A 54333-nucleotide genomic window follows, 5' to 3' on the forward strand; every position below is an offset into this window, starting at 1 on the left:
GGCTATATGAAGAGAGCTTGTTGAGCTCCGGAATCGACGTTTGGCGACGTCGCTTCAATCTAACCTTGGGATGCCCGGCCTCGTGCCGGGCTTTCCTTTATGGGGTCACAGCCACTCCATCATCGATCGCGCCGACACCAGCGCCGACATGGACCGATTTTTGCAGCAATTCACGCGAAGCGAAAGCGTTTGCGGTTCGTGCTTTCGAGTATCAATTACGAATTACTTTACATTTCCGCGGCGGAACTTCGTGCTTTCGAGTATCAATTCATCGCCGCGTTCGTGCTTTCGAGTAGAAATTCGCACGAAACTTCGTGCTTTCGAGTATCAATTAAATCGCGTCATCCGAATCGGGATTTCCTGATTCGTCCGAAGACTGCGGCGCTGCCCGCGTTGGCGATTGCGACGGCGACGGCGACGGCGACTGCGACTGCGATGGGGCGGATGCTTCGGCGGTCGACAGCACCATGCGCGACAGCGACGACGAGACTCCATCGGTCAGCTGTGCCGGACGCCGGGTGATCACCACGCGGACCGGGTTGGTCCTGCGGCCGCGCCTGACCGTGTCGATCGCGTCGGGATCGGCGAGCGTCTCGACCAGTTCGAGGCGATAGTCGGGGATCGTATCGGCGGCGACGATCTGCCGCAGCGCAGCACGGAAATTGGCGAGCGGATTCTGATAGCCGATCTGCAACCGGAACGTCGCCAGATCGATCTCGAACCCGTCGCCCTCAGCGGTCGAGCGCGCGACTTCGTAGATCCGCCGCTCGATCGGCCCCAGTTGAAAATAGGTCGCCGCATAGTCGAGCACATGCCGGTCGAGCAAAATCGCACGGAACAGCCAGTCACAAAGCCGAACCTTGACGGCCTTCAGGCGTCGTTCGCCGGCGCGCGTCTTGGTGTAGTGCAGCTTTGCCTCCGACAACCAGGAGAAGAAGCCCTCCTCACCTTCGCCGCCCGCCTCGATATTGGTCTTGATCTGCGTCCCCTGCAGCCGCTCGAGCGCCTCGGACAGCCGGCCATAGGAGCGCGCGCTGTGATTGCTGCCGGTCACGCTGAACAGATCATGCGCGGTGAACACGAAATCCTGCGCGACATCGTCCCCCGCCTCGAGCTTGGCCGCCATCAGGCTGGCGATGTAGAGCACGATCTCCTTGTCGTAGATCGTCGCCACCCCGCCCGCGCTCGGCCGGACCTCGATCGTGACGGTATCGGTCTGATAGCTCAGCGGCTTCATCCAGGCATTCTTGCTGAGCGCGAAAAACGGAAACGCCATCAGCGACCGCTCGCCGCGGATCTCGCCGTATAGCGGGCTGTCGAGCAGGAACAGGTCTCCCTGGGGGATCCGGGAGGGCAGGATCGGCTTGCCGTCCTTGGGGCGTTTTACAGGGGGTGTTCGGGTCATCCGCCTTTCCTACTCGAAAGCACGAACTTTTGGCATCCCGCCTCGTGGCGAACGGGGTCAATGCGCTGTTTCTACCATGCAATTCGTGCTTTCGAGTAGAAATTGCTCAGGCCGGCATCCTGATGCCCGCACCCGCCATCTCACCCTCCTGAAAACCGCCGCGCCCTGCCCACGCAAGGGGTGAAATCTCGTCAATATGCGCTTAAGGACTGGAAACTCGGTATCTTTCAGCTCTGCTGCCGAAATATGGGTAGTGACACGCGCGTATGGCGACCAAACACGACGAATTAAGGCAGACGACCTGGCATGCGCCGGCGTCCGTTCTCCGGCTGCGCTCTATCGGGTGTCTAATGCTCGGGGACATCATCGCGATCATATCCGGGTTCCTGCTGACCTGGCTTGGCCGCCCCGATTTCGTCGTCAGCCGGACGCCGCTGTTCATGATCGTGCTCGTGCCGGTCTATCTGGTCGTCGCCTCCAGCGTCGATGCGTTCGACACGCGCAGCCTGCGCGACCCGGTCATCGCGATCAAGAAGAGCTGGTACGCGCTGGCGGTCACGCTCGCGCTGCTGGTGATCGCGGCCTTTTACCTGCGCTCGGTGCAGGATTTCTCGCGCGCGATGATCGGGTTCGGGTCCGCCTTCGCCTTTGCGCTGACGGGGGTCGCGCGATGGCTGCTGATCCCCCGCCTCCCCCAGATCGTCGGCGGCAACCCGTTCAGCATCGCGCTGATCCGCGATGGCATGGCGCCGATACCCGCTGGCGACTTCTCGATCACGCTGACCGGATTCACGCTCGATTCCGAGAATCACGACCCGGTCATGTACGACAAGCTCGCCATGGCGCTCTCGGCGATGGATCGGGTGGTCGTCGCCTGTCCGCCCGAGCGGCGCCAGGCCTGGGCGCGCGCGTTGCGCGGTGCCAATATCCAGGGCGAGATCGACATGCCCGAACTCGCCGTGCTGCGCCCGCGCGGCATCGGTCCCGACCATGCCGCACCCTCGCTGATCGTCGCGATCGGGCCGCTCAACCTGGTCGATCGGATCATCAAGCGACTCTTCGATATCGCCGTGGCGGGAACCGCGCTGGTGCTGCTGGCGCCGGTGATGGCGGCGATCGCGCTGTGGGTGCGATCCGACAGCCCCGGGCCGGTGCTGTTCGAACAGATCCGGATCGGCCGTGCCAACCGCATGTTCCGGATGTTCAAGTTCCGCAGCATGAAGACGGGCGACCATAGCGGCCATCGTTCCACCGCGCGCGACGATGATCGTGTCACGCGGTGCGGGCGTTTCATCCGCCGGACGTCGCTCGACGAACTCCCCCAGCTCTTCAACGTGCTGGGCGGCAGCATGAGCATCGTCGGGCCGCGCCCTCACGCGTTGGGGTCGCGCGCGAACGACAAGCTGTTCTGGGAGGTCGACGACCGCTATTGGGACCGCCACGCCGCCAAGCCCGGCCTGACCGGGCTCGCGCAGATCCGCGGTTATCGCGGCGCGACGCTATTCGAGGACGATCTGCGCAACCGAGTCGATGCCGATCTCGAATATCTGACCGACTGGACGATCTGGCGCGATCTGAAGATCATCTTCCTGACCGTCCGCGTGCTCTGGCATCGCAACGCCTATTAGGGGTCGCCCCGCCAAGGCTAGCCAAGGCGGGCGTCGGCATCATGTCGACATGCCTACAGCGCGACACGTCGGCCGCGCCTGGGCGTTGAGCGCCCAGCCGGTAGTGGCCAGCCCGTTACTGGCCAGCCGCTACCGGCCGGCCCCCCGCGTCACAGGCAGCTGACGGCCGCCTCGTGGCTATGGCTGTCGCGGGCGCCGAAGATCGATACGCGAGTCCGGTAGATCACCTTGTCATTGTCGACCGGGTCGGCACGATAGGTGACGGCGTCGGACTCCTGCGTCTTGGCGGCGAGGCACGCCGCGACGTCGGCGGTCGGCCTGACCGACCACATCGCGCCATCGGATCCGCTGGCGAGGCCGGTCGGACCGCTCGGACCGATCGCGATGCAACCGGACAATCCGAGGATCGTGATCAACGACAAAACAACTTTCATGATATCTCTCGAATACGCGACAGGGCCTGTGACGATACCCTGTAGCGGACGGGACCGGTTCTGCCACCCATGCATTGCAGACGATCCGCGTAGCCGGCGCCGCGGCGGGCCCGCTTTCCCGGCCCGGCATGCCGCCCCGAGATCGCCGGCATGCCGGACCGGGGTTGGCGGTCGACGTGTCGACATGTCGGGCAATGGACATGGGTTCATGCTGGTCGGCCTGCTGGGCATGCGCCTGCGCGCCGGATGGGGCAGGGCGCAGTGATCCGCGAATCTATAATCGACATGTCGTATCGCCGACATGTCGACATCATGCATGGTCGACAGCCGGTGATCGCCCTGATTGGCGCCATTGCGCCCGCGTCTGGAACAGGAGGGCAACGAAAGGCGAATATTTCACTTTTCTTCGACTCGTGCGTGACTCATAGAATCACGATGCCGATCCGCCCCGAAAACCGCTGGCTGTATCCGATCGACTGGCCGCAAGTGTCGGACGCGATCCGCTTTGGTCGTGCCGGCGCGCGCTGCGAACGCTGCGCGCGGCCGCATCGGCGCTTCGTCGCGCATCTCGGCGACGGGCGCTGGTGGGATGCAGGCGCCGGGTGCTGGCGGTCGGCGCGGGGGCGGCGGGTCGCGGTCCGCGATCGCGTCGACCTCGCCGGCGTCCGCACGACCTATGTGGTGCTGGCCTGCGCGCATCTCGATCATGATCCGGGGCACAACATGCCGGGCAATCTCGCCGCGCTGTGCCAGCGCTGCCACATGCTCCACGATGCGGCCGAGCATCGCTGGCAACGCTGGTGGAACGCGTTCCGCCTGCGCGCGCTGCGCGACCTGTACGAGGATCCGCGCCTGACGCATGAACGCCATCTGCGGCGCGCGCCAATCACACGAGGGTTTTAGTCTGGCATCCGGCGATCCCGGTGCGGGGATCGTCCACCGCCGGCGCCTGTGAACCGCGGTTGCGCAACGACCTGCGCCGCCCGCCATGAGGTTGAGGATCGTGCCGTGTTTGGGATCGTATGACGCTTCAACATTAGGCGCCGGTCAGGTCGAACATGACGGCGCTATCCTGACGCTCGCGCATCTGCCCGAGATGGTCCCCGAGCGCGGTGATTTTGCCGTCGCCGGTGGGGCCGATCAGCAACGTATGAGGCGGGTCGAGACGGTGAGGGGAGGGGGTATGGATTTCGACCGCCCCATGTTCCCCGAACGGCATATTCAGGACCGCCTTACGCTTCGCATCGGGGAAGCACTTTTCGCTTCCTTTGAACTCGATATCCTTGCGGCTGACGCCCCCTGTAGAGGACATAACGGTCGACCAGCATGGCGCCGGGCTCACGGCAGTCCTGGATCATTGCTTTGCCGCGACGTTTCGAGAAATCGACGTTCTGGACCGACGTCGGTAGGGTCCCGAAAGTGGCGATCAGCGCGGAGCCGGCAAGCCTGCAAACCGGCATTGGATTTGGCCACGTCGTCGAGGTGGCCGCGGTCCTTTTCTTGGATGACTGTCGACCCGTTATCATCGGACCGTTCAGAGCTCGATCGGCCTGATCAAAAAGCTATGAGCAATGCAACGTCGCTGGATGCCGAACTGGCCGCGATCAAGGCCGGGGAACGCAAGTTGGCCGAGCGTCAAAACGACATAGTGAAGATAGGGGCCGCGACGATTGCAACGATCCAGAAGGCGGGGTTGCCCAAGGTCCCGGCCGGTCGACTGAAACGGATCATGGCGGTGGTTGAAACGCTCGGCGTTGATGACGTTCGGGAACTGCTCAAGGCGTCAGCCTGAGCCGGGTCGAGCCGGTGAAAAACACTCCCTTTCCAGCCCGGCAGGCGAAGAAGTGGGAGGCCCGCTATCGTGCAAAAAAGGGAGCTGCGGGCAGTCAGGTTCGCGCTATCGAACATGGCTGGAAGGGAGAGCGCTCACGGTCAAGCGCAGGCCGGATGCAACTCCCCCACAACCGGCTTGAGAACCGCCATTGCGAGCACTGTCGGCAGATGCCAGGCTCGGCATCCATATGACGGCGAAACCGCAAAACTGTGCTGCGTTCCGAACCGCGATTACCGCCGGATCGTGATCGACGGCTAAGCCCGCAAACCGTGGTCCGCCGGCACCACCAGCTTGCTCCCGGCGCCCCGGGCCCGCATGCTTGGCTTCATGCCGCTCTTCCGCCCTTCGTCCGACCGGTCCGGGCCCGACCGCTCCGGGCCCGACCGCGCCGCGCCCGACATGCCCGCCGGATCGCTGGCTGCGGATGGTGCGGCGCTGGTCGGGGATTTCGTCCGGCATGGCGGGCGACGGCTGGGCGCCGCGGTCGGGTTGATGCTGGCGGGCGGCATTCTCGAAGGCGTCGGGCTGGCGCTGCTCGTGCCGATCTTCTCGCTGCTGGCGCCGCAGACCGGCGGGCGGTGGCGCGCGATGGTCGTCGAGACGCTGGCGTCGGTCGGACTGGTCACGCGGCTCGAGCAACTGGCGGCGGTGCTGGTCGCGTTCTGCCTGCTCGTCGGGGTGCGCGCGATCGTGCTGTCGACGCGCGACTGGCTGGTGTCGGACCTGACGCTGGGGTTCGTCGACCATCGCCGGCTGATGGTCGTCACCGATCTGGCGCATGCGCGCTGGTCGTCGCTGGCGCGGCTGCAGCATGCGCGGATCGCGCATATCCTGTCGAGCGAGATCACCCGGCTCGCCTTTGCCTGTTCGGTCCTGCTGCAGATCATGGCGGCGGGCATCATGCTGGTGGTCCAGGCGATCCTGATGATCCTGCTGTCGCCGGTCGTCGCGCTGGTGGTGATCGGGTTCGCGCTGCTCGGCCTGGTCGTGCTGGTGCCGCTGTCGCGACGCGCGGGGGCGGTCGGCCGGTCGAGCGCGCGCTTCGCCTTCCGCATCGCGGGCGAAACCGCGCATTTCCTCGGCGGTCTCAAGATCGCGGTCGCGCACGACATGGCGGACGCGTTCGTCGCGCAGATCGGCGAGGAGGGCACCAAACTGCGCGCGCAACTGGCCCTGCAGCAACGCTTCCAGTCACGCGTCGCGATCGCGTCGGCGACGATCGCCTCGCTGGCCGGCGCGATGATGATCTTCGGCGCGGTGCTGCTCGACATCCCGACCGTCACGCTGCTCGCCGCGCTGGTCGTGCTGGTGCGGATGAGCGGTCCGGTCCGATCGTTGCAGCAAAGCGTGCAGCAATTGTTCGGCGTCCTGCCCGCCTTCACCGCGTTGCGCGACCTGAAGGCCGATCTCGGCGCGCCCGTGCCGGTCACCACCGGCGCCGGCGCGCAGGCGGTGCACCATGGCACGATCCGCTTCGAGCGCGTGACCTTCCGCTATCCGGGCGCGGCCGCGCCGGTGTTCGAAGGGCTCGATCTAGCAATCGGTGCGGGCGAGCTGGTCGGGCTGTCGGGCGCCTCGGGGACCGGCAAGACGAGCTTCGTCGACCTGCTGACCGGGCTGCTCGAGCCGAGCCAGGGTCGGATCGTGATTGGCGAGGGCGATGACTCGCAGGCGCTGGGCCCCGCCATACTGGCCGGATGGCGCCGTCGGCTCGCCTATGTCGCGCAGGATTCCTACCTCATCAACGACAGCATCCGCCGCAACCTGACCTGGGGCAGCGACGTGCGGCCCGATCCGGACCTCTGGCACGCGCTGGCGCAGGCGGGGGCGGCCGAGATGGTCGGGGCGATGCCGCAGGGGCTCGACACGCAGATGGACGATCGCGGCACGCGGCTGTCGGGCGGCGAGCGCCAGCGGATCGCGCTCGCCCGCGCGCTGCTGCGCGATCCCGGGCTCCTGATCCTCGACGAGGCGACCAACGCGATCGACGTCGCGACCGAACAGGCGGTGATCGCCAATCTGCGCCGCGCGCTGCCACAGGCGACGATCCTGATCATCGCGCACCGCGAGGAGACGCTGCGCGCCTGCGACCGCGTGATCCTGCTGGAGACCGCGCAGACCACCGCGGCATAGGCCTTGGCGACACCCGGTCCGTCGGTCCCCCCACGCAAAGGATGCGGGGGGCGGGCGGTGGGTCAGACGAAGCGCCCGACCTCGGTCAGCGCCGGATCGATCGGGTAGCCGGTGACGTTGAGCCCGCCGGCATCGAGCCAGGCATGCGCCTCCAGCGCGGTGCCGGTCGGATCGCGCACGCCGAGATGGAGCACGCTGTCGATCCCGCGCCGTGCCAGCATCGCCCGCGCAGCGATCGCCTGCTGGAGGCACAGCGTGCGGAACGGCATCCACGGCGCCACCACGCCGATCGCCCAGCGGATCGCGAAGACCCTGTCCGTCTGAGCGGACGATAGCGGGGCAGGGGGCGCATATTGGCTATGCGGCGCGACGATACCGCCCATGTGCCGGGCAAGCACCCGGAACGGCAACAGGCTGCGCAGCCGTGCGACCAGCAGCGCCGCGATCGCCTCGACGATCAGGCGCCAATCGGCCCCGGTCAGACACGACGCGGTGCGCAGCTTGCGGCGTAGCGACATGGCGTTCCCCAGCGAGACGAGCGACCCCGCCCTTCGCATTCACGAGACATACCGGTCGCCATCCGCCTGGTCCAGCCGCGGGCGGGGTCGCTACGGCAGCAGGATCAAGCCGCCTCCGCGACGTGGACGTGTACGGTCAGACCGGAGGCGGTGGCGAGGTTCACCAGTGCGTCGAGCGAGAATTTCGCGAGCTTGCCCTGCAGCAGGTCGTTGAGGCGCGGGCGGGTTATGCCGAGCCGGCCGGCAGCCGCCTCCTGCGACACCTCCCAGGATCGGATGCGCGCCTTGAGCGCCGACAGCAGCTCGGATCGCGCCTTCATGTTGGCGGCTTCGGCCGGGGTGTCGGCCAGCGCGTCGAACACGCTGTCGAACATCTGGACGTCCATTCTCGTCATCCTTTCCATGCGCGCAGGCGGCTTGCCGCCAGATCGATATCGCGTCGGGGCGTGGCCTGCGTCTTCTTCTGGAAGGCGTGCAGCACCAGCACCGCATCGGGCAACGTCGCCACGTAGATCACCCGGAACGCCCCGGACTCCTCCCGGATCCTGATTTCGCGGACGCCGGGCCCGACCGTCTTCATCGGTTTCCAGTCGTCCGGATCGGTGCCGTTCTGGACCTCGTTAAGCTGGTGGCCGGCTTGCGATCGCGCGTCCTCGGGAAAGTCGCGTAGCCGGTCGAGGCTGTCGCCCAGGAACGCGATCGGCTTCATGAACGCCCATGTATCAAAATCGATACATGGGTGCAAGCCTGCCCGTCTTTCTGTGCATCGGCGCATTGCCTGCCGGATCGGGACCGCAGCGGTCCGGCGATTGCGTCTGGTCCGATCGGCTATGCAATCGTCCGACCGCGATCCAGCAGGTCTTCGAGCCACGGATCGACGATCGCGTCGATCACCAGGTGGATGCGATCGGTTGAGCCCGTATTGGCGACCGAATGCGGATCCGCCAGCCGCAGATACCAGACGGTGCCGGGCGCCATCGCGACCCGCGTGCCGTTCAGGCGGAACGCAACGCCGGGGTTGGTCGTGATCGGGATATGCAGCCGCGCCGTGCCCGCCTCGGCGGCGAGATCGATGTCGCGATGCTCCCGGATGATCGACCCGGGCGCGAGCCGCATCAGCCGCACCGCCTCCAGCGGGCAGGCAAAGCCGTCGAGCACCCGCGCGATCGACGGGCACAGGCCGAGCAGCACGGTATCCACCCAGTCTCGACACAGGGGATTGGGGGCGATCTGGAGGATCGGATGGAGCGCACCCGCCGGCGCGCGCAGCGGCAGCACGCTCCAGTCCCCCTCATAATGCTGCGGGACGAAATGCGCGGTCCAGGCGTGATCCGCGAGACCCGCCAGATCCGCCGCGAGACCGACGGGATCGACCTGCATTGGCAGGATCAGCCGGTCGGGCCATCGCCCTTCTGTCGGCGCACACGTGAACGAGTAGGCGGGGCCAGCATGCCCGAGGGCGCGGGCGGGGCCAGCGTGCCCGCGCGAGCGGGCGGGGAGGGCGTGTTGCCCGCGATGCTCAGCCACGATACGCTTCCCCGATCAGGGTTCGGATCCGCAGCGTAAGACGGGTCCGAGGCGATGCCAAGCGGCCCGGCGACATCGACGAACCACGATCCGTACAGCCAGCGTAGCCGAAACCGTGATGGAGGACAGCCGCGTGACCAATGCCACGATGCCCGATAGCGACGCGACGCTCGGCAGGTCCTCCGCGCGCGCCGGACTGGCCGGATTCGTCGCGCTGGTGCTCGCCGACGCGACACTGCAGGCGCGGCTCGGCGCGATCGAGCGCCCCGATGCCTATATCGCCGAAACGGTCGCAATCGCCGCAGCGCATGCGATCGCGCTCGACGCGGACGACCTCGCCGCCATCCGCGCGGCGATCCGGCCCGATCCGCTCGGCCTTGGTCGCTGGTTGCCCAGCCCGGTGACGCGTGATCGCTGGCCGGCCCAGGGCTGGCTGCCCGCGCGCGCGGTGCAGGGGACGTTACCGGGCGATCCACCGGGCTTCGACTGGGCCTGGTTCGGTCCGCAATCGCTCGACGCGCCATTCTACGCCGAGGCGGTGCAGCGGTTCGCGTCGCGGCCGTTCAACCTGATGTTCCGGACGCGCACCAGCCTTGCGGACCTGGTCGCCGGCGCCGAGACCGCAGCCACGCCCGCCGGATTCATCCATCACATGTCGCGATGCGGGTCGACGTTGATCGCGCGGATGCTCGACGCGGATCCCGCGCATGTCGTGCTGTCGGAGCCCGAGCCGCTCGACGTGGTGGTCCGCTGGGCGATGACGTCGGGCGCACCGCTGGACGACCAGGTCGCCGCCCTCCGCGCGATCGTCGGCGCGCTCGGCCGCGACCGGTCGGGCGAGACGCGGCGAGTCTTCGTCAAGCTCGACAGCTGGCACGTGCTCGCGCTGCCGCTGTTCCGCGCGGCGTTTCCAGACACGCCCTGGGTGTTCGCGTACCGCAACCCAGTCGAGGTGCTGGTGTCGCAGCGGCGCGAACGCGGCATCCATACGGTCGCGGGGATGCTGCCGGTCGAGCTGCTCGACATTGCGGGCGGGCCCGGCATGGCGGCGGATCACTATGCCGCGCTGGTGCTCAAGCGGATGGGCGAGGCGGTGATCGAGCATTGGCCCCTGGGGGGCGGCCTGCTGGTCGACTATGCCGACATGCCCGCCGCGATCATCGACCGGATCGCGCCGCATTTCGGGTTCGCGCCCGACCCCGCACAGCGCGCCGCGATGGCGGCGGTCGCGCTGCGCAGCGCCAAGGCGCCCGACCAGCCGTTCACGTCCGACACCGCTGCGAAACACCGCGCCGCGACGCCCGAGATCGAGGCTGCGGCGCGCAGCTACAACGCCCCCGTCCATGCCCGGCTCACGATCTTGCGCCACATCGCCGCGATGCAGCGCGATCATGCTTCATAACGGACCCACTTCCTCCAGATCTCGTTGACTCACTGCTGTTCCTCGCACCATGATATGCAGCAGATAGCAGGCTCCTGTATCGACCTATACTATGGATTTAGTCATCGGTTGGCATTCTGCCTTCCGATATACTGCAAGACCGCGCCTCTTGGATGTCGTCATCCAGACTGTCGCGTATCGGCACATCGCGTCCATCCGCACGGCAGCACAAGGACTATTCCTATGGGGTCGCAACCCTTTATCGGATCCATCCATATCTTCGGATTCAATTTCCCGCCCGTCGGCTTTGCCGCCTGTAATGGCCAACTCCTGTCGCTCAGCCAAAACACCGCGCTGTTCTCGCTGCTCGGCACGACCTATGGCGGCAACGGTCAGACGGTTTTTCAGCTGCCTGATCTGCGCGGTCGCGTACCGATCCATATGGGGCAGGGGCCGGGCCTGCCCCCCTATTCCATCGGCGAGCTCGCCGGTACCCCGTCCGTCACGATCACCACGTTGCAGATGCCGATCCATACGCATGGTTTCACCGGGACCGGATCGGGGCTGAACGCACTCACCGTCAAGGCGACGACGCAGACCCCCGCAGCGGGATCGATGCTGGGGCGCTCGAACGACACCAGCCCGGCCGCGGCACAGCCGCTAATCTATGTTCCGGCGGGGACCGCGGGCCAGACCGCGGCACTGGGGGGGCTTACCGTGGCCGGCACGATCGCGCAGACGGGGGGCAGCCAACCCCTGTCCATCATGCAGCCGTATCTTGCGCTGAACTTCTGCATCGCGCTCACCGGCATATTCCCCTCGCGCAATTGACGAGGATGCGCGCGCTCGGATCGGCATGGGTCCCCGGGCGTCGGCGCGTGGCGCGTCGGCTCGAGGTGTGCCGGCTTAGGGCACGCCGAGGCATGCGTTCAGTTGAACACCGCCTGGTAATAATGACCCGGTGCCCCTGCGACCGGCGGGGCGATCTGCGCGAGATCGATCCGATCAGGGCCAAAGGCATCGCCACGCAGGACGTAGCTGCCCGATACCAGCACCGCATCGGGCGCGGATCGCAGGATCAGGAGGAAGGGCGGGCGCGCCAGCCCGGCACGATCGACGAGCGGCGACGCCTCCACCAGATGCAGCATCACCGGCCGCGGATCGCACTCCGCCAGCAGCGCCTGGCCGACCAGCGGCGTGAACTCTTCGAGATGGAGCGAGCGGGGAAGCGGTGCGCTATGGGTCATGCCGCAGAATTAGCACCGGGCGCTGGACGGACGAAGCGCATGTCGGTCCAAATCGTACCGATCGCCGGCGGGGGCGCCAGCGAGACTTGGGGCGGGACGTCGGGCGGTCGTGGCGACGGGCGCATCGGCGGAAGCGGCAACGGACGCATGGGCGGAAGCGGCAACGGACGCGTCGGCGGGCGTAGCAACGGGCGCGTCGTCGGGGGCGGAGGTGGGGGCGCTGGCATCCGTATGCGCCGGATCGGCTTCGACCGGGTCATCGACACCGACATGCCGATCCCGGGGACGCGTGCCTTGCCTCCCTCTGTCGGTTGGGGTGCGGGCAACGATGGGCGCGGAGACGGGGCGATCAGCATATGCCGGGCCATGACGCCGCTGGTCCGGACCGACACGCCGCCAATCTGGTCGCTGGCCGGCGACGCGCTCCACTTCGCCGCCCCGGGGGTCGCCGACTATCGCTGCACGCCGACCCGCATCGACGTGACCCCGATCGCAGGCGCGCCGCAGGACATGATCGAGGCGTTGCTGATCGCCACCGCGCTGCCCGCGGTGCTGTGGCTGCAGGGCGACTTCATGCTCCATGCCGCGGCGGTGATCCCGCCCGACTGGGGGGACGGCGCGCTGGCGATTGCCGGCCCCTCGGGCAGCGGCAAATCGCGGCTTGCCGCAGGCTTTCTGACGCGGGGCGCATATCTGGTCGCCGACGACAGCGTCGCCGTCCGCCGGCCCCGTCACGCCGACGCCACAGCGCCGCGCTGTGCCGGGCTCGCGGGCGGCTATCATCTGCCGATCCAGGGCGGGGCGAGCACCCGCGTCTTCCATCCGGTCGCGGATCGGCGCGCGCGACGCGCGGCGCGCCTCGCGGCGGTCGTCGTCCTGGACGATGATTCGCACGCCAGCCGGGCCCGGCTCGGCGCGGTCGCGGCGGTCGAGGCGCTGCTCGCCAACCGGCACCGTGCCAGCGTGCCGCGTCTGTGCGGCCTCAGTCCGCGCGCGCTTCGCGACGCTGCGTGGCTCGCGCGCACCGTCCCGGTCTATCGATGGCCGCGCGACGATGCGGATGCGTTGCTCGACGACGCCATCCGACGCACGATCCCGCACGACGACCATGGATGAGAGGGGGACAGGATGACCGAGACGCTATGGCAACGGACCGACCAGTGGGTCGGCACCGAAGTCGAGGACAGCTTCGTGATGATCAACCTGGAAACGGGGACCTATCTGACGCTGAACGCCACCGCCAACGCGGTCTGGGACGTGCTGGAGACACCGCAGACGCAAGAGGCGGTCGAGGCGGCGCTGCTCGACCGCTTCGACGTCGTCCCCGAGGATTGCACGACCGCGGTGACCAGCCTGCTGGCGAAGATGCGCGACATGAAGCTCGCCAGCCCGGTGTGACCGGATCCGCGCGCGGGGCTAGCCTCGTCAGCGCGGTAGGTGCAGCACCAGATGGCCCTGTCGCTCACGACGCGGATACGCCGTGTCGATCGCATCGGCGACGACGCGGTTGTAGCGTTCGTCATACAGCCGATCGCCGCGATCGCCGGTGGTGATGAAGAATCCGAAATGCCCCGCGCGCACCAGCCGTGCAAAACCCCTCTCGTCATAGAGGCCGGCATGGCCGAGCTCGGCCGCGATTGCGGGCTCCCACAGCACGGGCTGGCCGCCCCGGATCAGCAAGACCATCGCATCGGACACCACCGGGCGGGGCGATCGGGCGATGCGCGCGACGATCTCGGCATAGGGTTTGGTCGCGGGGAGGCCAGTCTCGGCCGCAAACACGAAATAGGCCTGGATCGGCACGCCGATTGTGACCAGCGCGACCAGCACCGCAGACGGCCAGCGCGCGCTCCCCATCGCCGCCTCGATCACGGGCGCGGCGCCGATACCGACGAACACCGCGACCGCGAACAGCCATTCGATCAGGTAATTGTCGCTGGCGCCGGATTTCAGGATCGTCGGCAGCATCGCCGTCTTGATGACCAGAAAGGCCAGCGCCAGAAGCGCCGCGAACGCTCCCGGATCTGCGGCGAGCTTGGTACGCAAGGCCGCAAGCGCGGTCGGCTGCAGGCGCCGCCAGGTCGCTATGACTCCCAGCAGCGCGATCGCCACGGTGCTGATCTGGGGGAGGATGACGAACGGCAGGAGCAGCGCGCGCGACAGGTCGAGCCGGTTCAGATTGTAGAGCAGAGTATGACGCAGAAAGCCGCCATCGCTCGTGAGGCTGAGACCTGCCAAAATGCACAGGCCTAGCGCCGCGCACCAGCCGAACAGCGTCCAGGCCGCGCGGGGACGGGCGAGCCACAAGGCGATGAACGCCGCGGCGGGTGCCGCGATCGACGTCTGCTTGGTATAGATCGCCAGCACGAAGCACAGCGCCGCCAGCGCGATCCGCGCGGGGCGCTGCGTCGCATCGAGCGTCAGCGCGAGTCCTGCCAGCGACAGCGCACAGGCGAGCATGTCGACCCGCATGAGGCTGGCCCAGTAGATGATCGTCGGTGAGACGGCGACGCATCCGCCAGCGATCAACGCGGCCAGCAGGCGCACGCCGCGTGACTGATGCAAAGTCTGATCCATTGTCGGATTCTGGGGTATCGCCGCATAGGCGAGACGGACGACGAACCCGATCGCGGCAAGTGTCGACAGCAGCGACACCATGCGGCCGGTCGCCAGCCCATCGCTGCCGAAGATCCAGGCCACGGCGCTTACCACGAGATGATAGACCGGCGGATAATGATAGACGATCGCCGGAAACACCCCGATCGGTGCATAGCCCGAGCCGGCCGCGATGTTGATCATCTGCTGCCAGACGATCCCCTCGCCATAATCGAGATCATAGGGATAGGTGACCGCCCCCCATCCCGTGTCGACCAGCCGGATCAGATCGATCGCGAGCAACGCCACCGCGAGTCCCACGCCCAGCCGCAATGCCCACACCCGCCAGTCATGGCGCAGGGCCGTCCGGGTCAGGGTCGTCCGGGTCAGGGCCGTCCGGGTCAGGGCCGTCCGGGTCAGGGCCGTCCGGGTCAGGGCCGTCCGGGTCAGGGCCGTCCGGGTCAGGGCCGTCCGGATCATCGGGGGCGCGCCACGACCAGCATCTGCTTGCCCATCGGCTTGAACGGCGAGGCGAGATAGGCGGCGATCAGCCATGGCCAGACGGGCAGGCGCGACTTGACCGTCAGCGGCAGGAACCGCGGCCGCACCTCCGTCACGTCCCAGCCATGCGCCGTCAGCAGGTCCGCCAGGCTGATGTGCGAATAGACCGCGACATGCGTGTAATCGTCGAAATATTCGCGGAAGGCATAACGGTAATTGGGCTGCAGGATGGTCAGCGTGCCACGCGGCGACAGCGTGCGCGCGATCTCGCGCAGGGCCAGGACGAACGCGTCCTGCGGCAGATGTTCGAACAGGTTGGAGGCAAAGGCGAAATCGACGCTGTCATCGGCGATCGCCCCGAGATCGGTGACGGGCGTGACGAGCGCCTCGACCCCCGGTGCGACATGGTCGGCGAGCCCGGCCCAGGTGTCGACCGCGATCCGACGCCGGGCGGTGACGCTGTTGATGAAATCGCCATAGCCCGCGCCGAGATCGAGCACGCACGCGTCCGCGGCGATGCGGTGGCGGAAGACGTAGCGCCACAGCGCCACCCACACCGCGCCGCGCCGGTGATCTTCTGTCAGACGCGATGCGTGATAGTCGCCGTTCATGCGTAGCGCTTCCAATCCGACAGCAGGCCGTAGATCATCCGCGCACCGACGGTGAAGCCTCGCCAATTGTTGATGTTACCGCCCTTGCTGAGCCCGATGCGCGCATGGAAGGTGATCGGGCATTCGAGCAGCAGCAAGCCCCGGCTGAGCGCGGTATCGAGGAAATGGGCGTTGAATTCGAGATTCACGCCCGGATTGAGATGCGGGAGCAGCCCGACCAGCGCATCGCGGCGGCACAATTTGTAGGTCGTGCCGACATCGGTGATCGTCCCGCGGCCGAGATATTTGGCCTCCAGCAGCTTTCCGACGAACAGGTTGCCGTAATACATGAAGACCGTCAGCTGAGTCAGATACTGGCGGAGCGGCTCGACGATGCGCGATCCGTTGACGATATCGGCATGCGGCGCATAAGCGAGCAGCTTCTCCACGTCATAGGCGCGGAACGTGCTGTCGCCTTCGCACAGCACGACGAACTCGGTATCGTCGAACCGCACCGCCTCGCTCAGGCAGCGATGGACGCAGCGGCCATAACCCGGCGCGGGCTCGTTGAAGGTGAGCGCCCCGGCCGCCTCGGCGCGGGCGAAGGTCGCGTCGCGGCTGTTGTTGCTGACGACGATGACGCGCTCGACCAGTGGATGCGCGAGGAAATCCTCGACCGCGCCGGCGATGCTGTCCTCGTCGTTATACGCGGTCAGCGCCACGGTCACGCGACGCCGCTGGACCGGGATATACCGCACCGGCACGTCGGGCTTCTTGTGCTGCAGCATGTAGAGCAGGTCGAACAACGCCAGCACGATGCCGATCATGATCGGCACGCCGCTATACCAGACCAGCCATTCGGCGACGGGATCGAGCAGCGCGTGCAGGTTCAGCAGATAGCGCGGAAACACCAGCAGCACGCCGGTCACGTACATCGCCATGCCGACGACGAAGCAGAGCACGCCGTAGAGCAGGAACGGCTTGTTGAGCGGATGGCCCACAACTGGGTTCGGTCGATGGCCAACCATATGCCCGCTTTCTCGTTGCGACGCAGGCGATTCCGCGACGTACCGGACCTAGGAAATAATAGTTAACGAACGATGCTGGACGTTGTGAGGCGGCAGGGATGCTTGCCGGCGGCGTGGCTGAACGACGGCATGCCCGATCACATCGGCCGCACGCCGCCACTATTGCATCCACCGTCGATCCAATTCGCTATTCCGTTGCCCGAAGACGATTCCAGCGTCACAAAATCATGCCGATGGGGTTGCGCATTCGTCGTGTGCGGACCTGTCGTCGGGATGGCGGTTCGCAACAGGGGGGGAGGGCCGACCGGATGCTGATACGTCCCGAGCCCGCCAAGGCGCTGAGCGCGCGGCGGGAGTGCGAGATCGTGCGCACCGCGGTCGCGCGCAATCCTGGGTCCGCGCCGTTGCGGCTGCGGCTGGCGCGGCTGCTCAACCAGCTCGACGCGTTCGACGAGGCGATTGCCGTGCTGACCGCGCCGGAGGCGGGCACGCTCGATTGCGCGGGCTGGCTGGCGCTCGCAGCCGCGCGGTTCGCGCGCGACCAGCCGGGCGATACCGCGCTGGCGGGCGACGCGGCGACGCACGCGGCGACGCTCGCGACGACCGATGCGGAGCGCAGCGCGGCGCTGGCGGACCAGGCCAAGGCGCTGGTGCGGATGGACCGGCACGCAGCCGCGCGCGACCGGCTGACCGAGGCGTTGCGCCACGATCCCGGCAACACCAATGCGTGCCGGCGCCTCGTCACCCTGCTGCTGCGCGCGGGCGACGCCGAGGCGGTGATCGCGGTGACCGATCGACTGGCGGCGCAGGGCATCGGCCATGCGCGGCTGTTCGCGGCGCGGATGCTGGCGTTCGCGCGGCTCGGGCGGATCGACGAGGCGCGCGCGATCACCGACCTGGCCGCGTTCCGCTATCGCCGGCCGCTCATGCCCCCGCCCGGCTGGGCCGATATCGCCGCGTTCAACGCCGCGCTCGTCGAGGAGCTGAAGACGCATCCCGGCCTGCGCTACGAGCGCCACGGCACCGCATCGCACGGCACCTGGCGGATCGATGCGCTGGCGACCGGCGCCGCGCCGATCGCGCGTGCGCTGCTGGCGCAGATCGCCGCGACCGCGGAGCGGCATGTCGCGTCGCTGTCGGCTATCGCACACCCCTGGCTCGCGGCCCGCCCCGAGCACGGCGAGCTGCGCAGCTGGTGCGTCATCACCAAAGGCGAAGGCTTCGAGCACTGGCACGCGCATCCGTTCGGCTGGATGAGCGGGGTCTATTACGCACAGGTCCCCGACACGGTCGTCACCGGCAGCGATTCCGGCGGGTGCATCGCGTTCGGCCTGCCCGACGGATTGATCGGCGCGGAGATGGCGGCACGGTTCGGCGAGGATCTGGTCCGCCCGCAGCCGGGGCTGCTGATGCTGTTCCCGTCGCACAGCTATCACCGCACCTTCCCGCACGGCGCCGCGCAGCGCCGGATCTGCATATCGTTCGATATCTGGCCGGCTTAGGACCGCGCACGCCACCAGGTCAGGAATTCCGCGGTGATCGCGGTCAGCTGCACCTCGTAGGATTCGGCGAAGTTGGCCGGCCCGCGCGCGGCGATCGTCGCGAGCATCTGGTCGAGCCAGTCGAGATCGATCCACTCCTGCACCTCGGCCTTGCGGAAGGTGGCGATCCGCCCACGCGCCGCAGACGCTTGGCGCTGGAGCCGCGCCATGTGATCGGGCGACGCAGGCCGGCCCGAGCGCCGCAACCGGATCATGTCGGGCAGATGGCCCGCGAGCATGTGGCGGACGGGCGCACGATCGAGCCCGTCATGGACGAGAAAGCCCGCGGGAAAGCCCGCGAACAACCGCAGCAGCCGCACGTCGCGAAACGGGAATTCCATCCGCAGCGCACCGGGATAGAATTCGTTCGGATGGAGCAGCGCCTTGTCCGCGCCGGGCAGATACCCCCACGCGTCGCGGGGACGCCGAATCTCGTTTTCCACCATGGCAGGGGGAGGGGCCCGCATCGCCGCGGGCAGCGCGGCGAGACGCACCGGCGACAAGCGGACATGGAAGGGGCCGTGCCGCGCCGGCTCCTCGACCGCTCCCGCCAGAGCGCGGCGCAGTCGTCCCGCGGTGCCGCGCAGCCGCTGCCGCATCGTGGTCAGCGCGAACTTGCCCGTCAGCGTCGCCTCGCCGAACGAGCCGTCGAACAGCGCGGTCGCGCCCAGCGCCTTGCCGCGTGCCTGGAACGTCTCGGTCAGGCAATGTCGCACCGGCATCGGCGGACGACTGGCGCCGCCCAGGATCGCATCCGACGGGCGGTAGATATCGGCATCCTCGGGCGGCGAGACATGCTCGGCGGTCAGACCGATGCGATCGGCGACCGCATCGGCGAACGCGGCTTCGTCGGCGAGCCCGCTGCCGGGCGGTGCGACCGAGGTCAGCAGGATCATCCGCTGCTCCGCCGCTCGCTCGCGCGCCGCCAGCCACGCGATCGTCGAGGAATCAAGCCCGCCGCTGAGCAGCACGCCCGGCACCGCGGTCCGCGCAATCCGCGCGCGCAAAATCGTCCGCATCGTCTCCTCGGCCGCGACGACCGCATCGTCGAACGACCCCGTCCACCGCGGCTGCGGTACCAGGATCGCCGCGGCATCGCAGCGGATGCCGTCCGCCGTGATCGTCAGTCGCGTGGCGGGTTCGAGCTGGCGGACCTTGGCCAGCATCGTTCGGTCGCCCATCTCCTCGCGCAGTGCAGCGCGCAGGTCGGCGCGCCCGATCGACACCAGCAAGCCCGCCTCGTCGAGCCGGTTGCCGATCCACGCAATCCGCGACAATGCGAACAGGTTCGGGGCGACCGCGACGCGTGGACCATCGACCGCGAAGAACAGCCGGTCGCGTCGCGCGGCCGACATCGTCAACACCAGCCGACGGTCGCGACGATCCCAGTGGAGCAGCGACCATTCGCCGATCATCTCGGCCGCGGTTTCGCCCCCGAACCGGTCGAGCGCGGCGCGCGCGAGCAGCGCGGCGGGCAGCGTCGGGGCGACGTTCAGCCGCGCCGCCAACGCCTGCGGTTCCTCGATATGGCCGACGAGTATCGTCAGCGCGCCGTCTGCCTCGACCCGGTGCAGCGCATTCGGATCATGCGGATCGACCGCGTGCACGAACGCCGCGCCCGACAGGTCGCCACACCCTATGCCAAGCGCATCGGCATCACGCGGATCGACTGGTCCGTCGTCGAGCCGGAACAGTCCGTAAATCCCGCTGCTCAGCATTGTACCGACCCGCAATTGACGCGCGCGCGGCGTGGGATAGACACGCATGGATGCCCAACATCGACCGTTTTGCCGCCAAGAGTGCGCTGCGCGAAGCGATGGCGCGCGACGCCTATGCGCGCGGCGACGTGCGGATCGCCGATCCCGATCTGGCCGGACAGACCTGGCTGATCGCCACGCACCGCGGCCTCTTCGCGATCGCGGCCGATGGCGGGGCGGGGGCCAGCGTGAAGACCATCGTCTATGGCTGGTTCTTCGGCCTGTATCGCCACGGTAGCGCGCTCTATGTGTTCGAGAATTGCGGACACCGCGACCGCAGCGTGCCGATGGGGCGGATCGTCCGTTTCGATCTGGCCGGCGCGCGGCTGGCCAAGCCAGCGGTGCTCGTCACCGGGCTGCACACCAACTGCCACCAGATCGCGGTCGTCGACGGGCTGTTGTGCGTGCTCGACACCGCCAACCAGGCGATCCTGCGCTTCACGCTCGATGGCGATGCGGTCGACGTCCAGCGTCCGTTCGCGCCCGCACCGCCGCACGACACCAGCGGTGCCTATCTGCACATCAACGCGATCGCGAGCGTCGGCAATCGCACCGCGATCATGCTGCACAACGGCAAGGTGATCCCCGAAAAGACCAGCGAACTCGCCTGGCTCGATCGCGACTGGCGGCTGATCGAGCGGCAGCCGCTGCCCGGACACAGCTGTCACGATATCGTCGCGGACGAGCACGGGATGTTGTGGCACTGCGACTCGATGGCGGGGGACATCATCGCGGCAGACGGCACGCGCGCGCATATCACCGATACGCTCATGACGCGCGGACTGGCGATCACGCCCGATGCGGTCATCGTCGGCATGTCCAGTTTCGGCCCCCGCCATCTGCGCAGCAACTTGCATGGCGGGGTCATGATCCTCGATCGCGCGCTCGAACGCCGGACGACGATGATCCTCGGCGGATCGCCGACCGATATCATCGCCCTGTAACGGGCGTTCGCAACGGCGCTTCGCAGCGGCGGATCGCGATAGCGGATCGCGATGGCGGATCGCGATGGCGGATCGCGATGGCGGATCGCGATGGCGGCTCGCAACGGCGGCTTGTGACGGGAACCCGTACGGACGCCGCATGATGCCCGCCGTAGCGATGCAGCCCTGCGATCAAGCGGTCCAGCTCGCGCTGGGCCCAATCAGGACCTTTGGCAATCCGGCGAGGGATTGCCCCCGACATCGTTGCCCAGGCCGGGCGACAGCGAGGTTTCGCGTACGTCGAGTTCGCGAATTTCGGGCTCCATCCAGGGCTTGCGCGGGATCGGCGGCATGGTTTGCTCGGTCATCTCGATATCTCCCCTGATGGGCTTGCGAACATCTGCGACGCGCCTCCAAGGCGTGACCAACCGCGCACCGCACGACACAAGCAAGACAGTGACGGTATTCCGATATTGCCCGCCAATTACAATAGAGAATACCAACGATAGCCGATCTAATTTTATAACATGGATTATGATTAACTATTGGAATACTATTCGTCGGACATTCAGTCGCGATAGTCGACCTGTAGACTCTCTACACCCACCTATTTACCACCCCGTCCGCAGGATCAGAGTCCTGCACTATTATGCGGGAGGTGATCGGGGGCGTATGGAGCATCGTACCAGGATCGAGATCGAAACCGCCAAGCACCTGACCGTCTCGCAGGAGCTGCTGTTCGTGCGGCTTGCCTATGATCGCAATCCGAACCGGGTGATGCGCTTGCGGTTGGCGACGTTGTTGCTGGTGTGCGACGCGTTCGACGACCTCGTCGCGCTGCTCGCGCCGCACGACGATCTCGATTTCACGCAGGCGATGCTGCTGGTCCAGGCCCATCTCGCCCGCGAGACGCCCGAGGATTCGCGCCAGGCGCGGCGCGTCGCGGATCATGCGTTTAGCGAAGCGGGCAGCGATGCGCAGCGCGCCGCGGCGCTTGCCGCGCGCGGCAAGGCGGAGACGCGGCTGGGCGATATCGCCGCGGCGCGCGCGACGCTGGGGCAGGCGCTCCGGCTCGATCCGCGGGAAAAGGATGCCTGCAAGCGGCTCGCCGCGCTCGATCTCGCGGCGAACGATCCCGCCGCGGTGCTCGCCATGGCCGACTCGCTGACCGCGCAGGGGGCCGCGCATGCCCGGCTGTTCGCCGCGCGCGCGCTCGCCCATGCCAAGGCGGGTGCGATCGATGTGGCGCGCGCCGCGGCCGGGCTGGACGATCTGTCCGCGATGGAGATGCTCGCACCGCCGCCCGGCTGGGACGATATCCACGCGTTCAACGCCGCGCTCGCCGAGGAGCTGCTCGCGCATCCCGGCCTGCGCTACGAACGCTATGGCACCGCCTCCGCGCTGACCTGGCGGATAGACTCCCCGGCGACGCGCAAAGCGCCGCTCGTCCGCCTGCTGCTGGCGCAGATCGCCGATGCGATCGACGCGCATCTGGACCGCATCGACCGCGTCGACCATCCCTGGGCCCGCGCGCGCCCAGCGTCGGCGGTGCTGCGCAGCTGGTGCGTCATCACCGAGAGCGCAGGGTTCGAGACCTGGCACGTCCACCAGTTCGGGTGGCTGAGCGGAGTCTATTACGTCCGCGTGCCCGACTCGATCGCCCAAGGCGACAGGCTGGTCGGGAAAGGTGCGGCCGGGGAAGGCGCGGCCGGGCTTGGCGGATGCCTGGCGTTCGGCATGCCCGGGGAGCTGATCGGCGACGAGGCCGCCAGCGCGTTCGGGACGCGGATCGTGCGCCCGCGGGACGGGCTGATGCTCGCCTTTCCGTCGCACAGCTATCACCGCACGTTTCCGCACGGGCTGGGTGAGAAGCGGATCTGCATCGCGTTCGATCTCAGGCCGACGTGACGCTCGATCACTGCGCGGCGTGCTTCGGGCTGACATGGTATTCGGACATCGCGCTCGACGGCTTCAGCCAGTGCCTCCCGACCGCGGACGACGCGCGATCGCGCGTGCAGGTGTCGCGCGTCGCCACGCTGGCCGATCGCGGGGCGGGCCGCCCGCTCAACCGCGGCCGCCTCTATGCCGACGGCATCCGGTTCGGCTGGGCGGACGAGGTCGTCTTCGACATGATCGACGGCGCGCGGATCACCTATCTGACAGGGCCGGACTGGCGGGGAACCCTGCCGTTCGCCTTTTACAGCACGCTCAGCGCGCTGACGCTGGCATGGCGCGGCGCGATCCCGTTCCATGCCGGCATGATCGAGGTCGACGGGCAGGCGGTGCTGATCGCGGGACCATCGGGCGCGGGCAAATCGAGCCTGACCGCGGGGCTGCTCGGCATCGGCGCGCGGCTCGTCGCGGACGATCTGTCGATCGTGCGGGTCGAGGCGGGGCGGGCCGGGGCGGGGCGGGTCGAGACGGGGTGGGGCGAGGCGGGGTGGGGCGAGGCGGGGGGGATCAGGGCGGGGCGGATCAGGGCGTATCGCGGCCGCCCGACGATGCGCCAGCACCGCGATACCGCCGCACGGATCGATGCCGATCTGCGCCAGCCGATCCCCGACGACCCGCGCGGCAAGTGGCTGGTCCGCCCGCGCGCGCGGTCATCCGAGATCGACCTGCCGCTGGGCGGGATGCTCGTCCTGACCCACCGCCCGATCGCGCGCGATGCGGCCGGCAAGCTCGCCCTGCTGTCGGCACAGCTCTTCCGGCCGCGGTGGTTCGTCGCGCTGCCCGACCAGGCCGCACGCCGACGCGACCTGCTGGCGATCGCCGCGGCGGTGCCGGTCGACGGCTTTCCCGCGATTACCATGTTCGATGCGCAGGATCAGGCGGCGCGCGCGCGCCATGCGCTCGCGCGGATCAGGACGATGATTGCTCGACGAACCACCCCGTGAACACCCGCCGCGGCCCGCCGCTCAGCACCGGCAGGACCCGGTGTTCGAGGTCGCCGGCAATGTCGAAGATCAGCGCGGTCCCCGCATGATCATGCCGATACCGCGTCAGCATCGCGTTGGTCCCGACCAGGCGCAGTTCGAAATCGCCACCCTCATAGGCGCTGTCGGACAGGTTGACGGTGATCCCCAGCCGGCGTGCGCCCGCCGCATCGTCATGCGTGTCGTTATGCCAGTCGAGCGCATCCAGCCCGTTGGCGCGGGTCTGGACGACCCGGCCCTCGACGCGCTGCAGGTCGTGGCGGCCGGTCACCGCCTCGACCCAGCGCAGGAACGCCGGACGGCTGAGCATGATATTGAGCGCCGCGCCGACCCGCTGCGGCGACTCGACCTCGCGCGATCCGAGCCGGTCGACATGATCGACCACGAACGATCCGCGACGGCAGCGGTCGAGCAGGCTGGCCAGCAGATCGGGATCGAGCAGATCGCGGCATTCGATCGCGCGATGCCGCAGGAAGACCTGCGCCGGCGCATCGGGCGGCACGCGCACATCGGTACGCTGCGCACCGATCGCGATCGGCCGGACCTCCCCGTGCCCCGGCAAGGCATGGTCGGCAAATGCGGTTCGGATCGATGCGGACACATCCGTCTCCCGTGGCAGGCACGATGAGTCCGAACAAAGTCCCGCAACGCGATCCCGTCAAGCCGCGATCGTCCCGGCCGTCACCGCAGCGTCCTTGACGAAGACGAACGCGGCATAGGCGCCTTCGGGCAGCATCCGGTCGTCGGGACCGTAGAACGGGCCGGGTTGCGGCCGTGCCCCCGGCGTCGCGATCACGCGGTAGCGAGACGCGGTGGCGGTATCGGTAAAGCGGAAATGGCAGCCCCACAGGATCAGCATCCCGCCCGGCGCCACGCAGCGGTCGAGCGCTGCCACGGCTGCCGCGAACCGGGCGAACGGCAACAGCCCGGTACAGGCTTCGGGGCGCAGCACGTCGAGATCGCCGTGCCGCAGCACCGACAGGCAGAACACCGCGTCATATCCCTCTGCGCCATAGTCCCCCGCATCGTTCCGCGCATCGTTCCCCGGGGCGCCCTGTCGCCGAACGACGAGCGCATCGGGCGTATCGGCGCAGGCGAAATCGATCCGTCCCGATGCCGGGCGCGGCGCGAGCCGAGCAGCGGTATGGCGGGCGCGCACGATACAGGCGGGGTTCGCGTCGATCGCATCGATCCGCGCATGCGGCAGATAGCGCGCCAGCGTGACCGCCTCCTCTCCCGTCGAGCAGCCGAACGACAACAGCCGTGGCGCCGCGCGGTCCGCCAGTCGCGCGGTCACGACCGCGAACAACGGCGGGTGCCGATCGAGGCGCGTGACGGTCGCGGGCTGGAACAGCCCCGCGCCGGCACGCCCCGCACGCAGCCAGCCGCGGCCGAGCGGGGTCGCCAGCGCGCGAACGACACGGACAACGGCAACCAGCGGCACGACGCGCTTGAGGCGGTTGCGCAGCGCCGGGATCATGACCGGGTCGCGCAGGCGGGCCGCAACCATGCCCGCATCGCGGGAAAGCGCGCGCCATCGCCGTCGCCCCGCACCGCCATCCCCCAATATTGCAGCATCGGCAGGCCGATGAAGCTGCCGCTGGTAAATGCCGCGATCAGCGAGTCGGGGCCGCCCTTGTAACTGGCGTGAAACAGCGTGCCGACGGGCACGCCGATCGCCATTGCCGCAGCATAGGACCAGGCGATCGCCGCCATCTCCTCGGCGGGATCGTCGCCGACCTGCGCCAGTACGTCCCGTTGCGCCGGATCGGTGACCGCGAGATGCCCCGCCTCGTGGAGCAGATCGCCGACATGGCCTCGTTGCACGGGGTCGTAGAACAGCACACCGCGCTGCACCGTCATCGCCGGCAACAGCGCATCGGCCGGGACTCGTCCGGCGACCACCGTCAGTCCGATGCCGTGCAGAAAATCGAGGATGGCGGCCAGTTCCGGCGCTTCGCCTAGCGCAGAGGGGAATCCGGCCTTCATGTCGACACGTCTACGCGTCTACGCGCATACCGACAAGCTGGCATCCACGGTGAGGGTGGCCGGGACGGGACGATCAGGTGCGCGTGTCAGGAGCCCGACGCCGGCTTGTTAAACGCGCGACAATGGTCGACCATCGGCGCGCCCGCGGTGTCGTTGCGCGGACGCTTCCCGACGTCCTCTCGTCAAGGAACCGCGCATGACCAGGATCGTGGCTTTCGCGCTATCGGCGCTTACGCTCGCCAGCCCCGCAACCGCACAGGTCGACCCGGTCGCGCGCGACCTGGCGCGGCAGGCGCTGACGGCGGCGACCGCGCCGACGGCAATGAAGATGCCGATCGTCGGGAGCGAACAGCCCGGCACGCCCGCGGTCGCCAATTCGTCGGGGACGATCGGCGATGCGCCGATCCAGGTGAACGGCAGCGCGCCCAACGACACGGGCTATCTCGCGTTCAAATATGGCGCGGACGGCAAGGGGGTGACGAACTACTGGGTCAAGACCCGCAGCCCGGCGATGAACGGCTATGCCGCGGTCCAGAATGGCGACCGGATCGTCGTCGACCTGTGGCAGGCGGGCACCGGTGCGCAGACCGGCCATGTCGGCGGAACGCGCGTGACCGTCGACAATGCGGCGTTCTCGGCGGGCGAGGTTGCCGGGCGCTGGACGTTGTTCACCGGTACGGGGATCGCCTCGTCGAAGGTGACGCAGGCCTATCCGCGCCGCTACGGATCGATGAACGCGATCGTTGCCAACAGCTACCAGCAGGTCCTCTTCCCGGGCGGCGTAAACCCGGCGCTGGCGTCCGCGGGCAGCAATTTCGGCGGGTGGGTGGTGATCGGCGCGGGCGCGGCATCGCCCGGGTTCGGACCGCTCAAGTTCTTGCGCGCGGGCGCCGCGCTGCTCGCCACGCCGGAAGCGGGCGCGTTCGAGGTCGATGCGGACGCCCGCCCGTATTTCACCGCGGCCGATGGCATCCGGCGCAGCATCATGCTCGCCGATACCGCCGCGCCGACCGTCAAGGTGCTGCCCGATGCAGGATCGGGCGCGACCGCGACGATCACCGCGACCGGCACCGCGGGGATCGTCCAGCTCGTCACCAGCGCCGCGACGCGGGCAGGGGACCTGTTCACGGTCACCTATGCGCATGCCTATCCGTCCGCCAGCTATCCGGTGATCTCCGCGGCGAACGCGGCCGCCATCGCGCTGGTCCGGAACGGCTATCTGACCGCGACCGCGACCGGGTTCACCGTCAGCCAGCCCGCCACACCCGGTACGACCCTGCCGGCCGGGACCTATGCGATCACCTTCAATGCGCCCGGCGCTTGACGACGGCCGCATCATCTCCGCGGTCATCCGCAGCGCACCGGTCGGAGATATCGGCCGCGTTCGCGTTCGTCTGTGCGTGTGCCGATCCGCTCGCCCCACCCAAGCCGGGCGACCGGTGTCTTTGTCCCGAAGGGGATCTGGACGGCGACGCGATCGCCGCGATCGCGCACCGGCACCAGCTCGTGCCGCTGGTCGTCGAGACGCTCAGGCGGTGCAACCGGCCGATTCCGGCGACGCTGGCCGCGCGTCACGATCCGCTCGCGCCGCTGCGGTCCGCGCGCGAGGCGATCCGGTTGCGGACTCTACTGATGGCGGAGGGTATCGAGCCGCTGTTCCTCAAGGGCAGCACGCTGGCGGTGCTGGCCTATGGCGCGATCGATCGCCGCCAGTTCAGCGATATCGACCTGCTCGTCGATCCGGCCGACGCACGCCGTGCAGCGACCGTGCTCGAGACGGCCGGCTACCGGATCCCAGGCGGCGCGCACGAAGACCTGTCGGAGCGGGTCGCGCGCGCGCTCCCGCTCGCCAAGGACCTGGAGATCCGTCATCCCGGCAACCGGCAGATCGTCGAGCTTCACTGGCGCATGACCGACACGCCGCACGAGCGCCCGGCCCGCGACGCCGTCCAATGGGTCGAACTGGCCCCCGGCGCAGCGGTGGCCACGTTGGCGACCGAGGCGCTGTTCGCCTATGTCTGCAACCACGGCGCCGCGCATCTATGGGCACGGCTCCGCTGGCTGGCCGATGTCGCAGCGCTGCTGGCGCGCGAGCCCGATGGCGGCGACCAGCTCTGGCACGCCGCGGTCGCCCGGCGCCAGACCCGCGCAGCCGCCTCTGCGATCCTGCTCGCGCGGCGATACTTCGACACGCCCCCGCCTCCTGCGTTCCGTGCGCCCGTATCGCTCCGCCTGATGCTGCTCGTCGCACTGTCGCGGCGCACGATCGAAGCGGGAGGCGGGACCGCCGAGCTCGCGCGGTCGCGCTGGCGTGGCTGGGCGGAGATGACGGGCAAACTGCTCGTCGCATCGAGCGCGGGCGATCTTCGCGGCTGGATCATGCGCCTGCTCTTCTCCGCCTCGGACGAAGACGGCGCCGACCGCCCGCGCTTCTGGTTCGTGCTCTACCCCCTGCGCCGTATCCCGAGGCTGCTCAGGCGACGCCGGGCACGGCGGCTGAACGGCATGCGCGGTACGCGCGGCTGAGCGACGTCATCGCGTCGGCGTGAGGGACAGGCGTTCGATCAGGATCGACGCCCGGTCGAGCTGGTCGAGCGCGCGCGGGCGGACGATGCGGTAGACACCCGCCGCGCCGAACAGGTCGAGACATTGCCGCCAATGCGCCGCCTGCCGCCCCATCGGCACCACCAGCTGACCGCGGAAGGTGTTGGCGACCAGCGCGCCGACCGCCTCGGCACCGGGCAGCGGCGAAATCGCGAAATCCTCGCCCCAGTCGAGCAACACGACCGCGGCGAGATCGACCGCACGGTCATCGGCAGGCGCGTCGACGGGGACGCGGTATTTGTCCATGTCGACAAGGACCGGCTCGAGCCCGTCGGGCGTCCGCGCGATCGCGCCGAGCGACGCACGCCACAGCTTGAGGTTGCGCAACCCCGGCCACAGCCGCGCCGACCCGCCCCCGCCCCCGCTTTCGATCGCGACCGCGCAGATATCGTCGCAGATCACCCGGTGGCCACGATGCTGGAGATGCATCGCCATGGTCGACTTGCCGCTTCCCGCGGGCGCAATGAAGACGATGGCGCGTCCATTCACCTCCACGGCCGAGGCGTGGAGCGGCAGCAGCCCGCGCTGATGCAGGAGCGCGCCCATCGCCGACCCGAGCAGATAGGCGCGCACGTCGCCGTCGGGCACGTCGGGGCAGGGCTCCACCACCATCTCGCGCCCGTGGCGGACCAGGAATCGGCCGACGCGCGGGACGTCCATCCAGAAATGATCCGCGTCGCACCGAACATCGGGAAGGATTTCGGGCGCGTCGGGGGGCGGGGCCGCAGCCATGCGGACGACGACGTCGATGGCCCCGGATGTCGCTTCGTGCCCATCGTCGCCTGCTTCGTCGACGAGGTGCAGTTCGGGCAGCGGCAACGTCGATTGCAACCGGAGGCCGAACGCCCGATAACACCGCGACGAAGAGGATGACGGAGACCAGGGTGACATGACCCCGGCTTACCGCGCGCTTCCCGACCCGCCAAGGGCGGCCCTGCAGCTGGAGAGACACGTGGACGGAATGACGCTGGTATCGAGGCAGCCGGGAATGATCGAGGCCGACGCGGCCGGCGAACTGGTCGGCCTGCACGTCGAGCGCGGCACCTGCTACGGGTTCAACGCGACCGCGACGCGCGTGTGGCAGCTGCTGGAACAGCCGCGCACCGTCGATCAACTGGTCGCCGACCTGCTCGCCGAACATGAGGTGGACGAGGCCGAATGCCGCGCCGACCTCCACGACCTGCTTGCGTCGCTGGAGAGCGAACAGCTCGTCGGCCTGACGCCGGCATGACCGCGCTCGCCGGCCTGTGGAGCCGGCGCGACGCAGCAACCGAAACGACGGTCGGGCGGATGCTCGACGCGCAGGCCGCGTTCGGGCCCGACGCAGCGATCCGCCGCACGCTGGATAGCGCGACGCTCGGGCGACGGCTGTATGCGCTGGTTCCCGAGGATGATTTCGACCGCGGTCCGGTGCTGGGCAGCGACGGCACGCTGCTGCTGGCCGCGGATGCGCGGATCGACAATCGTGACGAGATCGCCGCGGCGCTCGGCCTGTCGTCCGCCGAGCTGGCGCGCGTGGCCGAGCCGCAGCTGGTGATGGCGGTGGTGGAGCGCTGGGGCATCGCGGGTCTCGCCCGCGTCGTCGGCGCGTTCGCGGTGATCCTGTGGGACCGGCGTCGGCAGGCGCTGACGCTGGCGCGCGATCCGATGGGCGAGCGGCCGCTCTTCTACCATCGCGGCGACGGCTTCGTCGCGACCGCCTCGATGCCGCGAGGGCTGCACGCGCATCCCGACATTCCCTACGCACCCAGCACGACCGCGACCGCCGACTTCCTGGCGGTGCTGCCCGAAGGCGAGGAAAGCTTCTTCGCGGGTATCACCCGCGTCCGGCCGGGCCATGCGGTCACGATCGACGCCGACGGCCTCACCGAGGCTCGGCTGTGGACGCCGGTGCGCACAGTGCTGCGGCTCAAGCCCGCGGACTATGCCGAAGGGCTGCGCGCCGAGCTCGACCGCGCGGTCGCGGTCCGGTTACGCCGGCACCACGGCGCGGTGGGGGCGCATCTGTCCGCCGGGCTCGACAGCGCCAGCGTCGCCGCCACGGCCGCCCGGATGATGGAGTTTGAGCCGTTGCATGCCTTCACCGCGGTGCCCGGGCCCGGCGCGCCCGCGCCCGGCGGGGCGATCGCCGACGAGGGGCCGATCGCCGCGCGCGTCGCCGCGCTGCACGCCAATATCGTCCATGTGCGCGTGCAGGGCGACGGACGATCGCCGCTGCCGCTGCTCGACCGGCATTTCGATCTCTACCAGCGGCCGGTCATGAATCCGTGCAACGCGGTATGGGCCGAGACGATCAACGATGCCGCGCGCAGCCGCGGCGTGAGCGTCCTGCTGACCGGACAGCTCGGCAATTTCACGCTGAGCCACGACGGTATCCCGCACCTCGCGCAGCTGCTCGGCGCCGGGCGGCTCGTCGCGCTCGCCCGGCTGGCGCGGCAGCTGCGCACGCGCGGCTGGCGCCGGCGACGGATCGGCGCCGCGATGCTGGGCCCGTTCCTGTCGCCCGCCGCCTGGAGCTGGCTGACCGACCGGTTCGGCCGCTCGCTCGCGCTGCACAGCTACAGCGCGCTGCGCCAGGACGCGATCGCCGACCTGGACGCCCGTGCCGCGATGACCGGCACCGATCTGTCCTATCGCCCATGGCGCGACGGGCGGGCGATGCGGCTCTGGGGGCTCGATCGGGTCGACATGGGATCCTACAACAAGGGAACGCTCGCCGGTTGGGGCATCGACCTGCGCGACCCGACCGCCGATCGCCGGCTGATCGAGTGGGCGCTGAGCGTCCCCGACGAGCAATATATCCTGGGCGGCGAACCCCGGTCGCTGGCGCGGCGCGCATTTGCGGACCGGCTGCCGCCCGAACTCGTCGGTGAGCAGCGGCGCGGCTATCAGGCGGCCGACTGGCACGTCGGCGTGTCCGGCGCGCTAAGCGAGATGGTCGCCGAACTCGACGGGATCGAACGCTGCCGACCGGGCGAGGCGCTGGTCGATGTCGCGCAGTTGCGTGCGCTGGTCCGCGACTGGCCGGACTTTGCCGCGGACGACCCGCGCTGGAACCAGCCGGCGATCGTCGACCGTTACCGCTCCATGCTGCTGCGCGGCGTCGCGGCCGGGCATTTCCTGCGCCGGGCGGCGCGCACCAACTGATCCGCCGACTGCCCTTGCTGATCGAGGCGCTGGCGATGCTGGCGCTGGCGTCGTTGCTGATCGCGATCCTGTCGTTCCGGCGGATCGCCGCCATAGCCGCGGTGCGACGCTCGGCAACCGCGGCGACGCCGGCGCAGGCGCGCGCGATCGAACGCGCGGTTGCCGCCTGGGGCCGGCGCGTGCCGTGGCGCGCGGTATGCTTCCAGCAAGGGCTTGCCGCACAGTTGATGCTGCGGCGGCGCGGATTGGCGGCAGCGCTATATTACGGCGCCGCGCGCGACGAGACGGGGCAGTTGATCGCGCATGTCTGGGTCCGCTCGGGCGCGGTCGACGTGATCGGGTGCGAGGGCGCGGAGCGTTACGGCCTGCTGGCGGTGTTTCCGCCTGCCTGACGGCGCTCCCGGCGCAGGCGGATCGGGCGCAGCAGCAACCTGCCCGGGAGCGCGCCCAGAATGGCGAAGGGCAGCGCCCAGTGCGGCACGCGCAGATGCGCGGCGATATAGGGCCGGGTCACGAACCGTCGCGCCGCGTACCACCGATGCGCCGCGCCGGGCATGAGCCAGCCTTGCGCGCGTGCATAAGCGAGGTGTTCGCCGAACGGCCGCATCAGACGCCCCTCCGCATCCTGCGCCGCGACGATCGCGGCATGCGAATAGGCGATGAGCCGCTGCGTCACGCGGTCCGCGCGGATCGTGGCAAGCAACGCAGGCGGCACGTCGAGGCCGAGGATCTCGTGTGCGAGCACGATCGCGACACCCGGCGTCCGCCCCGCGCCCAGCGCCACGGCATGGGCATGCAGCGCCACCACGTCCTCGTCGCGCAACACCGCGGCGACGTCGGCGAGCCATTTCAGCCGCGACCATAAATGCGCGGTGCCGTGATAGGCGAGATAGGCAAAGAGCGGCACGGTCGCGAGCGTCGACAGTGCCTGGCCTGGCATCAACGCCACGGCCTGGCGTGGCGAGCCCAGACCGACCGAGGGCAGCGCGACGGGGTTGTCGGTAAGCGCAGTATGCAGCTCGACCGTGGTGCCGCGGCCCGCATGGTGCCACTCGGTTTCCTTGTTCCCGGCGAGAAAACGGCGGACCTGGACGGGATCGTCGATCCCCCCGAAGATCGACAGGCGATAGCCGAGATCGCGCAGCACCCGGCCCGCATCGTCAAGGTGTGCGCGCGCGATCAGCACGTCGATGTCCCAGGACGATTTGAGCGTCAGCATCCCATGCGCGCGCATCCCCAGCGTCGCGCCCTTGACGAACACCGTGTCGATCCCCGCCGCGGCGAGCGCGCGCCCGACGCGGAGTTCCTCGCCGGCGTTGCGCAACGCCTGCAGCCGCGCCGCGCCCGCGCCCGCCGTCAGCCGCGCCGCGGCCGCCCCCGCAAGCACGATGCCCGCGGCGGCGAGGCCCTGCTCGACGAACCCCTCGACGCGGTGGCGATGCGCGAGCGTGGCGACCGCGTCCGCATCGAGCGGCGAAGCCGCGGCGCGGGTGATCGCCGCGACCCGGCCGGGATCGGCCAGCGGCCGCGCGCAGGCGGCGACGAGCGCCAGCGCGCGATCGGCGAGCATGGATCGATCGGGATGGGCAGGCGCCGATCGGTCGATCGCCGCGTCGTCCAGCGCGACGCCCCCACCAGACGCGACCAGCCCGACTGAGGACGTGATGGCTATGTGCCCTTCGCTGCGCCGGGCGCCGGCGTGCCCGGGTCGGCGATCATCGGCGTCGGCGCGCCACCGGGGCGGGCCGCCACGACATCGGCATATCCGCCGCAATACTGACCCGCGGACGTGCCTTCGCGCGGGCCGCCCGTCACGGGCATGCCGCAATATTTCCTCGCGCGCAGGACCACGTCGCGAAGCACCACCACATGCCCGCCGCGCAGTTCCACCGTCAGATGCCCGTCGGGGCCGACCCGGACAAAGGCCGTGGACAGGGTTTTCCGTCCCCGCGCCTCTGCCGGCGAGTCCGTCGGCGGGTCGGCAGGAGGGTCGGCGGGCATGGCCACGGCAAGGTTCTCGGCGACCGATACCGGCTCTGGAACCGGCGCCTGGGCGGCTTGCGCAGGGGCGCGGGCATCGGGCGCGGTCAGATTCGAAGCGGGCAAATTCGGGGCCGCAAGATCCTGGCCGCTGGACCTTGCCTCCCCCGAACCTCGGACGGTGGTTCCTGGAACGAGGCTGGAACTGCGCATGGCGGCATCCTGAGGTGAAGGCGTGCAGGCTGCAAGCGCCGCGGAGAAGGGCAGCAGGATGCGGGGCATCGCGTTCTCCGTCGGCTTGCACACAGCTCTCGATACGCGAACCGCGCGCTTGAGTCACGCAGGGGTGGCAGGGCGGGATGCGCAGGGGACCGGTCGCGCGCGGCGGCTAAAATTTAATATTTATTTTCAAAGGTTTCGTTGCCCCCGCCTCGCAACGGCAGCGTCTCTTACCGATCTTTAGTTAATTCCAACCAAACCCACCACGCTTGTCCTTGACCAGCGTGAACATATGATGAAACATATGTAATAATTAGTGCGGGTTGGGCGCGAATCTGGCCGGGATGATGCGCCTGCCACCGTACGACTATGCGATCGTGTCATTCAGGGGGACCATTGATGAATACTTCCGACCTCGACAACAGCGTGCCTGTCGACAATGTAATCATCGGCTCCTGGGACCCGCAGGCGGAAAACGAGCATGGGACCGACGCCGGCTTCTACAGCACGGCCACACCGATGGGCGAGACGAGCGGCGCGTTCGATGGCGGCGCATTCGATGGCGATATGGGGCCCGGTGCGCTCGACATGCTGTCGGACATCGACCACCCGACGATCGCGGACGATTCGCACGACGACGACAACCCGAAATACGCCAAGGCGAACGCCCCCAGCCCGACCGATGCCAATCCCGAAGGCAATAATATCGGCACGCTGCTGCCGCTCGGCACCAATTCCGACGGAAGCCACTTCTTCACGGGCAACCGCAACGTCGACGCGACGCTGATCGGCTCCAAATGGGGCACGCTGAACCTGACCTACAGCTTCCCCACCTCGGGCTCGAACTATAACGGCAGCGGTTACGACACCAACGGCGTCAGCCTCTACCACATCGACCTGGGTGCACAGCAGCAGGCCGCGGCGCGCGCCTCGTTCGCGCAGCTCTCGGCCGCGACGGGGCTGACCTTCACCGAGATCACCGACACCGACACCGTCCACGCCAACATCCGCATCTCGCAGAGCGCCGACCAGGACGTGGCATCCGCCTATGGCAACTTCCCGTCCGACACGCGCGGGCTCTCGGGCGACATCTGGTTCGGGCGCACCAGCCAGCCTTATTACGATCTCGCCTTCAAGGGCACATGGGGGTACGCCACCATGATGCACGAGATCGGCCACACCATGGGGCTGAAGCACGGGCATCAGGACTATACCAACAGCGATCTGTCCTTCTATTTCGGCGGCGCGCCGCGCTACGGCACGCAGTCGCTGACCCCGGATCGCGACGGCCAGGCCTGGTCGCTGATGACCTATACGCCGGCGCCGTTCACCAACAGCAACTTCGCCGGCGAAAAGATCAACCAGCCGCAGACCTACATGCAATATGATCTGGCCGCGCTCCAGTACATGTACGGCGCCAACTACACCACCAATGCCGGCGACAGCGTCTACACCTTCAGCCAGACGACCGGCGAGATGTTCATCAACGGCGTGGGCCAGGGCGCACCGTCGGGCAACAAGATCTTCCTCACCGTCTGGGACGGCGGCGGCAACGACACGATCGACGCCAGCAACTATTCGAATGGCGTCACCATCGACCTGCGGCCGGGTGAATTCTCCACGGTCGACCAGTCGCAGCTCGCCAACAGCCTAGCCTATCAGGGGCTGACGTCACTGGCGCCGGGCAACATCGCGATGTCGCTGCTCTACAACAACGACGCGCGGTCGCTGATCGAGAACGCGAAGGGCGGCGAGGGCAACGACGTGTTCGTCGGCAACATCGCCAACAACATCCTCGACGGCGGCGCGGGCAGCGACACGGTGATCTTCACCGGCGTCACGGGCGTCAACGTCACGCTGAACGACACCGGCGCGGACGTCATCGTCAGCCACGACGGCGAAACCGACACGCTGCGCAGCATCGAGAACATCCAGGGCACGATCGGCAACGACGTCCTGATCGGCAACAGCCAGAACAACACGCTGAGCGGTGGCGCCAGCGGCGCGGACATGCTGTCGGGTGGTGGCGGCGACGACCGGCTGATCGGCGGCGGTTTCACGACCACCACGACCTATTCGGCACCGTCGCAGGCCGACATCACCAAGCCGCAGTCGACCAACAACGGCAGCATCGCCACGGCCGTGGCGACCGCCGGCGCCTATGACGTCGACGCGAATGCCGACATCACGAGCGCGACCAGCCTCCCGCACGCGACGATCAATGCCACCGCAGCAGGCGGCGCGCTGGAATATTACCGGATCGACGTGACGGTCGCGGGATCGCAGGCGATCTTCGACATTGACGGCCCCGGCACGCTTGACGACAGCTTCATCGAGCTGGTCAACGCCGCAGGGACCGTGCTGGCGAGCAACGACACCGGGTCTGGCGACGCAAGCTATCCCGGTCACGATGACGCCTATCTGACCTACACCTTCGCCGCAGCGGGTACCTATTACATCCGCGTCGGGCTTTGGAATGGTGCAGCCACCGCCCAGCCGCTGACCGCCGGGCAGACCTATCAGCTCAACGTCTCGCTGCAGAACGCGGCAGTGGTGACCACCACGGTCACCGCCACCAACACCAGCAGCCTCGTGGCGGACGGCGGCGAGGGCAACGACTTCCTGCAGGGCACCATCGCCAACGACATACTGAACGGCGGCGCGGGCAACGACACCGCGTCGTTCGCAACCGCGTTCAGCGGCGGCTCCACCACGGGTGTGACGGTCGACCTGAACGCACAGGGCAGCATGCAGAACACGGTCGCGGCAGGGTCGGACACGCTGTCCGGCATCGAGAACCTGATCGGGTCGCAATATAACGACACGCTGATCGGCGACGGCAACGCCAACGTCATCGAAGGCGGCCTTGGCAACGACACGCTGATCGGCGGGGCAGGCGACGACACCGCCTCCTATGCGGGGTCCGCGGCCGGCGTGACGGTCAGCCTCGCGCTGCAAGGCGCAGCGCAGGACACCGGCAGCGCCGGGATGGACACGCTCACCGGGTTCCAGGACCTGCTGGGCTCCGCGTTCAACGACAGCCTGACGGGCGATGCCAGCGAGAACGTCCTGACCGGTGGCGCGGGCGACGACACGCTCAATCCGGGCGCAAATGCGGGCGGCACCGTCGACGTGCTCGACGGTGGCACCGGCTCCGACACCGCGTCCTTCGCTGGATATCCGGCTGGGGTCATGGCGTCGCTGAACGGCGACGCGGACGGGGTCGCGACGCTTGCGGGGGTCGCGATCGCCACCTTGCGCAACATCGAGAACCTGACCGGCTCGGCCGGCAACGACATCCTGAACGGCGACGCCAACGCCAACGTGATCGAAGGCGGCCTCGGCGACGACTATCTCGTCGGCGGGGCGGGCGTCGACACCGTGGCGTTCAGCGGGGCGACCGGGGTAACGGTCAACCTCGCGACGCTGACCGCCCAGAACACGGGCGTCGGCAACGACACCATCCTCGGCTTCGAGAATGTCCGCACCGGCTCGGGCGCCGACACGATCACGGGCGACGCCATCAGCAACGTCTTCTACGATGGCGGCGGCAACGACAGTTATGACGGCGCCGGCGGTTTCGACACGGTCGACTATTCCGCCTCGACCTCGAGCGTCTCGGTCAACCTCAACATCACCGCCGCGCAGACGATCGGTACCTCTGGCGGCAGCGACTCGCTGCGTGACATCGAAGTCGTCATCGGCGCGTCGACCTTCACCAATAGCCTCATCGGCGGCAGCACCTCGGCCAACCGCCTGGTTGGCGGCGCGGTCGCTGACTTCATGGTCGGCGGCGGTCTCTCGGACGTCCTGATCGGCGGTGCCGGCAACGACGTGCTGTTCGGCGACTATGTCAACACGTTCAACACCGGGGCGATCGCGGCCGACGGCAACGACGTGCTCGAGGGCGGTGCGGGCAACGACGTCCTCGTCGGCGGCATGGGCAACGACATCCTGCGCGGTGGCGATGGCGACGACACTCTGGTCGGCGGCATCGCCAATGGCAGCAGCGCCGGGCTGAGCGCGGTCTTCACCAACGACGGCGGCAACGACACGTTCGACGGTGGCGACGGCACCGATCTCGCTTATGCCTATTACACGGACCGTGCGGGCGGCGTAAGCTTCGACCTCGGCAACCTGGCCGGCAACAGCGCGATCACGATCGATGGCGTGGCGGCGGGGTCGTTCACCAGCGTCGAGCGCGTGATCTTCCGCGGTGGCATCGGCAACGACGTCGTGCGCGGCGGCGGCACGCTCGACACGCTGGTCGGCAATGCGGGCGACGACGTCCTCGATGGCTGGTACGGCAACGACACGCTGTCGGGCGGGCTCGGCAACGACACGCTGATCGGCGGTGAGGGGCTGGATACCGCGACCTACGCGAACTCGACCTCGGGCGTGACCGTCGATCTCCGGATCCAGGGCGCGGCACAGGATACGGGCGGCGAAGGCATCGATACGCTGGTCGGGATCGAGTATCTGACCGGCTCGGGCTATGGCGACACGCTGCGCGGCAATGACGACTTCAACCTGATCACCGACAATGCGGTCGCCACCACCACGGGCACGCTGACGCAGACGGACTCGCTGTTCGGCTATGGCGGCAACGACAGCATCCTGGTGACCCGCGCCAACACGACCACCGCCGGCACCGTGAACGCGGCGACCAACATCGCCATGGACGGCGGCGACGGCGACGACTTCATCGAACTGCGCGGCGGCACGCTGTCGACCGCGCTGGCGACGAACGTTGCCGGCCTGTCGGGGTCGACCTACCTCGCGCTGGGGGCGACCTCCAACGATCGCAACATCGATGTCGTTACCGTCGATGGCGGTGCGGGCAACGACCGTATCGTCCTGACCGGCGTCGCCAGTGCCACGATCAACGCCGGCTCCGGCGACGACATCGTGAGCATCAGCATGCGCGGTGCGACCACCGTCAACAATTATGTGCTGACGCTGGGCACCGGCGCCGACATCATCCAGCTCGGCGTGGGTGCCTCGGCGGGGGCGTCGACGGATGTGGCGACCACCGCCCGCAGCAACCGCGTCACCGACTTCGAACGCGGCAACACCGGTGACAAGTTCGAGCTGACCAGCTTCCTCAATCTGGGGCTGACCGGCTACACCGCCAACAGCAACGCGTTTGCCAGCGGCCATCTGCGCCTCGTCCAGTCGGGACGCGACCTGCTGATGCAGACCGATCGCGACGGCGCGGGCGTGACCAACGGCTTCGTGACGGTCTTCACGATCACCAACGGCTATACGGGCGGGTTCACGGCGTTCAACTTCGATGGCTTTATCAGCGCGCTGACGTTGACGGGCTTTGCCGAGGACGAGACGATTACCGGTGCCACGGGCAACGACGTTCTCAGCGGTGCAGGCGGCAACGACGTGCTGATCGGCCTGGCTGGCAACGACACGCTGGACGGCGGGGATGGCAACGACGTGCTGCGCGGTGGTGCGGGCGACGACATCCTGATCGGCGGCGTCGGGAACGACACGGCCAGCTACAGCGATGCGACGGCCGGCGTGACGGTGAACCTCGGCCTGACCACCGCACAGGCGACCGGAGCGGGCTCAGACACGCTTAGCGGCATCGAGAACCTGACCGGGTCCGCGTTCAACGACACGCTGACCGGCGATGCAGGCGCCAATATCCTCAATGGCGGCGACGGCGACGACACGCTGGCAGGCGGGGCCGGCATCAACACCGTCAATGGCGGTGCGGGTACCGACACCGCGGTGCTTCTGGGTAACTACAACGACTATAGCATCACGCAGCCGGGGGCGACGTCGGCTACCTTCCTTCGCACCGACGGGTCCGACGAGGTTGGCCTGTTCGACAATGTCGAGCGCTATCGCTTCGCCAACGGCGTCGTGCTGACGCTGGGCACGGGTGGTTCCGACTTCTTCGACCTGTCGGGGAAGACGGGTGCCGTGACGCTGTCGACGGGTGCGGGGAACGACGCGATCCTGGCGGGCGCGATGCTGACCGGCGCCGACCGGATCGATGCCGGCGAAGGCACTGACCAGGTCGGGCTCCAGGGCAACTATACCGGTGCCAACCGGCTCGTCCTGGAGGCGGGGACGCTCAGCAACGTCGAGGTTCTCGCGACGCTGGCAGGCGGCAACTACGACATCGCCTGGAACGATGCCGGGGTCGGCGCGGGTCAGGTGTTCACGGTGTTCGGGGGCAATCTCGCCCAGGCCGACAGCCTGACCTTCAACGGTTCGGCGGAAACCGACGGTTCGTTCCTGATGTTCGGCGGTGCCGGCACGGACACGCTGACGGGCGGCGCTGGCAGCGATGCGTTCTTCTTCGGGCCCGAGCGGTTCGGGTCGGGTGACGTCGTGGTCGGTGGCGCGGGGATCGACCAGCTCGGGCTCGACGGCTTTGCCGGCAACCTGACGCTGAGCGGCACCAATGCCGATGTCGAGATCGTGGCGCTGCTGCGCGGCGCGAACGGCACGACCAACAGCTATGGCACCATCTTCGTCGATGACAGCTGGGTGGCCGCGGGCGCCACCAAGACGATCACTGCGGTGACCAGCTTCCAGGACCAGATGGGCCCGGTCGCGGCCAACCTCGTCATCGACGGCAGCCAGGAAACCAACGGGATGCTGCGCCTTATCGCAGGATCCGGGAACGACACGCTGTTTGGCGGCACGGGCAACGACACGCTGTTCGGTGGCCTCGGTCGCGACCTGCTCTCGGGCGGGGCCGGCAACGACGCCTATCTGTTCAACTCCGCGGCGGACTCGAACGTCACGGTCGGCAGCAACGGTGCCGCAGTCCTGAACTACGATACGCTGTTCGGCTTCACGGGCGGGGAAGACACGATCCAGGTTAATGGTCAGAGCTATGACGTGTTCACCGCCGGTCAGAACGGTCGACTGGACGATGCCACGTTCAACGATGACCTCGCGGCAGCCTTTGGCAATATCGGCGGCAATGCGGCAGTGACGTTCACTGCAACCTCGGGTAATCATGCAGGCGAGACCTTCATGGTCCTTAACACCGACGGTGTTGCCGGGTATCAGGCTGGCACCGATCTTGTTCTGCATCTGGCAGCGGTCAGCGACCTGACGCCGCCTTCCGTTATTCTGCCGTAATCACTACAGTCGTAATCACTACACGGGAGCTACACATGACCAAGACCAGCACGACGTCGACGACCCGCAAGCCTTGGGTCCGCCCCGCGGTCCAGAAGATCGCGGCAGGCGCCGCAGAGACGGGCACCCGCACGACCAGCGACGGAGCGTTCACCACGTCCTGATCGCTGCGCGACTAACAGGAATGGCCGGCGCGATACCGATCGCGTCGGCCATTTTCGTTTCGGCACGGTATAACCATAGCCGGCGCGCACGGTGCCGGCCCCGACGTCACGAACGCCGGACATAAGCGCTTCGTCAACGCCCTTGTGAGACGCGTCGCTGGCATCGGCCCAATCGATCACGCGTTTCGGCCAGCCGTTTTCGTGCCCGCCCTATGCGGGGAGCGGTGAGAGGATGTTCGGAATCGTACGCTAAGCCCTTGGCGCACGGGAACGGCCGGACGTGGTGTTTAGCTGCCGTCCGCTGGCGACAGCACTAATGCGCCTCTTCGCGGCCGCAAACGGATCGCGCCCCAAGCCGCACCCGCCGCGAGAAGCCAGTAGATGACGACGTTCATGCCCACGCCGGATAACAGGTAGGCTTGGACACTCATCGGCAAGGTGGTGCGACCGGAGGGATATGCATAGCACTCTGTCCACTCGCCTCGCCAGAACGACAGGATAAGACGGTCAGCGGGGGCCTTCTTGAACGACGGATCGCAATCGTCGGGGATTTGGGGTGATGATAGTATCAGAAGGCCAGCATCGCCTGTATTTCGCCAACCGCCGAGTTCAGTTGCAGGTAGCTTCCCATTCTTTTCGATGTAGGCTGCGGCAGCTTTGAACTTCTGATAGTAAGCTCGGTCTATCGCGGCTTGCGAGGGAAGCATGAGCGGCATCGTTCCGCCGACGAACGCGAAGAACACTGCGACGAGGCCCAGCAAGAAGCAGAAGAATATTCGCATACATCGGCTCATCCACGTAGGGATGCCCTTTGCAGCGGATGTCTGCAACTGGGCGCTTCCTGCCGTAGCGGGCGCTCCACAAACGAGGGTTTGCGTGACGATCGCCAGTCCTGACCGATCGTAGGCGATCTATGTCACATAACCCGTCTCTCAATCTACGCGGACGTTCGAACTCTATGATGTCGAGGACGCGATCGGCGCTGCCATAGAGCCTGCCGGCGTCATCGAGGGACACGAGATCGGGAGAGGCTTCTTCGTCATATTTGTCACCGGCGCGCGCGCCGACACACTTCTGCCAATGATCCAGACACGCCTTTCGATGCTCGGTGTTCGTTCGGGCTCATTCATCGCATTGCGCCGATCTGACGGATCGGAGACGCGCTTCCCGACGCCCCCTTAGATCCCGCGGCAGGGCCCGAAGCGCCCTCCGGTAACGCCGCGACATGTCGACATGTCGGATTTTTGCCACGGCTGTGACGGCGGTACCGCGGTTGCCACTAACCGCGGTACCGGGTCAAAGCGGGATCAGGCGATCAGCGTGTGCACCGCGACCATCTCCGGCAGCGCTGCGGAGAACGCGGCCATGTCGACCGGTGCCACGCCCACCTGGAATGCGGCGGGGGAGACGATGTGCAGGACCAGATCCTCTCCGGCCTGATAGCCATCGACCCCATTGGCATCGACCACCAGGAACGTCTCGCCCTGATGGTTGCCGGCATTGGCGTTGACGAACACCGCCGACCCGCTCGTCAGGCTGCCACGCACCGCGTTGCCGAGGTCGGTATCGAAGCTCGCATCGTCGAGCCGACCCGTGACATCGGCACCGTAGGTGGTGCGATCCACGCCCGCGACCTGGACGACGTCCGTGCCGCGGGTGAAGCCGACCAGCGTGTCGTAGCCCGTGCTCGTCGACTCGCTCGCGCCATCATAGGCGAAGCGGTCGTTGCCAGCCCCGCCGGTCAGCGTGTCGCGACCCGCTCCGCCGAACAGGATGTCGTTGCCGCTGCCGCCCGTCAGCGTGTCGTTGCCCGATCCGCCGATGATCGTCAGGTTGCCGTTGGTGACCGCGCGGCCGTCGACGATGAGGTCGGTCGTCAGCGGCAGGCCCCAGACCGTCTTGGTCGCGCCGCCCGTGACGAAGCTGTCGGCGAGGGTGATGCTATAGTCGTTCGCGCTGCCCGGCACGATCGGTCCTGCGAGCAACGCCACGGTCTCGACACCCGCACGGCTGTCGAGCGTGATAGTGTAGTCGCCGTCCAGCGCCAGCTGGTCGGTACCGGCGCCCCCGACGACGACATCGCTCGCGCCCCAGCGATCGGGGCCGAAGAGGAAGCCGTCATTGCCCGCGCCCCCGGTCAGGGTATCGACGCCGAGCCCGCCATACATGACCAGCGACCCCGAGCTCACCGCGGACCCGTCGACGGTAAAGGCGTTGCCCGCCTCCAGATTCGTGCCGAAGACGGTGAATGTCCGGGTATCGCCGATGACGCCGTCGTTGAGGACGATGTCGTAGCTGGAGCCCGGCAGCGCCGCGAGGATCTCGACATCGTTGAGCGTCGTGGCGGTCAGCACGAGGCGGTTGGCGCCGGTATACTCACCCTGGATGCCGACCTGATCGATGCCCGAACCGCCGTTGATGCGGTCCGCGCCGGTCAGCGCGGCCCCGAAGAAGACGGCATCCGCGCCGGCGCCGCCACTCACGCGATCGACGCCCCCGTTCGACAGGTCGAAATAATCGGCACCTTGCGTGCCGCCATAGCTGTCGTTGCCGGTGGTCCCGGCGATATGGCCGGCACTGTCGGGCGCAGGGGTCGCGATGCCGGTGATCGTCACCGTCGCGGTGGCGGTCGACCCGCCGCTGATCGTGTAGGTGAAGCTGTCGGTGGTTGTCGCACCCGCCGCCAGCGCGCTGAACGCGCCGTCCGGGTTGTAGGAGAAGGTGCCGCCCGACAGCAGCGTGACGAGCGCGCCCGAGGACAGGCGCACGGACTGGTCGACGCCCGACGCACTGCCGTTCAGCGCGATGACGCCGAGCGACGGATCGCCGCCCGTATCGTTGGCGAGCACGGTGCCGCCATAGATCGAGATCGCGGTGATCGCGAACCCGTCGGCGACCGCGACGGCCGGGCCGGTACCCGTGCGTGCGATCCCGATCAGCGCCAGCGCCTGGTCGTGATCGGTCGTCGACAGCCCGTCATTATAGCCCGCATTATAGTGGACGATGTCGAAGCTCGATCCCGCATACAGCCCGGTCGAGACGATGACGTTGTCGAACGACTGGTAATAGCCGTCGAAATAATAGGTGTAGCGTTCCTCGACGGGCAGTTTGTAGATCAGGTTGGACAAGGCACCGCTATTGCCGGCCGGTGCCAGCGTCTGCAGCGCGGTCTCGTAGTAGAAGCCGTTGAAGTCGCCGTTGACGACGAACTGATGCGACGGATCGCGCGCGAGCAGCGCATCGACATAGGCCTTGGCCGCGGTCGCCTGCGCGGTGCGCGCGGCGTCGCCGGCGTTGTTGGGGGGCTGGTTCGCGCCGTACAGCGCGTCCGACCCGCCGCGCGACGTCGAGTGCATGTCGATCGCGGTGAACACCTGCCCGTTGAACACGAAATCGGCCACGACCGGCTTGCGCGTGCCGGCATAGGCCTCGGCCTGGATCGCGGTCGTCGATCCCTCGACATAGCTCACCCGCTCGGTGTTGAAGAGGAAGCCGTTGCGGATGTTGCCGTTGGGGGCCCCGCCGCTGGTGTTGGTCGCGGTAGGCGCGACCTCGACATAGCGATAGGTCGCGCCGCCCGCGGCGGCGATCGCGTCGATCAGCTTCTGCGCGGTCGCGGCACCCGACAGGTCGGTGCCCGCATTCTCGCCATCGGCGTCCTGGACCTCCTGCACGCCGATGATGTCGGGGTTATGCAGCGCGTTGACGATCTCGTTGGCATGGGTGGTGAACCGCGCATCTACGATCGCCTGCTTGGCGGCATAGGTGACGTCGGTATCGCCGGTCGCCCGCGTCGCCACGGGCGCCAGATTCTCCAGGTTGAAGCTGGCATAGCTCAGCCCCGACACGGTCCCGACCAGGGTGGTCGTTTCGCGGGGCAGGGGGGCAGCGCTGGTCGCGGCGCTGACCGTGCCGATCGGGTCGACTTCATATTCGCCCCCGAAGTAATTCACGATGCCGGTCACGTCGTTCAACGTGTCGCCCTGATGATAGGCGCCTGCCGCGGCCGTGCCCTGATAGATCTTGATCGTCTCGGGGTTCACGTCGCCTGCCGAGATCGTCATGCCGCCCCGGCTGTTAAGCCCGGTCGCGCCCGCGCCCAGCGAGGCGACGACATAGGTCTCGCCATTGGCATTGGTGTCGGCGACGACCCGCGGTGCGCGCACGGTGACGCGCATCCCTTCGAGCGATTCATAGAAATCGGCGCCGTCGGTGGTCGGGTCGTAACTGGTGAGGCGATCGTCATCGATCACCTGGGTGGGCGGCGCGCGGCCGGTGCCGTCGGTCGCGATCAGCACCGCGGCCGGCAACGCGACCGACCCGTTGGTGACCGTGATCGCGGTCGGGCTGTTGAGCTGCGTGATCGTCAGGTTGGTCGTGGCCGACGCGAATTCGGCGACCGTCCCCGACAGCGTGATCGCATTGCCGACCGATACCGTCGGCGCGGTCGTCCCCGTCGAGACGAAGATCGCATCCGACGTGCCGTCATTGCCGTCGCCGTTCGGATCCTGGATGTAGAAGCCGTTGCTGCGCACCGAGGTGACGACGCCGCTGGTGGTGACGACCTGGCCGGTGAACAGCGAGCGATGGCCAAGGCCCTGGAGATCGTAGATCGCGATCGGGCCGGTATCGTCGTTGAGGATCGTCGCGGTCGCGCTGGGGGCGGGAACGACGAAGCCGACCGGGTTGGTCAGAGTGACGACGAAGGTCTCGTTGGCTTCGTTGATCCGGTCGCCGTTGACGAGGATGGTGATCGTCTTGCTCGTCTCGCCGACCGCGAACGTGACCGTGCCGGTCTGAGCGACATAGTCGCTTCCCGCCTGCGCGGTGCCGTTGGCGGTGGCGTAATCGACGCTCGCAGCGCCGATGCCGTTCGAGCGGGTGACGGTGAAGACCGCGGCAGTCGCGCCGCCATCGCCCTCGACGACGCTGATGTTGCTGATCGCGGCGGTGGGATCGGTGCTCAGATGTGCGGTGACCGCGACATTGTCGATGCCCACCTCGTCGCGGCTGCCGCTGCCGACCGACGCGGCATGGATCCAGCGCAGATAGAGATAGCCGCCATCGGCGACCGTGCCGGCAATGCTGACCATCTCGTTCTGGTTGGTGAAGTTGGCGGTCGTGTTGTCCGCGGTCGTCGGGGTCGTGAAGCTGGCCGCAGCGACGCTCGTGAAGGTCGTGCCGTCGGTCGAATAGGCGAGCTGCATGCTCTCGCCGCGCGTCGCATTGTTGCGATACGCCCAGTCGAACGCGATGTCGAAGCTGGTCGCGGTCGCGCCGCTGGTGTTCTGGATGCGCGCCTCGATAAAGCCGCCTGCGTCGAGCTCGGCACCGGTCGGCTGGAGGATCAGCGCCCGGTCGTTGACCGGCGTATAGACTCCCGCGGTCACCGGATCGCCGCTGATCAGGCCGCGACCGAAATCGCCGCCCGAGGCGCCGGTAAAACCATAGGATGGGTTGGTCTGGTCCGACAGGCCGACGACGCGCCAGACGTTGGAGTCGAGCTGCCCGCTGCTCGCCACGGCGCCCGGCGCGAAGCCCGACGCAGCGAAATTGGCGAAATTGGTCGCGAAGATCGACGCGGTTGCCGGCACCGCGTCGTCATTGGCGATCGTCCCCGTCGCCTGTCCGCCCGCGATGATCGCATTGGTCGGGTTGGTCAGCGTCACCAGCAGCGTTTCGTTACGTTCGAACACCGTATCGCCGTTGATCACGATGCTGACGGTGGTGCTGGTGGCACCCGCCGCAATGGTGAAATTGCCGGCCAGCGCGACATAGTCGCTGCCCGCGGACGCGGTGCCGTCCGACGTGGCCGCCTGGAAGCTGATCCCGCCGGTGGGGGCGGGCGCGCTCGCGGTGACGGTGAACACCAGCACGCTCGTGCCGGCATCGCCCTCGATGATCGAGGCGTTGGCGATCGACAGCCCGGGCAGGTCATCGTTGGTGATCGTACCGGTCGCAGTCGCGGTGGTGATCGTCTGGCCTGCGCCCGACAGCGTGACGGTGAAGGTCTCGTCCGGTTCGCTGACGCTATCGTCGGCGATCGGGACCAGGATCGTCGCGGTGGAGGCGTTGGCGGCGAACGTCACCTCGCCCGTGGGCAGCGTGCCGCCCGCGAAATCGCTCGCCGTGGCGGTATCGCCGGCGGCCAGCGACACCGCATAGGACAGGGTGGCCGCCTGGCTGAGATCGCCGCTGCGCGTGACGACGAACGGAATGCTGCCGCTGGCTTCGCTGGCGCTGCCTGCGGCGATCGCGAACGCGGAATCGTCGTTCAGGATCGTGTTGGTCAGCGTGGCCGGGCTGACGTCATAGCCCGTGCTCGGCGAGGAGAGCGCGAGCACGAACGTTTCGTTGCCTTCGACCAGCGTGTCGCCCGCGACCGTGATCGTCACCGTCGTGCTGCTTTGCCCGACCGCAAACGTCGCGGTCCCGGTCGTCGGACCGACGAAATCGGCCGCATCCGCGGTGCCGCCCGCGATGACCGCATAGCTCGCCGAGGCGGCCGCGGCGGTGCTGCCGGTCCGAGTCAGCGTGACGGTGTAGACGGTATCGGTGCCGGTGCCTTCGCCTTGGCTGATCGCCGTGGTCTGCAGCGCGATCGTCTCGTTTGCGACGGCGGCCTGCGGTGCGAAGGCGACTCCGCGAAACGCCGTGTTGGTCGCGGCGGTGGCAAGCCGCGTGCTGCCGCCCGTCAGGATGCCGTTATAGCCCGTCATATCGCTGAACAGGTCGAGCGCGGTGCCGGTCGTGCCGAACAGAGTCACCGTGCCGCCATTGATCGCCCCCGTCAGGCCGGTCAGCCCGCTATCGACGATCGAGCCGTTCGCGGTCCACAGCCCGCCGACGAGCGAATATTTGAACAGCCCGCCGCCCGACCGGCTGTCGGCAACGTACAGCGTGTCGACACCGTCAACCGCGGTGGTGAGATCGGCGAAGAAGAAGGCGCCGGGTGCCGCGGCGGTCGCGTTGGGCGAGGTCGCCGAGCCGTCGCTGGCGATGTTCGTGATGGTCTGCCCCGCGGTCGTCGGTTCGCCACTCCCTACGGTCGCGATCCGGAAACTCCCCGACATCGTGCTTTCGTAAAGCTGGCCGCCATAGAGGCCGAGCCCGCGGACATTGACCGGGCCGGTCGCGCTGGTGTTGAGCTGGGTGACCGTCGCGGTGCCGAACGTCCCGTAGGAAACGCCGGTCGTCGACGTGCTGACATAGAAGGTCGCGCCCGTCTCGCTCGCGATGCCGCGGACGTTGCCCGAACCGATAGCCACCGATGTCGACGTGTCGACAAGCCCATCGACGCCGACCCGGCCGATGACTCGCCCGGTCGTGGCCGACAGCGCAGCGGCATTGGTCGTCGCCACCGCGGTGTCATACCCGGTCAGCATCAGAAAACGGCCATCGGCGCTGCGCGTGAGAAGGCCTTCCAGCGCCGAATTGCCGATCGCGGTCAGCGTCTGGTTGGTGATCCCCCCCGCACTGGTGTCGGCGGTCGGCAGCGCGATCGACTGAACCAGGACCCCGGCCGTCGTATATTCGTCGAGGAATACCGCTGCGGTTGCATTCGACAGCGCGGTCGCGCCAGTCCCGACCCGATAGACAACGACATTCCCTGCGGCAAATCCACTCACAACCGATCCCCCCGATTACGCCACGCGATTCTACGCCCCTGTGCGCAAAATCTCGCAATTTCATGCGCCTATCGTCATTACATGACGGCAGCATGACGAACGTGTCAGCTTTGGCGCATAAGGAAAGCCTAAATCGCGCAAGCGATCGTTAGGCGCGTCGCGCTATTCGCGGAGCGCCTCTTCGCGCAACCGGGTGAAGGGCGTCAGAATATAGGCCATGATCGAGCGCTTATCGCCGATCAGGTTCACGTCCGCGGTCATGCCCGGACCGATCACCAGCCGCTGGCCTTCGGGGCCGCGGAAGTTCTGCGCATCGGCCCGGACGCGCACGGTGTAATGGCTCTCGCCGGTGCGTTCCTCGACCGTGGCGTCGGGGGAGATGGTCAGGACGCGGCCGTCCATGCCGCCATAGACGCCCGATTCATACGCGGTGATATTGACGCGCGCGCGCTGACCGATCCGCACGGCAGCGATATCCTTGGGGCTGACGAGCGCCTCGACGGTCAGCGTCTCGGCGCTGGGCACCACTTCGACGATCGGCTGGCCCGCACCGATGCTGCTGCCCACCGTCGACACGAGCACGCGATTGACCCGGCCATCGACCGGGGAGGCGACCGTCGAACGCCCGAGCTTGGCCGCGAGTGCCGGCATCGAGCGCTGGCGCGACGCCATTTCGGATTGCGCCGCGGCAAGATCGGTCCCCGCCTGCGCGCGCCAGCTGCTGCGCACCTGCGCCAGGCTCGCCCGCGCTTCGGCGACCGCGGATTGCGCGCGCGCGATCGCGGCCGAGGCCTGCGCCGCATCGGTTCCCGCGACCGCGGCGCTGTTCTCCAGCTGGATCAGCGTCAGCTGCGGCTCGATCCCGCGGTCGACGAGCGGGCGGATCATCTCGAGCTGGCGCTTGGCAGAGTCGCGCGCCGATACCCGCGAGGCATAGGCGGATCGCGCTTCGGCGACCGCGCGCTCGGCTTGCGCGGCACGCGCCGCACCGGCCGCGCTCAGGCTGGCCAGCTCGCTCATCCGCGCCGCATGGAGCGAGCGTTCGATACCGATCTGCTGCCCGACCTCGGGCGTGGCCGCGGCCGGATAGACCGGCTCGCGCCCGGCGATCTCCGCCTGTAACCGCGCGATCTTCGCGTTGAGCGCCCCCACCGTGATCTCGCTGCTGCCGAATTCCGCCCCTGCCTGCGTCTGGTCGAGCCGGACGAGCGGCTGGCCACGCTTCACGAGGTCGCCAACATGGACGAGGATCGCCGAGACGACCCCGCCTTCGAAATTGCTGAGCACCTGCAACCGGCTGCTCGGCACGACGCGACCGGGCGCGTGGACGGTGCGATCGAGCTTTACGATGCTGGCCCAGGCGATGAAGACGACGATGAAGCCGATAATCAGCCACAGCAGCAGGTTCGATACCGCCTTGGGCTTGATGCGATCGGCAAGGTCTTCGAGATGCGTATCGGACATGGATTTGATACTCAGGCCGCAGTGCGGGGACGCTGGAGCGATTGCAGGACGGCGTCGCGCGGTCCGTCCTGGACGATCTTGCCCGCCTCGACGACGATGATGCGGTCGACCAGCCGGACAAGCGCAGGCCGGTGCGTGATGAGGACGAAGGTGCGGCCCTGCAACTCGGTCTGGAGCCGGTCGATCAGCTGCATCTCGGTCGTCTGGTCCATCGCGCTGGTGGGTTCGTCGAACACGAGCAGCTGCGGCCGGCCGGCCAGCGCGCGGGAAAGGCTGATCGACTGGCGCTGGCCACCCGACAGGCCTTCGCCGCGATCCGCGAGCACCAGGTCATAGCCATTGGCGATCCGCCCCATAAAGCCATGCGTGCCGGTCAGCTCGGCGACGCGCAGCATCTCGGCATCGTCGACCCCGGGACGGCCGAGCGTGATGTTCTCGCGCACCGAACCGCTGAGCAGCACGCTCTCCTGCAACGCGGTGCCGATCAGCGATCGCATCGCGTGCGGATCATATTGGCGGATGTCGGTGCCATCGATCATCACCAGCCCTTCCTGCGGCTGGTAGAGACCGAGGATGAGCCGCGCGATCGTCGACTTGCCCGATCCGACCTTGCCCAGCAGCGCCACGCGCTGTCCTGCCGGGATGACCAGGTCGAGCCCGTCGAACGTCTTTTCGGCCGCGCCCGGATAGCGGAACGCGACGCCGCGCAGCTCGATCCGGCCATCGAAGCGGGCGGGCTTGAGCGCGGTACCGCGCGGCTCTTCGGACCCCGTCTCCATCATCGCGTCGATCTGCTTGTACGCGGTGCGCGTCGCCGACAGCCGCGACAGCAGCGCCGCGATCGTCGCCAGCGGCTGCACCGCGCGACCCGACAGGATCGAACACGCCACCAGCGCACCGGTGGTCAGCTGGTGATCGGCGATCAGGAACACGCCGACGACGACGGTCCCCGCATAGGCCAGCGTGTTCGCCGAGGCCGCGACCGTCGTCGCGATCGTCGAGACCAGACGCTGGCGCGTCGAACTGTCCGAATGCTGCTGGTTGGCCCTGGTCCAGCGCTGGCCGAGCAGACGGCTCGCACCGCTGGTCTTGACCATTTCGAGCGCGCCCACGGTCTCGACCAGCACGCTCTGCTTGGTCAGCCCTTCGCTCATCGCGCGCGCCGACAACCGGTCGAGCGCGGGGCGGGTCAGCCAGCCCGCCCCGACGACGATCGGAATCGCCGCCAGCGGCACCCACACCACCGCACCGCCAAGAATCGCAATGAAGATCAACGTGATGACGATGAACGGCACATCGACCAACGCGGTCATGGTGGCCGATGCGAAGAAGTCGCGCAGCGTCTCGAGCTCGCGCATCATGCCGGTCAGCGCACCGGTCGATCCCTTTTTCTGATCGAGCCGGATCGCGACCAGCCGACGGAACACCCGCCCGCCAATGTCGTGATCGATATCGGCGCCTGCCAGATCGGTAAAATAGGCGCGCAGCACCCGCAGCACGAAATCGAACACCACCACGATCGCCAGCCCGATCGACAGCGCGATCAGCGAGGAGAAGGCGTTGTTGGGAACGACACGGTCGTACACGGTCATCGTGAACAGCGACGTGATCAGTCCGAAGATATTGATCATCGCAGCCGCCAGCGCGACCTTAAGATAGGTGCCCTTGTTGCGCAGCATCGGCTCGACCAGCCACGGCGCGAAGCGCGGCCGCGGATGCTCGATCAGGTCGTGATGGGGCCGGTCGTGGTGATCAGTCATCGGGGTTCCAGCGCGGCAGGTTGGATGGCCAGGGCCGACAGCAGCCGGCCGGTCCGGGCGAGCAGCGCATAGCGCGCGGTGTCGAGCTCGATCACGGTCTGCACATAGCGGGCGGCGACGCCGAAATAATTGCTCTCGGCGCCCAGCAGGTCGAACAGCGTCCCGCGCGACACGCGGAACCGCTCCGCCAGCACGTCGCGTGCACGGCGGCTGGCCAGATAATTACCCTCGATCGCAGCCTGCGCGTCCTGCAACGCGGTCACGTCGGCCAGCGCGATCTCGGCATCGCGTTGCGAATCGATCCGGGTCCGGCGCAGACGTGCGTCGGCGCCGTCGGCGCGCGCCTGCGCCTGGTCGACGCGCTGCGGTCCACCGCCGCCCAGCCGCATGCTGAGCGTGAGGCTGCCGCGAATGTCGTAGTCGCGCGCGGTCTCGATGATCCCGTAGCGTCCGGCATCGATCCCGCCGGACAGTTGCGGCAGCAGATCGGACTTGACCGCGCGGACGTCCGAGCGCGCCGCATCGGCGCCGAGCTTGGCGGCGCGGATCGCGGGCAGCGTATCGATATCGGCGACCAGGCTCGCGGTGCCGATGCCGGCGAGCGACGGCTCGGGCGCGCGCGCCAGCGCGGCGGGCGGTGCATGCCCGATGACGGCGGCATATTGCGCCTCCGCGCCGGCCAGCTGACGCCGGAACTCGGCCAGCTGCGAATCCGAGGATGCGATATAGCTGTCGACCTGCGCCACGTCGCCCGGCGCGGCCGCACCCTGAAGGATGCGATCCTCGATGCTGCTGCGCAGGCTGCGCTGGCTGGTCGCAAACGCCTCGCCCAGCCGGACGAGCACGCGGTAGCCATAAACCGTGTACCAGGCCGAGACGGCGCGCAACGCGATCTGCGTCCCGATATCCTCGATGCCGACGCGCGCCGCGTTCAGTCGCGCTTCGCTCGAGCGGATCCGGCTGAGACTTGCGCCGAAATCGATCAGCGGCTGCTGGACACGCAGCAACCCGTCGGTGCGATGACTGGGACGCGAGCGTTCGAGGACGTTGTTGGGATCGTTGGAAAACGCCCGATCGATGATCCGGAACGTCGAGATCGACAGGTCGGCGGTAGGCAGCGCGCGCGCACGCGCCTCGCCGCGGACGCCCTTGGCCTCGTCCGCCTGCGCGATCGCCTCGTCGAGCGACGGGTTGCGCGCGACCGCCTCGCCGATCACCTGCTGGAAGGTCGCGAGCGGCGATTGCGCGTGCGCCAGTTGCAGGATGGGATCCGCGGTCGGATCGATGTGCAACGGATCCTGGCTCGGCGCCGGCAGCCCGCCGGGTACGCCCTGTGCCCAGGCCCCGAGACGCGGCGTCCCCCGGACGGGCGATGGTGGCCCGTACGAGCCGCTCGACGTCCGCGCGATCGGCGCGCTCGGCACCGCCAGCTCGACTGCCGGCGCAGGCATGGGTGACACGGTCACCGGCGTCGGAACGGAGGGCGTGGGCAAAGCCGGCGAGGGTGGCAGCGGTCGCGGCGTCGCGCCCTGCTGCGGATCGACCACCAGCGATCCTTGCGTCGCCGGCGGCGTACGCTGGGCATAGACCGGTACCGAGACCGGTGCGGCAGCCAGCGCCAGACCGGCCGCGACAACGGTACCACAGCCGGAACGGCGCACGCGCGCCATCCGTCCTAACCCCTGCATCGTGACGATGACCGGCAATTCTTGGACGGGCAATTCTTGGACCGGCAATCCTTGAACCAGCAATCCTTGCCGTCGCTTACCCGCATGCAGCCATCGCAAAGCACGATGGCCGTCGAACCTGTCATGTCGTCGCACCCCAGCTCGGCACTCAGGTTCGACTGTACCCCGCCACGCTGGCGGTCAGGACAGCCGATGCCCTTGCTCCCCTATACATCGCGGTGGCGCCCCTCCCAGGTCACCGGTCCCCTGCGGTCACAGTCTTCTATTTTTCCGCTCGCGACAAGGGTTTCACGCGACGAGCGTGACGACCGCTTCGCCGGTGAGGATGTGGCGCGCGCTTCGCCCTTGACGGCCGCGCTCTCCTGCAGGGACGGATAGGGGCCTGGGACAGGTCTTCTGCGCAGAACCGGCCGGGCGCAAAGTACCCGCCGATGCCGGATCGACCGCGCGGCAAGGACCGCGCGCATCGCTGCGAGCCGACACGGACGACATTCTCGCCATGGTCTCAGCGCTTGGCTCGAATGCCCGAAATCAGAATTCGATATCCTGGTGGACATACCAATCGTCAAACATCGAAAGCGCTTCGAAATGTCGCT

43 protein-coding genes are annotated in these 54333 nt (G+C 68.0%); 19 read left to right on the top strand and 24 right to left on the bottom strand.

Annotated features, from left to right (window positions below):
- Positions 1–331 precede the first annotated feature (331 nt).
- Positions 332–1405, bottom strand: coding sequence for a replication initiator protein A (locus tag C8J26_RS19325; RefSeq protein WP_107959987.1), 1074 nt, complete (start codon positions 1403–1405; stop codon positions 332–334).
- A 350-nt stretch (positions 1406–1755) separates the two neighbouring features.
- Here C8J26_RS19325 and C8J26_RS21010 point away from each other — a divergent pair, with 350 nt between their 5' ends.
- Positions 1756–3033, top strand: coding sequence for a sugar transferase (locus tag C8J26_RS21010; RefSeq protein WP_107959990.1), 1278 nt, complete (start codon positions 1756–1758; stop codon positions 3031–3033).
- Between the two features lie 149 nt (positions 3034–3182).
- Here C8J26_RS21010 and C8J26_RS19335 read toward each other — a convergent pair whose 3' ends face one another.
- Positions 3183–3467: a hypothetical protein gene (locus tag C8J26_RS19335; RefSeq protein ID WP_056420770.1), complete on the bottom strand. Its 285-nt coding sequence runs from the start codon at positions 3465–3467 to the stop codon at positions 3183–3185.
- A 417-nt stretch (positions 3468–3884) separates the two neighbouring features.
- Between C8J26_RS19335 and C8J26_RS19340 the strand changes: the two genes are divergently transcribed.
- Positions 3885–4370 carry a hypothetical protein gene (locus tag C8J26_RS19340; RefSeq protein ID WP_244185417.1) on the top strand — a complete coding sequence of 162 codons (486 nt, stop codon included), beginning with the start codon at positions 3885–3887 and terminating at the stop codon, positions 4368–4370.
- Between the two features lie 133 nt (positions 4371–4503).
- Here the strand turns inward: C8J26_RS19340 and C8J26_RS19345 are convergent, their stop codons facing one another.
- Positions 4504–4809, bottom strand: a complete 306-nt coding sequence (locus C8J26_RS19345) for a type IV secretion system DNA-binding domain-containing protein (protein WP_167398924.1) — start codon at positions 4807–4809, stop codon at positions 4504–4506.
- Between the two features lie 222 nt (positions 4810–5031).
- Here C8J26_RS19345 and C8J26_RS19350 point away from each other — a divergent pair, with 222 nt between their 5' ends.
- On the top strand, positions 5032–5259 hold the full coding sequence (locus C8J26_RS19350) for a hypothetical protein (RefSeq protein WP_107959996.1): 228 nt from the start codon (positions 5032–5034) through the stop codon (positions 5257–5259).
- 369 nt (positions 5260–5628) lie between these two features.
- Positions 5629–7434, top strand: coding sequence for an ABC transporter ATP-binding protein (locus C8J26_RS19355; protein ID WP_146168922.1), 1806 nt, complete (start codon positions 5629–5631; stop codon positions 7432–7434).
- 62 nt (positions 7435–7496) lie between these two features.
- Here C8J26_RS19355 and C8J26_RS19360 read toward each other — a convergent pair whose 3' ends face one another.
- From C8J26_RS19360 to C8J26_RS19375, 4 genes are all read right to left on the bottom strand, one after another.
- On the bottom strand, positions 7497–7952 hold the full coding sequence (locus tag C8J26_RS19360; protein WP_167398925.1) for a lasso peptide biosynthesis B2 protein: 456 nt from the start codon (positions 7950–7952) through the stop codon (positions 7497–7499).
- Positions 7953–8056: 104 nt separating this feature from the next.
- A complete protein-coding gene (locus C8J26_RS19365; RefSeq protein WP_107960002.1) occupies positions 8057–8338 on the bottom strand; it encodes a helix-turn-helix domain-containing protein in 282 nt (93 codons plus the stop codon).
- Between the two features lie 5 nt (positions 8339–8343).
- Positions 8344–8661, bottom strand: a complete 318-nt coding sequence (locus C8J26_RS19370) for a type II toxin-antitoxin system RelE/ParE family toxin (RefSeq protein WP_107960004.1) — start codon at positions 8659–8661, stop codon at positions 8344–8346.
- A gap of 119 nt (positions 8662–8780) precedes the next feature.
- On the bottom strand, positions 8781–9332 hold the full coding sequence (locus C8J26_RS19375; RefSeq protein WP_107960006.1) for an aspartyl/asparaginyl beta-hydroxylase domain-containing protein: 552 nt from the start codon (positions 9330–9332) through the stop codon (positions 8781–8783).
- A 280-nt stretch (positions 9333–9612) separates the two neighbouring features.
- On the opposite strand from C8J26_RS19375, the gene C8J26_RS19380 reads away from it, so the two are divergent.
- Together C8J26_RS19380 and C8J26_RS19385 are read left to right on the top strand one after the other, a co-directional pair.
- Positions 9613–10881 carry a sulfotransferase family protein gene (locus C8J26_RS19380; RefSeq protein ID WP_146168923.1) on the top strand — a complete coding sequence of 423 codons (1269 nt, stop codon included), beginning with the start codon at positions 9613–9615 and terminating at the stop codon, positions 10879–10881.
- Between the two features lie 222 nt (positions 10882–11103).
- Positions 11104–11691: a phage tail protein gene (locus C8J26_RS19385; RefSeq protein ID WP_107960010.1), complete on the top strand. Its 588-nt coding sequence runs from the start codon at positions 11104–11106 to the stop codon at positions 11689–11691.
- 98 nt (positions 11692–11789) lie between these two features.
- Here the strand turns inward: C8J26_RS19385 and C8J26_RS19390 are convergent, their stop codons facing one another.
- The gene (locus tag C8J26_RS19390) at positions 11790–12107 is read right to left on the bottom strand and encodes a DUF6916 family protein (protein ID WP_107960012.1); all 318 of its coding nucleotides are present in this window, start codon (positions 12105–12107) and stop codon (positions 11790–11792) included.
- Between the two features lie 39 nt (positions 12108–12146).
- Between C8J26_RS19390 and C8J26_RS19395 the strand changes: the two genes are divergently transcribed.
- Together C8J26_RS19395 and C8J26_RS19400 are read left to right on the top strand one after the other, a co-directional pair.
- Positions 12147–13223: a phosphoenolpyruvate carboxykinase (ATP) gene (locus C8J26_RS19395; RefSeq protein WP_107960014.1), complete on the top strand. Its 1077-nt coding sequence runs from the start codon at positions 12147–12149 to the stop codon at positions 13221–13223.
- 12 nt (positions 13224–13235) lie between these two features.
- Positions 13236–13505, top strand: coding sequence for a PqqD family protein (locus tag C8J26_RS19400; RefSeq protein ID WP_107960016.1), 270 nt, complete (start codon positions 13236–13238; stop codon positions 13503–13505).
- A 27-nt stretch (positions 13506–13532) separates the two neighbouring features.
- On the opposite strand, the gene C8J26_RS19405 is transcribed toward C8J26_RS19400, so the two are convergent.
- The 3 genes from C8J26_RS19405 to C8J26_RS19420 are packed head-to-tail and all read right to left on the bottom strand — an operon-like array spanning position 13533 to position 16821.
- Entirely contained in the window at positions 13533–15182 is a 1650-nt protein-coding gene (locus C8J26_RS19405; protein WP_244185418.1) for a hypothetical protein, read from the bottom strand.
- Positions 15179–15814: a methyltransferase domain-containing protein gene (locus C8J26_RS19415; protein ID WP_107960018.1), complete on the bottom strand. Its 636-nt coding sequence runs from the start codon at positions 15812–15814 to the stop codon at positions 15179–15181. Before C8J26_RS19415 ends, C8J26_RS19405 begins: the two co-directional genes overlap by 4 nt.
- The gene (locus C8J26_RS19420; protein WP_244185419.1) at positions 15811–16821 is read right to left on the bottom strand and encodes a glycosyltransferase; all 1011 of its coding nucleotides are present in this window, start codon (positions 16819–16821) and stop codon (positions 15811–15813) included. Before C8J26_RS19420 ends, C8J26_RS19415 begins: the two co-directional genes overlap by 4 nt.
- 308 nt (positions 16822–17129) lie before the next feature.
- Here C8J26_RS19420 and C8J26_RS19425 point away from each other — a divergent pair, with 308 nt between their 5' ends.
- Complete coding sequence (locus tag C8J26_RS19425) at positions 17130–18323, top strand: putative 2OG-Fe(II) oxygenase (protein WP_107960022.1); 1194 nt, start codon at positions 17130–17132, stop codon at positions 18321–18323.
- Here the strand turns inward: C8J26_RS19425 and C8J26_RS19430 are convergent.
- Positions 18320–20128 (bottom strand): asparagine synthetase B family protein, encoded by a 1809-nt coding sequence (locus C8J26_RS19430; RefSeq protein ID WP_107960024.1) that lies wholly within the window; start codon positions 20126–20128, stop codon positions 18320–18322. The genes C8J26_RS19425 and C8J26_RS19430 overlap by 4 nt on opposite strands.
- Before the next feature lie 2 nt (positions 20129–20130).
- On the opposite strand from C8J26_RS19430, the gene C8J26_RS19435 reads away from it, so the two are divergent.
- Positions 20131–21063 carry a hypothetical protein gene (locus tag C8J26_RS19435; RefSeq protein WP_107960026.1) on the top strand — a complete coding sequence of 311 codons (933 nt, stop codon included), beginning with the start codon at positions 20131–20133 and terminating at the stop codon, positions 21061–21063.
- Positions 21064–21263: 200 nt separating this feature from the next.
- Here C8J26_RS19435 and C8J26_RS20620 read toward each other — a convergent pair whose 3' ends face one another.
- Complete coding sequence (locus C8J26_RS20620; RefSeq protein WP_167398926.1) at positions 21264–21410, bottom strand: hypothetical protein; 147 nt, start codon at positions 21408–21410, stop codon at positions 21264–21266.
- A 304-nt stretch (positions 21411–21714) separates the two neighbouring features.
- Here C8J26_RS20620 and C8J26_RS19440 point away from each other — a divergent pair, with 304 nt between their 5' ends.
- Both C8J26_RS19440 and C8J26_RS20735 read left to right on the top strand, forming a co-directional pair.
- Positions 21715–22950, top strand: a complete 1236-nt coding sequence (locus tag C8J26_RS19440; protein WP_167398927.1) for a putative 2OG-Fe(II) oxygenase — start codon at positions 21715–21717, stop codon at positions 22948–22950.
- On the top strand, positions 22947–23939 hold the full coding sequence (locus C8J26_RS20735; RefSeq protein WP_208631477.1) for an HPr kinase/phosphorylase: 993 nt from the start codon (positions 22947–22949) through the stop codon (positions 23937–23939). The genes C8J26_RS19440 and C8J26_RS20735 overlap by 4 nt, the downstream gene beginning before the upstream one ends.
- On the opposite strand, the gene C8J26_RS19450 is transcribed toward C8J26_RS20735, so the two are convergent.
- From C8J26_RS19450 to C8J26_RS19460, 3 genes are read right to left on the bottom strand one after another with little or no spacing between them, the layout of a single operon-like run.
- Positions 23905–24579, bottom strand: coding sequence for a 2OG-Fe(II) oxygenase (locus C8J26_RS19450; protein ID WP_107960030.1), 675 nt, complete (start codon positions 24577–24579; stop codon positions 23905–23907). The two genes, C8J26_RS20735 and C8J26_RS19450, sit on opposite strands and share 35 nt — an antisense overlap.
- Before the next feature lie 57 nt (positions 24580–24636).
- Entirely contained in the window at positions 24637–25488 is an 852-nt protein-coding gene (locus C8J26_RS19455; RefSeq protein ID WP_107960032.1) for a class I SAM-dependent methyltransferase, read from the bottom strand.
- On the bottom strand, positions 25455–25967 hold the full coding sequence (locus C8J26_RS19460; RefSeq protein WP_107960034.1) for a hypothetical protein: 513 nt from the start codon (positions 25965–25967) through the stop codon (positions 25455–25457). The genes C8J26_RS19455 and C8J26_RS19460 overlap by 34 nt, the downstream gene beginning before the upstream one ends.
- 196 nt (positions 25968–26163) lie before the next feature.
- On the opposite strand from C8J26_RS19460, the gene C8J26_RS20625 reads away from it, so the two are divergent.
- Positions 26164–27291 carry a hypothetical protein gene (locus C8J26_RS20625; RefSeq protein WP_167398928.1) on the top strand — a complete coding sequence of 376 codons (1128 nt, stop codon included), beginning with the start codon at positions 26164–26166 and terminating at the stop codon, positions 27289–27291.
- Positions 27288–28493, top strand: coding sequence for a nucleotidyltransferase domain-containing protein (locus C8J26_RS20630; RefSeq protein ID WP_167398929.1), 1206 nt, complete (start codon positions 27288–27290; stop codon positions 28491–28493). Before C8J26_RS20625 ends, C8J26_RS20630 begins: the two co-directional genes overlap by 4 nt.
- 6 nt (positions 28494–28499) lie before the next feature.
- Here the strand turns inward: C8J26_RS20630 and C8J26_RS19470 are convergent, their stop codons facing one another.
- Entirely contained in the window at positions 28500–29402 is a 903-nt protein-coding gene (locus C8J26_RS19470; RefSeq protein WP_107960036.1) for a hypothetical protein, read from the bottom strand.
- Between the two features lie 157 nt (positions 29403–29559).
- Between C8J26_RS19470 and C8J26_RS19475 the strand changes: the two genes are divergently transcribed.
- From C8J26_RS19475 to C8J26_RS19485, 3 genes are read left to right on the top strand one after another with little or no spacing between them, the layout of a single operon-like run.
- A complete protein-coding gene (locus C8J26_RS19475) occupies positions 29560–29802 on the top strand; it encodes a PqqD family protein (protein ID WP_056420793.1) in 243 nt (80 codons plus the stop codon).
- The gene (locus C8J26_RS19480) at positions 29799–31718 is read left to right on the top strand and encodes an asparagine synthetase B family protein (RefSeq protein ID WP_167398930.1); all 1920 of its coding nucleotides are present in this window, start codon (positions 29799–29801) and stop codon (positions 31716–31718) included. Before C8J26_RS19475 ends, C8J26_RS19480 begins: the two co-directional genes overlap by 4 nt.
- Positions 31719–31732: 14 nt before the next feature.
- A complete protein-coding gene (locus C8J26_RS19485; RefSeq protein WP_107960040.1) occupies positions 31733–32110 on the top strand; it encodes a lasso peptide biosynthesis B2 protein in 378 nt (125 codons plus the stop codon).
- Here the strand turns inward: C8J26_RS19485 and C8J26_RS19490 are convergent.
- Together C8J26_RS19490 and C8J26_RS19495 are read right to left on the bottom strand one after the other, a co-directional pair.
- Positions 32077–33288: a nucleotidyltransferase family protein gene (locus C8J26_RS19490; RefSeq protein WP_107960042.1), complete on the bottom strand. Its 1212-nt coding sequence runs from the start codon at positions 33286–33288 to the stop codon at positions 32077–32079. The two genes, C8J26_RS19485 and C8J26_RS19490, sit on opposite strands and share 34 nt — an antisense overlap.
- A 98-nt stretch (positions 33289–33386) precedes the next feature.
- On the bottom strand, positions 33387–33980 hold the full coding sequence (locus tag C8J26_RS19495; protein WP_146168925.1) for a hypothetical protein: 594 nt from the start codon (positions 33978–33980) through the stop codon (positions 33387–33389).
- A gap of 336 nt (positions 33981–34316) precedes the next feature.
- On the opposite strand from C8J26_RS19495, the gene C8J26_RS19500 reads away from it, so the two are divergent.
- Together C8J26_RS19500 and C8J26_RS21110 are read left to right on the top strand one after the other, a co-directional pair.
- Positions 34317–41033 carry a M10 family metallopeptidase C-terminal domain-containing protein gene (locus C8J26_RS19500; RefSeq protein ID WP_167398931.1) on the top strand — a complete coding sequence of 2239 codons (6717 nt, stop codon included), beginning with the start codon at positions 34317–34319 and terminating at the stop codon, positions 41031–41033.
- Between the two features lie 35 nt (positions 41034–41068).
- Positions 41069–41197: a hypothetical protein gene (locus C8J26_RS21110; RefSeq protein WP_268796179.1), complete on the top strand. Its 129-nt coding sequence runs from the start codon at positions 41069–41071 to the stop codon at positions 41195–41197.
- 287 nt (positions 41198–41484) lie between these two features.
- Here C8J26_RS21110 and C8J26_RS19505 read toward each other — a convergent pair whose 3' ends face one another.
- The 5 genes from C8J26_RS19505 to C8J26_RS19525 all read right to left on the bottom strand — a co-directional run bounded on the left by C8J26_RS19505 (position 41485) and on the right by C8J26_RS19525 (position 53710).
- The gene (locus tag C8J26_RS19505; RefSeq protein WP_107960047.1) at positions 41485–41979 is read right to left on the bottom strand and encodes a hypothetical protein; all 495 of its coding nucleotides are present in this window, start codon (positions 41977–41979) and stop codon (positions 41485–41487) included.
- A gap of 525 nt (positions 41980–42504) precedes the next feature.
- A complete protein-coding gene (locus C8J26_RS19510) occupies positions 42505–48825 on the bottom strand; it encodes a Calx-beta domain-containing protein (RefSeq protein WP_107960049.1) in 6321 nt (2106 codons plus the stop codon).
- A 162-nt stretch (positions 48826–48987) separates the two neighbouring features.
- Complete coding sequence (locus C8J26_RS19515; RefSeq protein WP_107960051.1) at positions 48988–50289, bottom strand: HlyD family type I secretion periplasmic adaptor subunit; 1302 nt, start codon at positions 50287–50289, stop codon at positions 48988–48990.
- An 11-nt stretch (positions 50290–50300) separates the two neighbouring features.
- Complete coding sequence (locus tag C8J26_RS19520; protein WP_107960053.1) at positions 50301–52049, bottom strand: type I secretion system permease/ATPase; 1749 nt, start codon at positions 52047–52049, stop codon at positions 50301–50303.
- The gene (locus C8J26_RS19525) at positions 52046–53710 is read right to left on the bottom strand and encodes a TolC family protein (protein WP_208631478.1); all 1665 of its coding nucleotides are present in this window, start codon (positions 53708–53710) and stop codon (positions 52046–52048) included. Before C8J26_RS19525 ends, C8J26_RS19520 begins: the two co-directional genes overlap by 4 nt.
- Between the last annotated feature and the right edge of the window lie 623 nt (positions 53711–54333).

Source organism: Sphingomonas aurantiaca, assembly GCF_003050705.1.
Classification (GTDB): Bacteria; Pseudomonadota; Alphaproteobacteria; order Sphingomonadales; family Sphingomonadaceae; genus Sphingomonas; species Sphingomonas aurantiaca.

Excerpts from the sequence above, each read along its gene's own strand:
- C8J26_RS19355 (WP_146168922.1), top strand. The coding sequence starts at position 5,629 with ATGCCGCTCTTCCGCCCTTCGTCCGACCGGTCCGGGCCCGACCGCTCC.
- C8J26_RS19400 (WP_107960016.1), top strand. The coding sequence starts at position 13,236 with ATGACCGAGACGCTATGGCAACGGACCGACCAGTGGGTCGGCACCGAA.
- C8J26_RS21010 (WP_107959990.1), top strand. The coding sequence starts at position 1,756 with ATGCTCGGGGACATCATCGCGATCATATCCGGGTTCCTGCTGACCTGG.
- C8J26_RS19415 (WP_107960018.1), bottom strand. The coding sequence starts at position 15,814 with ATGAACGGCGACTATCACGCATCGCGTCTGACAGAAGATCACCGGCGC.
- C8J26_RS19430 (WP_107960024.1), bottom strand. The coding sequence starts at position 20,128 with ATGCGTGTCTATCCCACGCCGCGCGCGCGTCAATTGCGGGTCGGTACA.
- C8J26_RS19515 (WP_107960051.1), bottom strand. The coding sequence starts at position 50,289 with ATGTCCGATACGCATCTCGAAGACCTTGCCGATCGCATCAAGCCCAAG.
- C8J26_RS21110 (WP_268796179.1), top strand. The coding sequence starts at position 41,069 with ATGACCAAGACCAGCACGACGTCGACGACCCGCAAGCCTTGGGTCCGC.
- C8J26_RS19425 (WP_107960022.1), top strand. The coding sequence starts at position 17,130 with ATGCTGATACGTCCCGAGCCCGCCAAGGCGCTGAGCGCGCGGCGGGAG.
- C8J26_RS19390 (WP_107960012.1), bottom strand. The coding sequence starts at position 12,107 with ATGACCCATAGCGCACCGCTTCCCCGCTCGCTCCATCTCGAAGAGTTC.
- C8J26_RS19480 (WP_167398930.1), top strand. The coding sequence starts at position 29,799 with ATGACCGCGCTCGCCGGCCTGTGGAGCCGGCGCGACGCAGCAACCGAA.
- C8J26_RS19405 (WP_244185418.1), bottom strand. The coding sequence starts at position 15,182 with ATGATCCGGACGGCCCTGACCCGGACGGCCCTGACCCGGACGGCCCTG.
- C8J26_RS19385 (WP_107960010.1), top strand. The coding sequence starts at position 11,104 with ATGGGGTCGCAACCCTTTATCGGATCCATCCATATCTTCGGATTCAAT.
- C8J26_RS19455 (WP_107960032.1), bottom strand. The coding sequence starts at position 25,488 with ATGGTTGCGGCCCGCCTGCGCGACCCGGTCATGATCCCGGCGCTGCGC.
- C8J26_RS19370 (WP_107960004.1), bottom strand. The coding sequence starts at position 8,661 with ATGAAGCCGATCGCGTTCCTGGGCGACAGCCTCGACCGGCTACGCGAC.
- C8J26_RS19505 (WP_107960047.1), bottom strand. The coding sequence starts at position 41,979 with ATGCGAATATTCTTCTGCTTCTTGCTGGGCCTCGTCGCAGTGTTCTTC.
- C8J26_RS19500 (WP_167398931.1), top strand. The coding sequence starts at position 34,317 with ATGAATACTTCCGACCTCGACAACAGCGTGCCTGTCGACAATGTAATC.
- C8J26_RS19440 (WP_167398927.1), top strand. The coding sequence starts at position 21,715 with ATGGAGCATCGTACCAGGATCGAGATCGAAACCGCCAAGCACCTGACC.
- C8J26_RS20625 (WP_167398928.1), top strand. The coding sequence starts at position 26,164 with ATGACCAGGATCGTGGCTTTCGCGCTATCGGCGCTTACGCTCGCCAGC.
- C8J26_RS19475 (WP_056420793.1), top strand. The coding sequence starts at position 29,560 with ATGATCGAGGCCGACGCGGCCGGCGAACTGGTCGGCCTGCACGTCGAG.
- C8J26_RS19335 (WP_056420770.1), bottom strand. The coding sequence starts at position 3,467 with ATGAAAGTTGTTTTGTCGTTGATCACGATCCTCGGATTGTCCGGTTGC.
- C8J26_RS20620 (WP_167398926.1), bottom strand. The coding sequence starts at position 21,410 with ATGACCGAGCAAACCATGCCGCCGATCCCGCGCAAGCCCTGGATGGAG.
- C8J26_RS19365 (WP_107960002.1), bottom strand. The coding sequence starts at position 8,338 with ATGGACGTCCAGATGTTCGACAGCGTGTTCGACGCGCTGGCCGACACC.
- C8J26_RS19360 (WP_167398925.1), bottom strand. The coding sequence starts at position 7,952 with ATGTCGCTACGCCGCAAGCTGCGCACCGCGTCGTGTCTGACCGGGGCC.
- C8J26_RS19350 (WP_107959996.1), top strand. The coding sequence starts at position 5,032 with ATGAGCAATGCAACGTCGCTGGATGCCGAACTGGCCGCGATCAAGGCC.
- C8J26_RS19375 (WP_107960006.1), bottom strand. The coding sequence starts at position 9,332 with ATGCAGGTCGATCCCGTCGGTCTCGCGGCGGATCTGGCGGGTCTCGCG.
- C8J26_RS19495 (WP_146168925.1), bottom strand. The coding sequence starts at position 33,980 with ATGCCCCGCATCCTGCTGCCCTTCTCCGCGGCGCTTGCAGCCTGCACG.
- C8J26_RS19325 (WP_107959987.1), bottom strand. The coding sequence starts at position 1,405 with ATGACCCGAACACCCCCTGTAAAACGCCCCAAGGACGGCAAGCCGATC.
- C8J26_RS19395 (WP_107960014.1), top strand. The coding sequence starts at position 12,147 with ATGTCGGTCCAAATCGTACCGATCGCCGGCGGGGGCGCCAGCGAGACT.
- C8J26_RS19520 (WP_107960053.1), bottom strand. The coding sequence starts at position 52,049 with ATGACTGATCACCACGACCGGCCCCATCACGACCTGATCGAGCATCCG.
- C8J26_RS19420 (WP_244185419.1), bottom strand. The coding sequence starts at position 16,821 with ATGGTTGGCCATCGACCGAACCCAGTTGTGGGCCATCCGCTCAACAAG.
- C8J26_RS19490 (WP_107960042.1), bottom strand. The coding sequence starts at position 33,288 with ATGCTCGCCGATCGCGCGCTGGCGCTCGTCGCCGCCTGCGCGCGGCCG.
- C8J26_RS19460 (WP_107960034.1), bottom strand. The coding sequence starts at position 25,967 with ATGAAGGCCGGATTCCCCTCTGCGCTAGGCGAAGCGCCGGAACTGGCC.
- C8J26_RS19435 (WP_107960026.1), top strand. The coding sequence starts at position 20,131 with ATGCCCAACATCGACCGTTTTGCCGCCAAGAGTGCGCTGCGCGAAGCG.